The 55118-nt window shown below is 70.9% G+C and carries 54 protein-coding genes and 3 pseudogenes (2 of these 57 cut by a window edge); 27 read left to right on the top strand and 30 right to left on the bottom strand.

The window, feature by feature from the left end:
• From pstA to AC068B_RS18860, 9 genes are all read right to left on the bottom strand, one after another.
• Nucleotides 1-399: the start of a phosphate ABC transporter permease PstA gene (pstA, locus tag AC068B_RS18900; RefSeq protein ID WP_478672677.1), read on the bottom strand. The gene continues 675 nt to the left of window position 1, outside the view; 399 of the gene's 1074 nt are visible here — the first part of the coding sequence; its start codon is at nt 397-399; its stop codon lies beyond the left edge, outside the window.
• The gene (gene pstC / locus AC068B_RS18895; RefSeq protein ID WP_478672676.1) at nt 396-1418 is read right to left on the bottom strand and encodes a phosphate ABC transporter permease subunit PstC; all 1023 of its coding nucleotides are present in this window, start codon (nt 1416-1418) and stop codon (nt 396-398) included. The genes pstA and pstC overlap by 4 nt, the downstream gene beginning before the upstream one ends.
• Nucleotides 1419-1531: 113 nt before the next feature.
• The gene (gene pstS / locus AC068B_RS18890) at nt 1532-2656 is read right to left on the bottom strand and encodes a phosphate ABC transporter substrate-binding protein PstS (protein ID WP_356266859.1); all 1125 of its coding nucleotides are present in this window, start codon (nt 2654-2656) and stop codon (nt 1532-1534) included.
• 382 nt (nt 2657-3038) lie between these two features.
• Nucleotides 3039-3470 (bottom strand): NUDIX hydrolase, encoded by a 432-nt coding sequence (locus AC068B_RS18885; RefSeq protein ID WP_478672744.1) that lies wholly within the window; start codon nt 3468-3470, stop codon nt 3039-3041.
• Nucleotides 3471-3547: 77 nt separating this feature from the next.
• Entirely contained in the window at nt 3548-4693 is a 1146-nt protein-coding gene (locus tag AC068B_RS18880) for a CHAD domain-containing protein (protein WP_478672674.1), read from the bottom strand.
• Nucleotides 4674-7025 carry an RNA degradosome polyphosphate kinase gene (locus tag AC068B_RS18875; protein ID WP_468564176.1) on the bottom strand — a complete coding sequence of 784 codons (2352 nt, stop codon included), beginning with the start codon at nt 7023-7025 and terminating at the stop codon, nt 4674-4676. Before AC068B_RS18875 ends, AC068B_RS18880 begins: the two co-directional genes overlap by 20 nt.
• Nucleotides 7026-7185: 160 nt before the next feature.
• Nucleotides 7186-8145, bottom strand: a complete 960-nt coding sequence (locus AC068B_RS18870; protein WP_478672673.1) for an ABC transporter permease — start codon at nt 8143-8145, stop codon at nt 7186-7188.
• Nucleotides 8142-9041, bottom strand: coding sequence for an ABC transporter ATP-binding protein (locus AC068B_RS18865; protein WP_478672671.1), 900 nt, complete (start codon nt 9039-9041; stop codon nt 8142-8144). Before AC068B_RS18865 ends, AC068B_RS18870 begins: the two co-directional genes overlap by 4 nt.
• Nucleotides 9038-9454: a GntR family transcriptional regulator gene (locus tag AC068B_RS18860; protein WP_478672669.1), complete on the bottom strand. Its 417-nt coding sequence runs from the start codon at nt 9452-9454 to the stop codon at nt 9038-9040. Before AC068B_RS18860 ends, AC068B_RS18865 begins: the two co-directional genes overlap by 4 nt.
• A 199-nt stretch (nt 9455-9653) precedes the next feature.
• Here AC068B_RS18860 and AC068B_RS18855 point away from each other — a divergent pair, with 199 nt between their 5' ends.
• On the top strand, nt 9654-9995 hold the full coding sequence (locus AC068B_RS18855) for an LppU/SCO3897 family protein (RefSeq protein WP_356266847.1): 342 nt from the start codon (nt 9654-9656) through the stop codon (nt 9993-9995).
• Between the two features lie 120 nt (nt 9996-10115).
• Here the strand turns inward: AC068B_RS18855 and mshD are convergent, their stop codons facing one another.
• The gene (mshD, locus tag AC068B_RS18850) at nt 10116-11051 is read right to left on the bottom strand and encodes a mycothiol synthase (RefSeq protein WP_478672668.1); all 936 of its coding nucleotides are present in this window, start codon (nt 11049-11051) and stop codon (nt 10116-10118) included.
• A gap of 541 nt (nt 11052-11592) precedes the next feature.
• Here mshD and AC068B_RS18845 point away from each other — a divergent pair.
• Nucleotides 11593-13425 carry a bifunctional metallophosphatase/5'-nucleotidase gene (locus AC068B_RS18845; RefSeq protein ID WP_478672667.1) on the top strand — a complete coding sequence of 611 codons (1833 nt, stop codon included), beginning with the start codon at nt 11593-11595 and terminating at the stop codon, nt 13423-13425.
• 150 nt (nt 13426-13575) lie between these two features.
• Entirely contained in the window at nt 13576-14850 is a 1275-nt protein-coding gene (locus AC068B_RS18840) for an LmeA family phospholipid-binding protein (RefSeq protein WP_478672666.1), read from the top strand.
• A 33-nt stretch (nt 14851-14883) separates the two neighbouring features.
• On the opposite strand, the gene AC068B_RS18835 is transcribed toward AC068B_RS18840, so the two are convergent.
• From AC068B_RS18835 to AC068B_RS18810, 6 genes are all read right to left on the bottom strand, one after another.
• The gene (locus AC068B_RS18835) at nt 14884-16365 is read right to left on the bottom strand and encodes a sensor histidine kinase (RefSeq protein ID WP_478672664.1); all 1482 of its coding nucleotides are present in this window, start codon (nt 16363-16365) and stop codon (nt 14884-14886) included.
• The gene (locus AC068B_RS18830; protein ID WP_478672663.1) at nt 16362-17099 is read right to left on the bottom strand and encodes a response regulator transcription factor; all 738 of its coding nucleotides are present in this window, start codon (nt 17097-17099) and stop codon (nt 16362-16364) included. The genes AC068B_RS18835 and AC068B_RS18830 overlap by 4 nt, the downstream gene beginning before the upstream one ends.
• A gap of 44 nt (nt 17100-17143) precedes the next feature.
• Nucleotides 17144-17332 (bottom strand): hypothetical protein, encoded by a 189-nt coding sequence (locus AC068B_RS18825; RefSeq protein ID WP_478672662.1) that lies wholly within the window; start codon nt 17330-17332, stop codon nt 17144-17146.
• A gap of 36 nt (nt 17333-17368) precedes the next feature.
• Complete coding sequence (locus AC068B_RS18820) at nt 17369-18406, bottom strand: S1C family serine protease (protein WP_478672661.1); 1038 nt, start codon at nt 18404-18406, stop codon at nt 17369-17371.
• 136 nt (nt 18407-18542) lie between these two features.
• Nucleotides 18543-19565: a LacI family DNA-binding transcriptional regulator gene (locus AC068B_RS18815; protein ID WP_468564152.1), complete on the bottom strand. Its 1023-nt coding sequence runs from the start codon at nt 19563-19565 to the stop codon at nt 18543-18545.
• Between the two features lie 23 nt (nt 19566-19588).
• Complete coding sequence (locus AC068B_RS18810; RefSeq protein WP_478672660.1) at nt 19589-20377, bottom strand: response regulator transcription factor; 789 nt, start codon at nt 20375-20377, stop codon at nt 19589-19591.
• 211 nt (nt 20378-20588) lie between these two features.
• Between AC068B_RS18810 and AC068B_RS18805 the strand changes: the two genes are divergently transcribed.
• The 7 genes from AC068B_RS18805 (at nt 20589) to AC068B_RS18775 (ending at nt 25600) form a co-directional block, all read left to right on the top strand.
• Complete coding sequence (locus tag AC068B_RS18805) at nt 20589-21434, top strand: alpha/beta hydrolase (protein ID WP_478672659.1); 846 nt, start codon at nt 20589-20591, stop codon at nt 21432-21434.
• A gap of 16 nt (nt 21435-21450) precedes the next feature.
• Nucleotides 21451-21705, top strand: coding sequence for a MoaD/ThiS family protein (locus AC068B_RS18800; protein ID WP_478672658.1), 255 nt, complete (start codon nt 21451-21453; stop codon nt 21703-21705).
• A 5-nt stretch (nt 21706-21710) separates the two neighbouring features.
• Entirely contained in the window at nt 21711-23087 is a 1377-nt protein-coding gene (locus AC068B_RS18795) for a hypothetical protein (RefSeq protein WP_478672657.1), read from the top strand.
• Nucleotides 23088-23225: 138 nt separating this feature from the next.
• A complete protein-coding gene (locus AC068B_RS18790) occupies nt 23226-23978 on the top strand; it encodes an LmeA family phospholipid-binding protein (RefSeq protein WP_478672656.1) in 753 nt (250 codons plus the stop codon).
• A gap of 228 nt (nt 23979-24206) precedes the next feature.
• Nucleotides 24207-24287 (top strand): putative leader peptide, encoded by an 81-nt coding sequence (locus tag AC068B_RS18785; RefSeq protein ID WP_350893136.1) that lies wholly within the window; start codon nt 24207-24209, stop codon nt 24285-24287.
• Between the two features lie 145 nt (nt 24288-24432).
• Nucleotides 24433-25278 carry a sulfurtransferase gene (locus AC068B_RS18780; protein ID WP_478672655.1) on the top strand — a complete coding sequence of 282 codons (846 nt, stop codon included), beginning with the start codon at nt 24433-24435 and terminating at the stop codon, nt 25276-25278.
• A 34-nt stretch (nt 25279-25312) separates the two neighbouring features.
• Nucleotides 25313-25600 (top strand): DUF1416 domain-containing protein, encoded by a 288-nt coding sequence (locus AC068B_RS18775; protein ID WP_356266819.1) that lies wholly within the window; start codon nt 25313-25315, stop codon nt 25598-25600.
• A gap of 109 nt (nt 25601-25709) precedes the next feature.
• On the opposite strand, the gene AC068B_RS18770 is transcribed toward AC068B_RS18775, so the two are convergent.
• A complete protein-coding gene (locus tag AC068B_RS18770; RefSeq protein ID WP_356266817.1) occupies nt 25710-25967 on the bottom strand; it encodes a DUF3099 domain-containing protein in 258 nt (85 codons plus the stop codon).
• 297 nt (nt 25968-26264) lie between these two features.
• On the opposite strand from AC068B_RS18770, the gene AC068B_RS18765 reads away from it, so the two are divergent.
• The 3 genes from AC068B_RS18765 to ygfZ all read left to right on the top strand — a co-directional run bounded on the left by AC068B_RS18765 (nt 26265) and on the right by ygfZ (nt 28322).
• Nucleotides 26265-26837 carry a heme-binding beta-barrel domain-containing protein gene (locus tag AC068B_RS18765; RefSeq protein ID WP_468564140.1) on the top strand — a complete coding sequence of 191 codons (573 nt, stop codon included), beginning with the start codon at nt 26265-26267 and terminating at the stop codon, nt 26835-26837.
• A 16-nt stretch (nt 26838-26853) separates the two neighbouring features.
• A complete protein-coding gene (locus tag AC068B_RS18760; protein WP_478672654.1) occupies nt 26854-27282 on the top strand; it encodes a Fur family transcriptional regulator in 429 nt (142 codons plus the stop codon).
• 74 nt (nt 27283-27356) lie between these two features.
• The gene (gene ygfZ, locus AC068B_RS18755; protein ID WP_478672653.1) at nt 27357-28322 is read left to right on the top strand and encodes a CAF17-like 4Fe-4S cluster assembly/insertion protein YgfZ; all 966 of its coding nucleotides are present in this window, start codon (nt 27357-27359) and stop codon (nt 28320-28322) included.
• Between the two features lie 8 nt (nt 28323-28330).
• Here ygfZ and dtd read toward each other — a convergent pair whose 3' ends face one another.
• A complete protein-coding gene (gene dtd / locus AC068B_RS18750; protein WP_478672651.1) occupies nt 28331-28768 on the bottom strand; it encodes a D-aminoacyl-tRNA deacylase in 438 nt (145 codons plus the stop codon).
• 164 nt (nt 28769-28932) lie between these two features.
• On the opposite strand from dtd, the gene AC068B_RS18745 reads away from it, so the two are divergent.
• Nucleotides 28933-29541, top strand: a complete 609-nt coding sequence (locus tag AC068B_RS18745; RefSeq protein WP_478672742.1) for an RsiG family protein — start codon at nt 28933-28935, stop codon at nt 29539-29541.
• 230 nt (nt 29542-29771) lie between these two features.
• Here AC068B_RS18745 and AC068B_RS18740 read toward each other — a convergent pair whose 3' ends face one another.
• Nucleotides 29772-29957 (bottom strand): hypothetical protein, encoded by a 186-nt coding sequence (locus AC068B_RS18740; RefSeq protein ID WP_055567178.1) that lies wholly within the window; start codon nt 29955-29957, stop codon nt 29772-29774.
• Nucleotides 29958-30186: 229 nt separating this feature from the next.
• Between AC068B_RS18740 and AC068B_RS18735 the strand changes: the two genes are divergently transcribed.
• The gene (locus tag AC068B_RS18735) at nt 30187-31098 is read left to right on the top strand and encodes a winged helix-turn-helix domain-containing protein (protein ID WP_478672649.1); all 912 of its coding nucleotides are present in this window, start codon (nt 30187-30189) and stop codon (nt 31096-31098) included.
• Nucleotides 31099-31150: 52 nt separating this feature from the next.
• Here the strand turns inward: AC068B_RS18735 and AC068B_RS18730 are convergent, their stop codons facing one another.
• On the bottom strand, nt 31151-31339 hold the full coding sequence (locus tag AC068B_RS18730; RefSeq protein ID WP_055567180.1) for a hypothetical protein: 189 nt from the start codon (nt 31337-31339) through the stop codon (nt 31151-31153).
• A 125-nt stretch (nt 31340-31464) separates the two neighbouring features.
• Between AC068B_RS18730 and AC068B_RS18725 the strand changes: the two genes are divergently transcribed.
• The 3 genes from AC068B_RS18725 (at nt 31465) to AC068B_RS18715 (ending at nt 34400) form a co-directional block, all read left to right on the top strand.
• Complete coding sequence (locus AC068B_RS18725; RefSeq protein ID WP_478672741.1) at nt 31465-32376, top strand: winged helix-turn-helix domain-containing protein; 912 nt, start codon at nt 31465-31467, stop codon at nt 32374-32376.
• Nucleotides 32377-33144, top strand: a complete 768-nt coding sequence (locus tag AC068B_RS18720) for an HAD family hydrolase (protein ID WP_478672647.1) — start codon at nt 32377-32379, stop codon at nt 33142-33144.
• Between the two features lie 92 nt (nt 33145-33236).
• On the top strand, nt 33237-34400 hold the full coding sequence (locus AC068B_RS18715; RefSeq protein WP_478672646.1) for a phosphotransferase family protein: 1164 nt from the start codon (nt 33237-33239) through the stop codon (nt 34398-34400).
• Here AC068B_RS18715 and AC068B_RS18710 read toward each other — a convergent pair.
• Complete coding sequence (locus tag AC068B_RS18710; protein ID WP_478672645.1) at nt 34377-35063, bottom strand: TetR/AcrR family transcriptional regulator; 687 nt, start codon at nt 35061-35063, stop codon at nt 34377-34379. The two genes, AC068B_RS18715 and AC068B_RS18710, sit on opposite strands and share 24 nt — an antisense overlap.
• Before the next feature lie 66 nt (nt 35064-35129).
• Between AC068B_RS18710 and AC068B_RS18705 the strand changes: the two genes are divergently transcribed.
• On the top strand, nt 35130-37196 hold the full coding sequence (locus AC068B_RS18705) for a HelD family protein (protein WP_478672643.1): 2067 nt from the start codon (nt 35130-35132) through the stop codon (nt 37194-37196).
• Between the two features lie 3 nt (nt 37197-37199).
• Here AC068B_RS18705 and AC068B_RS18700 read toward each other — a convergent pair whose 3' ends face one another.
• Together AC068B_RS18700 and AC068B_RS18695 are read right to left on the bottom strand one after the other, a co-directional pair.
• Nucleotides 37200-38675, bottom strand: coding sequence for a peptidoglycan D,D-transpeptidase FtsI family protein (locus AC068B_RS18700; RefSeq protein ID WP_478672642.1), 1476 nt, complete (start codon nt 38673-38675; stop codon nt 37200-37202).
• 169 nt (nt 38676-38844) lie between these two features.
• Nucleotides 38845-39078 (bottom strand): annotated as a pseudogene (locus tag AC068B_RS18695) (imine reductase family protein); the annotation flags it as partial.
• Here AC068B_RS18695 and AC068B_RS18690 point away from each other — a divergent pair.
• Nucleotides 39078-39668: pseudogene (locus AC068B_RS18690) on the top strand (helix-turn-helix domain-containing protein); the annotation flags it as partial. The pseudogenes AC068B_RS18695 and AC068B_RS18690 sit on opposite strands and share 1 nt — an antisense overlap.
• Here the strand turns inward: AC068B_RS18690 and AC068B_RS18685 are convergent.
• The gene (locus AC068B_RS18685; protein ID WP_478672640.1) at nt 39602-40639 is read right to left on the bottom strand and encodes an extracellular catalytic domain type 2 short-chain-length polyhydroxyalkanoate depolymerase; all 1038 of its coding nucleotides are present in this window, start codon (nt 40637-40639) and stop codon (nt 39602-39604) included. The pseudogene AC068B_RS18690 and the gene AC068B_RS18685 overlap by 67 nt on opposite strands.
• A gap of 456 nt (nt 40640-41095) precedes the next feature.
• Between AC068B_RS18685 and AC068B_RS18680 the strand changes: the two genes are divergently transcribed.
• Nucleotides 41096-42409, top strand: a complete 1314-nt coding sequence (locus AC068B_RS18680) for an alkene reductase (protein ID WP_478672639.1) — start codon at nt 41096-41098, stop codon at nt 42407-42409.
• 132 nt (nt 42410-42541) lie between these two features.
• Here the strand turns inward: AC068B_RS18680 and AC068B_RS18675 are convergent, their stop codons facing one another.
• Complete coding sequence (locus AC068B_RS18675) at nt 42542-44941, bottom strand: ATP-binding cassette domain-containing protein (RefSeq protein ID WP_478672638.1); 2400 nt, start codon at nt 44939-44941, stop codon at nt 42542-42544.
• Nucleotides 44942-45221: 280 nt separating this feature from the next.
• Between AC068B_RS18675 and rox the strand changes: the two genes are divergently transcribed.
• On the top strand, nt 45222-46649 hold the full coding sequence (rox, locus tag AC068B_RS18670) for a rifampin monooxygenase (protein WP_478672636.1): 1428 nt from the start codon (nt 45222-45224) through the stop codon (nt 46647-46649).
• Nucleotides 46650-46680: 31 nt separating this feature from the next.
• Here rox and AC068B_RS18665 read toward each other — a convergent pair whose 3' ends face one another.
• Nucleotides 46681-47433 (bottom strand): VOC family protein, encoded by a 753-nt coding sequence (locus AC068B_RS18665; RefSeq protein ID WP_478672635.1) that lies wholly within the window; start codon nt 47431-47433, stop codon nt 46681-46683.
• A gap of 123 nt (nt 47434-47556) precedes the next feature.
• Here AC068B_RS18665 and AC068B_RS18660 point away from each other — a divergent pair, with 123 nt between their 5' ends.
• A complete protein-coding gene (locus tag AC068B_RS18660) occupies nt 47557-48432 on the top strand; it encodes a GNAT family N-acetyltransferase (protein ID WP_478672633.1) in 876 nt (291 codons plus the stop codon).
• Nucleotides 48433-48460: 28 nt separating this feature from the next.
• Here AC068B_RS18660 and AC068B_RS18655 read toward each other — a convergent pair.
• Nucleotides 48461-48589 (bottom strand): annotated as a pseudogene (locus AC068B_RS18655) (TetR/AcrR family transcriptional regulator); the annotation flags it as partial.
• A 215-nt stretch (nt 48590-48804) separates the two neighbouring features.
• On the opposite strand from AC068B_RS18655, the gene AC068B_RS18650 reads away from it, so the two are divergent.
• The 3 genes from AC068B_RS18650 to AC068B_RS18640 all read left to right on the top strand — a co-directional run bounded on the left by AC068B_RS18650 (nt 48805) and on the right by AC068B_RS18640 (nt 50361).
• Nucleotides 48805-49239 carry a helix-turn-helix domain-containing protein gene (locus AC068B_RS18650; RefSeq protein WP_478672632.1) on the top strand — a complete coding sequence of 145 codons (435 nt, stop codon included), beginning with the start codon at nt 48805-48807 and terminating at the stop codon, nt 49237-49239.
• An 88-nt stretch (nt 49240-49327) separates the two neighbouring features.
• On the top strand, nt 49328-49918 hold the full coding sequence (locus AC068B_RS18645; RefSeq protein ID WP_478672631.1) for a hypothetical protein: 591 nt from the start codon (nt 49328-49330) through the stop codon (nt 49916-49918).
• A 110-nt stretch (nt 49919-50028) separates the two neighbouring features.
• The gene (locus tag AC068B_RS18640) at nt 50029-50361 is read left to right on the top strand and encodes a DUF2516 family protein (RefSeq protein ID WP_208609543.1); all 333 of its coding nucleotides are present in this window, start codon (nt 50029-50031) and stop codon (nt 50359-50361) included.
• A 22-nt stretch (nt 50362-50383) separates the two neighbouring features.
• Here the strand turns inward: AC068B_RS18640 and AC068B_RS18635 are convergent, their stop codons facing one another.
• The 3 genes from AC068B_RS18635 to AC068B_RS18625 form a co-directional block, all read right to left on the bottom strand.
• Nucleotides 50384-51769 carry a PP2C family protein-serine/threonine phosphatase gene (locus AC068B_RS18635; RefSeq protein WP_478672629.1) on the bottom strand — a complete coding sequence of 462 codons (1386 nt, stop codon included), beginning with the start codon at nt 51767-51769 and terminating at the stop codon, nt 50384-50386.
• Between the two features lie 253 nt (nt 51770-52022).
• Nucleotides 52023-53105, bottom strand: coding sequence for a C40 family peptidase (locus AC068B_RS18630; RefSeq protein ID WP_478672628.1), 1083 nt, complete (start codon nt 53103-53105; stop codon nt 52023-52025).
• 273 nt (nt 53106-53378) lie between these two features.
• Complete coding sequence (locus tag AC068B_RS18625; protein WP_478672627.1) at nt 53379-54218, bottom strand: class I SAM-dependent methyltransferase; 840 nt, start codon at nt 54216-54218, stop codon at nt 53379-53381.
• A gap of 169 nt (nt 54219-54387) precedes the next feature.
• On the opposite strand from AC068B_RS18625, the gene mshA reads away from it, so the two are divergent.
• Nucleotides 54388-55118: the 5' portion of a D-inositol-3-phosphate glycosyltransferase gene (gene mshA, locus AC068B_RS18620; protein WP_478672740.1), read on the top strand. It continues 634 nt past the right edge of the window; only the first 731 of its 1365 coding nucleotides appear in the window; it begins with the start codon at nt 54388-54390; the stop codon falls past the right edge of the window.

Below are 55118 nucleotides of genomic sequence, written 5' to 3'. Positions count from 1 at the left end.
GCCGGTCTCCTCGTCGGAGAGCAGGCCCATCGAGTGGGTGAGGAAGTACCCGTCGAAGACCTTGCTGCCGCGCTGCACGGTCTCGTAGATCAGCGAGGCCAGCGGGACGACGGCGAGCAGGAACATGACCCACACCAGCGAGGTGGCGAGGCGGTCCCTGGCCTGCCGGGCGCCCTCGACGGTCACCGCGAGGGCGTACGACCCGACGAGGAAGAGGACGGCGGCGATCAGGCCCCACTGGATGCGGCTGTCCAGGCCCGCCCCGGCGCCGATGCCGACCGCGACGGCGGCCGATCCGGCGGCGACGGCAAGCGGCGACCAGCGCGGCAGGCTCGCGGCCTTCAGTGTCGAGGGACGCTTGACGAGGGGGTTGGGCGGGATGGGTGTCGTGGTGCTCATGCGTTGGCCCCCGAGTACTCCTTGCGGCGCGCGATGATCAGGCGGGCGGCGCCGTTGACCAGCAGCGTGATGATGAACAGGACCAGGCCGGAGGCGATGAGCGCGTCCTGGCCGTACTCCGTGGCCTCGTTGAACTTGCTGGCGATGTTCTGCGCGAACGTGCCGCCGCCGTAGTCGAGGACGGAGGCCTGGATCACGAAGGTCGGGGAGAGCACGGTGGCGACGGCGATCGTCTCGCCGAGCGCGCGGCCGAGGCCCAGCATCGAGGCGGAGATGATGCCGGAGCGGCCGAAGGGGAGCACCGACATGCGGATGACCTCCCAGCGCGTGGCGCCGAGGGCCAGCGCGGCCTCCTCGTGCATCTTCGGGACCTGGAGGAAGACCTCGCGGCTCACGTTCGTGATGATCGGCAGGATCATGATCGCGAGGAGGATGCCGACGGTCATCAGGGAGCGCGGAGCGCCGCCCTGGTACTCGAAGATGCCGGTCCAGCCGAAGTAGTCGTCGAGCCAGCTGTAGAGCCCGGTGAGGTTGGGCGCGACCACGAGGGCGCCCCACAGGCCGTACACGATCGAGGGCACGGCGGCCAGCAGGTCGATCACGTAGGCGATGGGGGAGGCCAGCTTGCGCGGCGCGTAGTGCGAGATGAAGAGCGCGATGCCGATGGCGACGGGGACCGCGATCGCGAGGGCGATGATCGAGCTCACCACGGTGCCGAAGACGAGGACGGCGATGCCGAAGTACGGCTTGCCGCCGGTGCTCGCACCGGCCGGGTCCCATTCGAAGGTGGTGAGGAAGTTGCCCGTGTTGTCGGCGAGGGCGAGGGTCGTGCGGTACGTCAGGAACGCGGCGATGGCCGCCATGATCAGGAGGAGCACGATCCCGGAGCCACGGGAGAGGCCGAGGAAGATCCGGTCGCCGGGGCGGGTGGCACCGCGGGCGGCTGCCTTGCTCACCGGGGCCGTCGGCTCGACGTCGTCGACGGGGGGAGGAGCGGTCGTATTGCTGGGTATGTCCATGGGGTTCTCCGGTCTGCGGAGGCGCCGTGCGGGTGACGCAGGCGCTCCGTGGCGGCGGTGCACCGGACGGTGCGGCCGGCCCGGTACTGCGGGGCCGGCCGCACTCGGTTCAGCTAGCTCAGGCTCGCGACGGTGGAGCGGACCTTGGTGATGATCTCGGCCGGGATCGGCGCGTAGTCGTTGTCCTTGAGGACGTTCTGGCCGTCCTCGCTGGCGATGTAGGTCAGGAAGGACTTGGTGGCGGCGAGCGAGTCGGCCTTGTTGCCCTTCTCGCAGACGACCTCGTACGTCACCAGGGTGATCGGGTAGGCGCCCTCGGCGGTCGGCTTGTAGTTCAGCTCCAGGGCGAGGTCCTTGCCCTTGCCGACGACCTTGGCCTCGGAGATGGCCTTGGAGGCGTTGTCGACGGTGGCCTTCACCGGCTCCTTGGCCTCGGTCTTCAGGTCGACGGTCTTGACGCCCTCACCGGCGTAGGAGAGCTCGAAGTACGAGATGGCGCCCGCGGTCTGCTTGACCTGGCTCGCGACACCGGAGGAACCGTTCGCGGACTGGCCGCCCTTGGGCTCCCACGACTTGCCCGGCTCGTAGGGCCAGGCCTTCGGGGCGGCGCCCTTCAGGTACTTGGTGAAGTTGTCCGTGGTGCCGGACTCGTCGGAGCGGTGGAACGCCTGGACCTTGGTGCTGGGGAGCTTGACGCCGGGGTTGAGCTTCTCGATCGCCTTGTCGTCCCAGGTCTTGATCTTGTCGTTGAAGATGTCGGCCAGGGTCGCGGCGTCCAGGGTCAGCTTGTCGACGCCGGGGACGTTGAAGCCGATGGCGATCGGGCCGCCCACCATGGGCAGGTCGATGGCCTGGCTGCTCTTGCAGACCTTCTTCGACTTCTCGATCTCCTCGGGCTTCAGCGCCGAGTCCGAACCGGCGAACGCGGTCTGGCCCTGGAGGAACGCGGTGATGCCGGCGCCCGAGCCCGTCGGGTTGTAGTTCAGCTGCACGTCCTTGCAGTTGGTCGTGTAGACCTTCCGCCAGGCGTCGATCGCGTTCTTCTGCGCGGACGAGCCGGAGGCCGCGAGCTGGCCCTTGGCGTCGTCGCACTTGATGTTGGCGTTGGCGTTGGTCTCCTTGCCGCCATCGCCCGAGCTCGTGTCGTCGGAGCCGCACGCCGTGAGGGCCAGGGCGCCGGAGACGGCGATGGCGCCGAGGGAGAGGGCGCGGAGCCGGTTCTTGCGCTGAAGCTTCACTTCGGGTCTTCCTTCCGGGAGCCGCCGACCCATGCTGGCGGCGTGCGATGTGGTGCGTGTAGAGGTCTTACGTCGTGTTGTAAGGCCGAAATTAGGCAGGGCAGGTGAAGCGGCCGATGGGCATGAGTGAACGGCGGGTGAACCTCGGCGGTCGGCCTGGTTAGGCGAATCACTACGAAAAGTAGCGCTTCTACTACATAGCGTCATGGATGCTGGTCGGACGGGTCCGGATACGATCAGCGCATGATCATTCCGTTCCTCGTCGGCGTCACCGTCTTGCTCGCCGTCGCCGTCCTGGCCGTCCGGGTGGGCCTGGAGTTCCGCGCGGAGTGCCGCGCGCGGAGGAACACGGCCGCCTAGGACGGCCGCCTTGGGGAGAGGGCTAGCGCCCGCCCCCGGAAGAGGCCAGCGCGGCCAGCAGGTCGGCGACGAGTCCGACGTCCCTGCGGTGCGTCAGGTGGCGGCGGGCCGCGTCGGGCGAGAGCCACCGCAGGTGCGAGACCTCGGAGTTGGGGGCGAAGGTGCCCGAGAGCGCCTCGGCGGCCCAGTAGCGGACCTCCTTGGGGCGGCCCTGGGCGTCCCTGTAGTGGGCGGTGGGGAGCTCGGCGCCGAGCTCGCACGTCATGCCGGTCTCTTCGAGCACTTCGCGCAGGGCCGCCTCCTCGAACGTCTCCCCGCGCTTGAGCTTGCCCTTCGGGTGGGACCAGTCCGCCCACTTGGGGCGGTGGACCAGGGCGAGCTCGACGCCGTGCGCGGACCCGGTCCCGTGGCCCGCGGCGGGCGCCGGACGCCACAGCACACAACCGGCCGCCAGGACCGTGCTCTCCCCGCCGGGCCCGTCAGCTCCCCCGTACGTCTCTTCTCCCCTGTACGTCTCTTCTTCCCGGTACCTCACCGTGTCCTCGCCTCCTCGCGCAGCCAGGCCCGCTGGAAGACGAACCTGGCCGCCTCGACCTCATGGCGCTGGTCGGCATGGAGCACCCCCAGCGCGTACGCCGTGGCCGGGGCGATCCGTGGGGTCCTGGCCGCCTGGGCCGCCGCGCCCGCCGCCGACGCCGCCTCGCGGTGCACGTTCAGGGCATGGCTCGCGTCCGCGATGCGCGGGTCCGGGCGGGCGTGGCCCAGGAGGACCTCCTGCGCGTACCTGTGCAGGCGCAGCAGCGAGCGGACCTGCAGCCAGGGGGCGTCCTGGGCGTCCGGGGCGGTGTCCGTGGGGGCCAGGCCGTGGGCGAGGGCACCGGCGTTGTACGGGTGGCCCGCCTGGCCGAGGGGAAGGGCGGCGACGGCTTCGTCGAGGTCGGCCCGCGCCTGCTCGGCCCGGTCCGCCAGATCCCTCTCCGCGTCCTTCTCCGCGCCCTTCAGGGGGACCTCGCTGGCCAGTACGGCCACGTTGTCCGCCACCGCGTGGAAGCGGGAGGAGCCGAAGGCCTGGAGGGCGGTGGAGTGCGCCCGGGTCCTGGCGAGCGTGAGCTGCCGCTCCAGGAGGGCGGCGGCCTTGGCCGCGCCGACGGCCAGCCCGCGCGGGGTGCTGCCCCCGTCGGCGGCGCCCTGCACCGCGGGCCGGGGCTGCGCCCACCCGTTCCGCTGGGCCGCGGAACGTCGGCCCGCGGCGGGTGCGGCCAGGGCCGTGGCGGCGTGCAGGGTCCCGGCCGGGCCGGTCGGCCCCGGTACCGGCGCGGGGCCCGACAGGCGGTGCAGGGCCTCCAGGAGGCGGTCCAGGCGGGTGGCGTACGCGTGCTCCTGGGCCAGCGTGCCGGAGAGCCAGGCCAGTTCGGGGCGGAGCGACGCCGCCCAGTCGGCGTCGAGGAGCGGGCGGAACGTGTGGAGGGTGCCGCCGATGCGGCGGGCCGCGCGGCGCAGGGAGAAGGACGCCTCCAGGGACTCCTCCGCGCCCTGCGCGTCCGTGCTGCACTCGCGGTGCAGCCGCAGCGAGCGGAGGAACTCCGTGGCCTGGTCCTGCAGATAGGCCGTGAGTGCCTCACCGGCGGTGCCCGTGACCGGGCCCGCACCCGTCATCTCATGGTGTTGCTGTGCCACGCCGGCGCCTCCGGGCGTCTATGAGCATCTCCTGCACGTTGCGCAGGGGCTGGCCTTCCGGGTCCACCGAGTGGCGGGTCCAGTTGCCGTCCGCGCCCAGGTGCCAGGAGGCGGTGGTGTCCGACATGCCGGTCTCCAGGAGCCGGCTGAGGGCCGCCCGGTGCGCCGGGTCCTGGACCCTGACCAGCGCCTCGATACGGCGGTCGAGGTTGCGGTGCATCATGTCGGCGCTGCCGATCCACACCTCGGGTTCGCCGCCGTTGCCGAAGGCGAAGACCCGGGAGTGTTCGAGGAAGCGGCCGAGGACGGAACGTACCCGGATGTTCTCCGAGAGCCCCGCCACTCCCGGGCGCACCGCACAGATGCCGCGCACCCACACGTCCACCTCGACGCCCGCCTGCGACGCGCGGTACAGCGCGTCGACGACCGCCTCGTCGACCATCGAGTTGACCTTGATGCGGACGTAGGCGGGGCGGCCCGCGCGGTGGTGCTGCATCTCCTTGTTGATGCGGGACACGAGGCCGTCGCGCAGGGACTTGGGGGCCACGAGGAGACGGCGGTAGGTCTCCCTGCGGGAGTAGCCGGAGAGCCGGTTGAAGAGGTCGGAGAGGTCCGCCCCGACCTCCTGGTTGGAGGTGAGCAGGCCCAGGTCCTCGTAGAGGCGGGCGGTCTTGGGGTGGTAGTTGCCGGTGCCCACGTGCGAGTAGCGGACGAGGGACTCGCCCTCCTGGCGCACGACGAGGGAGAGCTTGCAGTGCGTCTTCAGGCCGACCAGGCCGTAGACCACGTGGCAGCCGGACTCCTCCAGCTTCCTGGCCCACTTGATGTTGGCCTGCTCGTCGAAGCGGGCCTTGATCTCGACCAGGACGAGGACCTGCTTGCCGGACTCGGCCGCGTCGATCAACGCGTCGACTATGGGGGAGTCGCCCGATGTGCGGTACAGCGTCTGCTTGATGGCGAGCACGTCCGGGTCGGCGGCAGCCTGCTCCAGGAACGCCTGCACGGAGGTGGAGAACGAGTCGTACGGGTGGTGCAGGAGTACGTCGCGTTCGCGAAGGGCGGCGAAGATGTCGGGCGCGGACGCCGACTCGACCTCGGCGAGGTCGCGGTGGGTGCCCGCCACGAACTTCGGGTACTTCAGCTCGGGCCGGTCCAGCTTGGCGATGCTGAAGAGGCCGGTGAGGTCGAGCGGTCCCGGCAGCGGGTACACCTCGGACTCGCTGATCTTCAGCTCCCGCACCAGCAGGCTGAGGATGTTCGGGTCGATGGACTCCTCGACCTCCAGGCGCACGGGCGGCCCGAAGCGGCGCCGCATGAGCTCCTTCTCCAGGGCCTGCAGCAGGTTCTCGGCGTCGTCCTCCTCGACCTCCAGGTCCTCGTTCCTGGTGAGCCGGAACATGTGGTGCTCCTGGATCTCCATGCCCGGGAAGAGCTCCTGGAGATGCGCGGGCGCGGCGATGACGTCCTCGATGGGGACGTACCGCTGCGGGGAGGCCTCCAGGAAGCGGGAGAGCAGCGGAGGGACCTTCACCCGCGCGAAGTGCTGATGGCCGGAGACCGGGTTGCGCACGACCACGGCGAGGTTGAGCGAGAGCCCCGAGATGTACGGGAAGGGGTGCGCGGGATCGACGGCGAGCGGGGTCAGGACGGGGAAGATCTGCTGCCGGAAGAGCGTGAAGAGCCGGGACTGCTCCTTCTCGGTCAGCTCGTGCCAGCGCACCAGGTGGATGCCCTCGTCGGCGAGGCCGGGCGCGACGTCGTCCTGGTAGCAGGCGGCGTGCCGGGCCATGAGCTCGCGGGAGCGGTTCCAGATGAGCTCCAGGACCTCGCGGGGCTGCAGGCCGGAGGCCGAACGGGTGGCGACGCCGGTCGCGATGCGGCGCTTGAGACCGGCCACCCGGACCATGAAGAACTCGTCCAGGTTCGAGGCGAAGATCGCCAGGAAATTAGCCCGTTCGAGGAGGGGTGTGTGCGGGTCCTCGGCCAGCTCGAGAACCCGCTCGTTGAAGGCGAGCCAGCTGCGCTCCCGGTCCAGGAACCGCCCCTGCGGCAGCTCGGCGCCGTCGTGGCCGACCGCGGCGTCCTCGTCGTACGCGTCGAGATCCGCGTCGATGTCGGGGTCGAGGTCGGAGACGGTGGCGGCGATGGTGGCGGGCCGGTGCGCGGCGATGGAACCCACGGAAGGCTGGGCGTGCCGGACCTGTCCCTGCGTGTTCTGCTGGCTCATGGACCCATTCTTCCGCGCGGGCACGACTATGGGCGCGTCGGAGAGCGCGGGAGCTAGGCGGAGCTTCCCGTTCACCGGGGCGGGGTCGGGCTCGGCAGGCTGCATTGAGCGAGCGTCGCAAGGCTGTCTGAATCAGCGGTTACGGCGACATGACGTGCAGGAAATCGGCCGAAGGCCCCCGGGCGTCTACACGGCGGGGGCCTTCGGCCAGCATACGGTTCCGGCCGCGGTCGGCATACGGTTCCGGCCGCGGTGGGCGTGCGGTTCAGGCCGTGCGGCGGCGCAGCAGCCGGAAGGCGGCGTACACGGCGACGGCGGTGAGGGCCAGCACGATCCCGGTCTCGATCAACTGGACGTACCAGAAGTGGGATCGGGGGTGGTAGTCCGTGTACCAGGCGGTGATCTTGTTGTCGGCGGGGCAGGAGAAGCCGGTCAACGGCTCCGGGGCGCACTCCGCCTGGTCGAAGCGCTGTCCCGCGGCGTTGGTGACGCCCCGGCCCACGACGAAGGTGTCGTCGGGCATCAGGCCGACCCACCAGTCCCCTTGGGGGGAGGAGCCGGTGGCCGTGCGGGTCGGGAGGAGGTCCCAGCGCACGCTGCCCATGATCATCAGCACGGCCCCGGTGACCAGGCCCGAGACGGACAGGGCGAGCAGCGTGCGGCGCACCAGGAGGCCGACGACGGCCCCGACGGCCACCGCGAGCAGTGCGTACGCCACGAGGACGGGTCCGGTGGCCTCGTAGACGCCCCGGTCGAACCACAGCATGCCGCTGCGGCCGTCCAGCAGGCTGGCGGAGCCGAACCGGAAGAGGGCCATGAGGACGAGCGTCGCCGTGACCGCCAGTGCCGCGGCCGTCGTCAGCTTCGAGGCGAGCCAGCGAGCCGGGGAGACCGACTGGGTCCACGCCAACTGGTGCAGCCCGGTCTCCAGTTCGCGCCCGATGAGCGGGCCCGCGACGAAGGCGCCGATCAGCAGCGGCACGAGCAGCAGGCCCGTCGAGGCGTGATCCATGGACGTGTAGAGCAGGCTGTCGGCGCTGCTGAAGCCCATGAAGGTCTCGCAAGGGGGCTCGTGGCACTCCTTCGCCGGATAGGCCCAGGCGGCCCAGCGCAGGAAGCCGGTGATCGCGGCGCCCAGGACGAGCGCGGCGGCGGCGCCCCACAGTGTGGTGCGGTGCAGGCGGGCGAAGACCCAGCGGCCGCCGCTCAGGATCGGCGTGCTCACGCGGACACCCCCGTGTTCCGCGGGGTGGCGCCGGGGGAGAGCAGCACCGGTGCGTCCGGGGTGCGCAGATGGGCCAGCAACAGCTCCTCCAGGGAAGGCTCTTGGACGTCCCAGTCGTCGCCGACCGGGCCCTCGGGGCGGATCAGGGCCGTCAGGCCGCGGCCGGTGGCGCGGGATTCGACGACGGTGTGCGGGTGGAGGCGGTCCGCCGGGCCGCGCCCGGTGACCAGGCGGTGTGCGCCGATGAGGTCGTCGAGGCCGCCGCCGAGGCGCACCCGGCCCTCCGAGACGAGCAGCAAGTGGTCGCATGCGTCGGCGAGTTCGCTGACGATGTGCGACGACATGACGACGGTGGTCCCGTGCTCGGTGGCCTCCGCCATGAGCGTGCCCATGAGCTGGTGCCTGGCGAGCGGGTCGAGGTCGGCCATCGGCTCGTCGAGGAGCAGCAGCTCGGCGCGCTTGCCGAGGGCGAGCGCGAGTGCGACGCGGGTGCGCTGGCCGCCGGAGAGGGTCCGGACGCGGGCGTCGTGGTCGAGGCCGCCGACGCTCGCGACGCGCTCGGCGACGGCCGGGTTCCAGCGCCCCGGGTTGAGCTCGGCGCCGAGCCGCAGCGTCTCCGCGACGGTCAGCTGCGGATAGAGCGGCTTGCTCTGGGCGACGTACGCGACGCGCTCGCGGGCCTCGGCGGGCCGGGTGCCGAGCACGGTGAGCGTGCCCCCGGTGGGGCGGGCGAGGCCCGCCGCGAGGGTGAGCAGGGTCGACTTGCCCGCGCCGTTCGGGCCGACGACCGCGCAGACGCGGCCGGTGGGCAGGCGGAAGGCGCAGTCCCGCAGGGCGTATCGGCTCCGTCCGAAGCGTTTGGTCAGTGCGGTCGCCTCGATGGCGGTGTCGGTCATGCGGGGTCCCCCCTGGTTTCCAGCTCCTGGGTCTGCGAATCGCCGAACTGTTCTTCCAGTACGGCCGTGAACAGCGCCGCCACGTCGTCCCTGTCGAGCCCCGACTGCCGGGCCCGGGCGGCCCACTCGGCGAGTTCCCCCCGCAGCGGCGAGTCGGTGGCCGCGCTGCCGAGCGTCCGGCGGACGAACGTGCCGAGGCCGCGGCGGGCCTCGACCAGGCCCTCGCGCTCCAGCTCGCGGTAGGCCTTCAGCACGGTGTTCGGGTTGATGGCCGTGGCTTCGACGACCTCACGGGCCGTCGGCAGCTTGTCCCCGGGCTCCAGCAGGCCGAGGCGCAGCGCCTGGTGGGTCTGCTGGACGATCTGGAGGTACGTGGCGACGCCGCTGCGCCGGTCGATGCGGTACTCGACCACTGCCTTGCACCACCCTTTCACTAATTGAGTAGTGAAAGGGTGGTGCAAGAGCGGGCCTCCGGTCAAGTGGAAGTTTTGAGACGTCTTCTCGGAGGTTTCGAGGGAGGTGCTCCGGGGGTTTCGGGGAGGCCCCCGCGATCTTGTAGCGTCTGCCGCTCAGAGTTGACGTGAACACGCACGACAAAACGGGGGTTCCACCATGTCCCAGCAGCGCCTTTCGCCCCTCATGAAGGTGGCGGTCGTTGTCATCGCGGCGGTCATCGCGGGCGTCTGGATGTACACGAGCCGCGGCAACACCACCGGGCCCGACAGCGAGAGCGCGAAGGAGCCCGCGGTCGCGGAGGTCGGTGACTGCGTGCAGAACAAGGGTTCCGACGGCACTCCCGACATGGAGGTCATCGACTGCTCGGACCCGAAGGCGGAGTACGAGGTCGCGAGCAAGTTCGAGAACGAGTGCGAGCCGGGGCAGAGCCGGTACGAGCAGACCCGGCGGGGCCGGGTGCAGTTCTCGATGTGTCTGACGAAGGCCGGGGCGAAGTAGCCGGGAGGTCCGGCGGTCCGGCGGTACGAAGGGCGCGGCTCCCCTCTCTTGGGAGGGGGCCGCGCCCTTCGTGTGTGCTGTTCGTGTGTGCTAGGGGAGGGGGTGTGCTGGCGGGAGGGGTTAGGACTCCGTGCGGTACATCAGGTCCGTTTCGTGCGTGACGAAGCCGAGGCGCTCGTAGACGCTCACGGCCGCCTTGTTGTCCGCGTCCACGTACAGCATCGCGGTCGGCAGGCCCGCCTGCGCGAGGTGGCGCAGACCGGTCGTCGTCAGCGCCTTGCCGAGGCCGCCGCCCTGGGCTCCCGGCCGTACGCCCACCACGTACACCTCTCCGAGGCGCTCGTCGGCGTGCACCTTCGTCCAGTGGAAGCCGACCAGTTCGCCGTCGCTCTTGCGCTCGGCGAGGAAGAAGCCCGCCGGGTCGAACCACGGCTCCGCCTTGCGGTCGTCCAGGTCGCGCTGGGTGAGGGCGCCCTGCTCGGGGTGGTGGGCGAAGGCCTCCGCGTTCACCGCGAGCCAGGCCGCGTCGTCCTGTCCTGGGACGAAGGTACGTACGGTGACGCCCTCGGGGAGCGCCGGGTCCGGCAGGTCGAGGTCGGCCAACGGGCGGCGCATCTGACGCAGTTCGCGGAAGAGGGCGAGGCCGAGCACCTGGGCCAGGTGGCGGGCCGCGGAGTGGCCGCCGTGCGCCCACACGCGCAGTCGGCGGCCCGACTCCGCGAGCAGCGCGGTGCCGAGCGCCCTGCCGTGCCCGTGCCCGCGGCGCGAGGGGTGCACGACGAGCTCCGCTGCGGGGGCCTCGATGGGGTCGGTGTCCTCCAGCTGCGCGTACCCGACGAGCTGGTCGTCGACGGTGAGCAGCAGGTGCCGGACGCCGTCGCGGGCGCCGCCGCGCAGCTGCAGCCGGCCCTGCTCGGACACCGCCTGCTGACCGTCCGTACGGGCAGCCTCGGCGAGCAGCGCGAGGACGGCGTCGGCCTGCGCGGAGGTGAGTTCGGCGAGGGTGTCGATCTTTCGGAGGGGGGTGGGGGTGTCGGCGGGGCGGTCGTCAGTCATGTCCCCGAGCGTATTCTGGCGGGGGCGCCTTTGGGGGGTGGGGGCGTTGCGGTGCTCGCCTTGTCCTCAGGCGCCGGGCGGGCTCCCCTCTCTGGCTGGTGTGGTTCTTCGGCTCCCCGCCGGGGGGTGGGTTATCGCGCTCCGCGCTCGTCCTCAAGCGCCGGACGGGCTGAAGACGCGTCCCCGCGCCTCGTCCTCAAGCGCCGGACGGGCTGAAGATGTGTCCCCGCGCCTCGTGCTCAGGTGCCGGACGGGCTGAAGATGTGTCCCCGCGCCTCGTGCTCAGGTGCCGGACGGGCTGAAGATGTGTCCCCGCGCCTCGTGCTCAGGTGCCGGACGGGCTGAAGATGCGTCCCCGCGCCTCGTCCTCAGGTGCCGCACGGGCTGAAATGCGTCCCCCCCCACTTCGCCCCTCCGTCTCTCACCCCTCCGTCTCTCAAGGGCAACCAGGCTGTAACCAGCAACCCTCTGTTCCGCTACGCGCGTTGACTCTAGGCTGCCGACGGTCCCAGTCTTCTCACACCGAATCCCGGGGGAACGCGTGTCCGCCATACCTAAGCATCGACGGCCCAGGCGTCGGGCCACTCGTGTTCTTGCCGTGGCGGCGGGGCTCGCCACCGTGGGGGCGTTGGTCGCCTCGTTGCCTGCCAGTGCGGGGCAGGACGGGTCGGGTGGGGGCAAGGGAGGGCAGAAGCGCACCGTTGATGTGCAGTTGCTGTCCTTCAACGACTTCCACGGGAATCTGCAGCCGCCCGCCGGGTCGTCGGGGCAGGTGACGGAGAAGCAGGCCGACGGGAGCGAGAAGAAGATCGACGCCGGTGGCGCCGAGTATCTTGCGACCTCGCTGCGCGCCGCCCGTAAGGGGAATCCGTACAGCGTCACCGCCGCCGCGGGTGACCTGATCGGGGCCAGCCCGTTGCTCTCCGGGCTCTTTCACGACGAGCCCACCGTCGAGGCGATGAACAAGCTCGACCTGGACGTCACCAGCGTCGGCAACCACGAGTTCGACGAGGGGGCCAAGGAACTGGCCCGCATGCAGAACGGTGGCTGTCACCCCAAGGACGGGTGCTTCGAGAAGGACAGCCACGGCAAGGGGAAGAAGTTCAAGGGGGCCGATTATCCCTATCTCGCCGCCAACGTCACCGACGAGAAGACCGGCAAGCCCATCCTCAAGCCCTACTGGGTGTGGAAGCACAAGGGCGTCAAGGTCGGCTTCATCGGCGTGACGCTGGAGGGCACCCCGGACATCGTCTCCGCCGACGGAGTCAAGGGGCTGAAGTTCCACGACGAGATCGAGACCGTCAACAAGTACGCGAAGATCCTCGACAAGCAGGGCGTGAAGTCCATCGTCACCCTCATCCACGAGGGCGGCGTGCCGAAGAGCCAGACGTACAACTACGACTGCGACTCGCCCGGCGCGGGCGACGGGATCTCGGGGCCGATCACCACCATCGCCAAGGGCATCACGCCCAAGGTCGACGCCCTCGTCACCGGGCACACCCACAACGCGTACGTCTGCACGATCCCCGACCCCGCGGGCAAGCCGCGCATGGTGACCTCCGCCTCCTCCTTCGGGAAGCTCTACACCGACACCACGCTCACGTACGACCGCAAGACCAAGGACATCGTGCGGACGAGCGTGAAGTCGGCCAACCACGTCGTCAGCCGTGAGCAGGCCAAGGCCGCCGACATGACCTCGCTGATCTCGCGCTGGGACAAGCTGGCCGCGCCCGTCGCCAACAAGGCCGTCGGCCACATCTCGGCGGACATCCCGGGCCGAGGCGCCGGTGTCCCCGAGTCCCCGCTCGGCGACCTCATCGCGGACGCGCAGCTCGCGCACGCCAAGTCCCTCGACCCGGAAGCCGACCTGGCACTGATGAACCCGGGCGGCATCCGCTCCGACATCGTCTTCAAGGCGAGCGGCAGCGAGGGTGACGGCGTCGTCACCTACGGCGAGGCGTTCACCGTGCAGCCGTTCAGCAACACCGTCAATCTGGTCGACCTGACCGGCGCGCAGCTCGTGACCGGGCTGAAGCAGCAGGTCAGCGGGTCCAATGAGGCCTCGCCGAAGGTTCTGCAGGTCTCGGACGGGCTGACGTACACGCTGGACATGACCAAGACCGGCGCGGACCGTGTCGTCGCCGACTCGATCAAGCTGAACGGCAAGGCGATCGACCCCGCGGCCACCTACCGCGTCGCGATGAACTCCTTCCTCGCGGGCGGTGGCGACGGCTTCGCCGAGCTCGGCAAGGGGACGAAGCCGCTGGTCGGCAGCGACGACCTGAAGGCGTTCAGCGACTACCTGACCGCCAACTCCTCGGCGGACAAGCCGATCGCGCCGCCGAAGGCCGACCGGATCACCATCGTGAAGTAGCGAGAAGTGAAGTAGGTCGTGACACAGGTTGCCTTGCGGTGGCCTGCGCGTGGCGTGTGATGAAAACAGCGCGTTAAAGAAGCGGCCGAAACCGGGTGTTACCGGGTGTAAGGCTTGGGGTGGGGTGTGAACGTATGGTGAGATCCTCTGATGCGTTCCCCCCACCGCATAGCCACGCGTCCTTCGGACGCTGCCCCGCTCGACGACCACGACGATCAGCAGAACGACACCGCTCAGCTGCCGGTCTCCTCGTACAGCAATCCGTACGACGAGCTCGCCGCGCTCGCGCCGAACCCGCTGGAGGAGTTCCTCCACGAGGACAAGGGCGAGGGTGAGGCGGTCGAGGCGGAGAAGCCCTGGGCGCCGCCGAACCATCGGCGCGGCAGCCGCCGCCGGAACCGCTTCGCGGGTCTGCCGCTCGCCGCGAAGGCCCTGGTGGCCGTCCTGGTCGCCACCGCGTTCCTCGCGCTCGGCGACCGCTGGGCACTGCTCTACGCCGAGCACGAGGCCGCGGAGAAGCTCAAGGACCAGATGAACCTGAGCGCGGCGCCCGAGGTCGACATCGAAGGGTTCCCCTTCCTCACCCAGGTCTTCGACAAGCGCGTCGACAAGGTGAAGGTCACGGTCCCCGATGTCGCGGCCGACCGGATCTCGCTCGCCAAGGTCTCCGCGACCGCCACGAACGTCACGATCGACGGCGACGGGCCCACCTCGATCAAGGGCGCCAGCATCGGCGAGATGAACGGCGAGGTGCTGCTCTCCTTCGAGGACCTCAACCGTGAACTGGGCGCCTCCCAGGTCACGTTCACCGGCCACGGCCACGACCAGGTCCTCGCGCGCGGCACGCTGCCCGTCGCGGGACACGACCTGAAGGTCCGCGCCGACGCCCGCATCGAGCGCAACGGCGACCGCGGCATCTCCACCGACATCGGCGGCATGAGCCTGCAACTCGGCGACCTGGCGACGTACCGTCCGGGTACGCGCGAGAAGGAGGGCCTGCACCTGTCGCAGAAGTCCGCCGACCGCGTCGCCGACGAGACCTCGAAGGCGAAGGCGCTGCTGTCCGTCCCGGCGATCGTCGAGCGGCTCGGCGTCCCGCGGAACGTGGTCAGCGAGGCCCTGAAGAGCGACGCCAAGCTCAACGAGCTCACCGGCTCGCCGCGCTTCGTGAACGACGTCATGGGCCTGAACCTCATCGACGTCGCGATGGGCCACCCCGAGCTCCTCAAGAAGCTCGGCCTCGACCCCGCCCTCCTGAACGGCCTCTCCCAGCTCACCCGCCCCGTCCTCGCCGACCGCCTCACCCTCGCCTTCCAGCTGCCGAAGCTGCCGGGCGCCGGGACGATGGCGCTGCAGGACGTGACGGTGGAGAAGGAGGGCATCCGGGTGCGGATCGCCGGCTCCGGGATCGGGATCGGACGCTAGGGCCCTCCGGCGGATCTCCGCGGAAGAAGGGCTCTAGAGCGACGCCTCTGCCGTCGTCGGCCACGGGGAGTCCGGCGGCGGCGTGGCCGCCCCCGGCAGCCGCATCGTTGCCACCGTCCCGCCGCCCTCAGCCGCCTCCAGCGTCACCTCGCCGCCCGCCTGGCGCACCGTCCGGGCCACGATCGACAGGCCCAGGCCCGAGCCGGGCAGGGCGCGGGCGGACGGGGAGCGCCAGAAGCGGTTGAAGACGTGGGGGAGTTCGTCGGCGGGGATGCCGGGGCCGTGGTCGCGGACCGTGAGGCGGCCGCGGTCGAGTGTGACCTCCACCGTGCCGCGCGGCGGGCTGAACTTCACCGCGTTGTCCAGGATGTTGACGATGGCACGCTCCAGGGAGGGCGGCTCCGCGCGCACGTACCAGGGAGCGAGTTCCGCGGTGATCGTCAGCTCGGGGCCGCGCAGCCTCGCCCGGTCGATGGCGGCCCTCGTGAGGTCGTGCAGGGCGACCACCTGGATCTTGCCGCCGCCGTCCCCGGCCCCGGGACCGGCGGCGGTGTCGGGGCGGGAGAGCTCCTGAAGGTCGCCGATGAGCACGGCCAGTTCGGTCATCTGGGCGGTGACCGAGGCGAGGAGTGCCTTGCGGTCGTCGGGCGGGATGGCCCGGCCCGTCTCCTCGCTGCGGGCGAGCAGCTCGATGTTCGTGCGCAGGGAGGTGAGCGGGGTACGCAGCTCGTGGCCCGCGTCGGCGATCAGCTGCTGCTGGAGATCGCGGGACGAGGCCAGCGAGGCGGTCATGGAGTTGAAGGACTCCGAGAGGCGGGCGATCTCGTCGTCGCCCTCGACGGGGATGCGCAGGTTCAGGTCCTCGGTGCGGGCGACGTGCTCGACGGCGTCGGTGAGCCGATCCACGGGCTTCAGTCCGGTCCGGGCCACCCAGAGTCCCGCGGCCCCCGCGCCGAGCACGCCGATTCCGGCGACGACGACGAGGATCAGGGCGAGGTTGTCGAGCGTGTCGTCCATCTCGCTGAGCGGGCGGGCCACGGAGACGGCGAGCGAGAGCTGGGGGTACTCCTCCAGCGGGTAGGTGTAGACCCGGTACCGCTCGCCGTTGGACGCGGTGGCGTTGTGATACGTCTCCGTCTTCTGGCGCTCGGCTACGGCGATGTCCGCGGCGTCGACGTCGACGGTCTGACGGCCGAGGACGGCGCAGTTCGTGCCGTTCTTGGCCACGACCTGGATGGTCTGCTTGAACAGGTCGGGATTGTCGCGCCCGGGGACCTCGCGCAGGCACCGCGCCTGGCCGCCCACCGCGTCGATGTCGATCCGCTGGATCACGTCATCGGCCTTCGGCCGATTGCTGCTCAGTGCGTCGTCCAGCGAGTCGAGCAGCGCATTGCGCACCACGAACCAGCAGGTCACCGCGGCCGCCGCGACGGCGAGCGCCACCGCAGTGGCCACCAGCAGCGCGAGCCGTGACCGCAGCGGCAGTCCGTGGAAGCGCCGCAGCACCCTGTTCACTCGCCGCCCCGCAGCACGTACCCCACGCCCCGCACCGTGTGCACGAGGCGCGGCTCGCCGCCCGCCTCCGTCTTGCGGCGCAGGTACATGACGTACACGTCGAGGGAATTGGACGTCGGCTCGAAGTCGAAGCCCCAGACCGCCTTGAGGATCTGCTCGCGGGTCAGGACCTGGCGCGGGTGCGCGAGGAACATCTCCAGGAGGGTGAACTCCGTGCGGGTCAGCTCCACGGTCCGCGGGCCCCGCGTGACCTCGCGCGTCGCCAGGTCCATCCGCAGGTCGGCGAAGGCGAGGGTGTCGCCCTCCTCGGCCTGCCCGGCGCCCGGGGCGTACGAACTGCGGCGCAGCAGCGCCCGGATGCGGGCGAACAGCTCGTCCAGCTCGAAGGGCTTGACCAGGTAGTCGTCGGCGCCCGCGTCGAGTCCCGTGACGCGGTCGCCGACGGTGTCGCGCGCGGTCAGCATCAGGATCGGGGTGGTCGATCCCGTGGCGCGGAGCCTGCGCGCGGCGGTGAGGCCGTCCATGCGGGGCATCTGGATGTCCAGGACGACCAGATCGGGGCGGTAGGCCGCGGCCTTCTCCAGCGCGTCCGCGCCGTCGACGGCGACCTCCGTGCCGTACCCCTCGAAGGCGAGGCTGCGCTGCAGCGCCTCCCGCACGGCGGGTTCGTCGTCCACGATCAGGATGCGCAGCTGCTCGCGGTCACCGGTGCGGTCGCCTTCGGCGGGGCTCATGGGCTTCGGACTTCCTCTGGTCAGGGGGCGGAACGGGGCCGGTATCAGCCTCGCACGCGGGGGCGGTCGGTGCGGTCCTGCCGACCGGCGTGCACGTCCCGTGCCACGGCGAGGGGGAGGCCGACCCCGGCCGGATCGGTGGCGGGGCGGCCCCAGCCGACGGTGACGGCGAGGGCGTGCCGGGCGCGGTTGACGGTGACGGAGGTGGCGGAGGTGAGGGTGCTGCCGGACATGGCGGCCTCCTGGAGGTCGTACTGCCGTACTTGGGGTCAGGTCTTCGAGCCCGAGCGGAGCTTGCCGAGGTCGTCCTTGACCGTGTCGACCGGGATGGCGAAGCCGAGGCCGATGCTGCCGGAGGCGCTCTGGCCGGTGCCCTGGCCGGACGAACTGGGCGAGTACATCGCCGAGTTGATGCCGATGATGTTGCCGTTCATGTCGATCAGGGCGCCGCCGGAGTTGCCGGGGTTGAGCGAGGCGTCGGTCTGCAGCGCCTTGTACGTGGTCTTCGACGAGCCGGTGTCGCCGTTGAACTGCTGCCCGCCGAACTCGAACGGCCAGCCGCCCTCGGGGTTCTGCTGCTGCTGCTCGTCGCCCGTGGCGACGGTGACGTCGCGTTCGAGCGCGGAGACGATGCCGCTGGTGACGGTGCCGGTCAGGCCCTCGGGGGAGCCGATGGCGACGACCTCGTCGCCGACCTTGACGTTGCCGGAGTTGCCGAAGGTGGCGGGCTTGAGTCCGGAGGCGTCCTTCAGCTGGATGAGCGCGAGGTCCTTCTTGCTGTCGGTGCCGACGACCTCGGCGTCGTACGTCTTGCCGTCGTTCGTCCGCACCTTGATCGAGGTGGCCCCGGCGATGACGTGGTTGTTGGTGACGATCTCGCCGTTGCTCCTGGTGATGACGCCGGAGCCGGTCGACTTGCCCTCGCCGGTGGTGGCGCTGATCTCGACGATGCTGGGGCTGACCGCCTCGGCGACTCCGGCGACGGTGCCCTTCTTACTCGTCGGCACGACGTCGGTGCTGGTGGCGGAGGAGCCGCCGTCCTTGCCGGTCAGCGTCTGCACGGCGTACGCGGTGCCGCCGCCGACCGCTGCCGCCGCGATGGCGACGGCGGCGAGCAGGGCCACGGGGCCCTTGGCGCGGCGGCGCCGCGGCGTGGGTGCCTGAGGTGCCTGAGGCGCTCCCGGTGCGTGAGCGGGCGGGGGCGGAAACGCACCGTGCGCGTAGGCGCCCTGCGTACCGCCGTGGTGCACAGGCGCTGACGACTGCTGCTGGGGGTACTCGCCGCTGTGGCGGAAGGTCTCGGTCATGACTATGAGGCTGTCGGGCGTACATGAGAGCTGCCTTAGTACGTCCTGAGAAGCCCGGCAGAAGTGCGTATGCCCGATATAAAGGCCTCGGGCGGCCAGGGGCAGGTGTGACGCGCAGCCGCTGCTGTGACAGGTGTTACGCGCAGCCGCAGGACTGGCGGACCACCAGCCGGGACGGGAACAGCTTCAGCCGCTCCCGGCGCGACCCGGCGACCCGCAGCCCGTCGTCCAGGACCAGATCCACCGCAGCCCGCGCCATCGCGGGCCGGTCGGAGGCCACCGTCGTCAGCGGCGGGTCCGTGAGGCCCGCCTCCTTGACGTCGTCGAAGCCCGCCACGGCGAGCTCCCCCGGCACGTCGATGCGCAGCTCGCGCGCCGCCCGCAGGATGCCGATCGCCTGGTCGTCCGTGGAGCAGAAGATCGCGGTGGGCCGGTCGGGGCGGGCGAGGAGTTCGAGGCCCACCTGATAGGCGTCGTAACGGTTGTACGGGGCTTCGAAGAGCCGCCCCTCCACCGAGTGCCCGGCCTCCCGCATCGCGCGCCGCCAGCCCTCGACGTGGTCGGAGACGGGGTCGCCGACGGTCGGGGTGTCTGCCGTGCCGCCGACACAGGCGACGTACTCGTGGCCGTGCTCCAGGAGGTGCCGGGTGGCGAGCTGGGCGCCGCCGACGTCGTCCGTGACGACCGCGACGTCGTCGATGGCCTCGGGCCGCTCGTGGAGCAGCACCACGCGGGCGTCCCACGCGTCGATCTCGGCGGCGGCCTGGTCCGTCAGACCGTGGCTGACGAGGATGAGGCCGGAGACCCGCATGCCGAGGAAGGCGCGGAGGTAGTGCGTCTCGCGCTCCTCCACGTAGTCGGAGTTCCCGACGAGGACCATCTTTCCGCGCTCGGACGCCGCTTGTTCCACGGCGTGCGTCATCTCCGCGAAGAACGGCTGGCGCGCGTCCGGCACGATCATGCCTATGAGGTCCGTGCGCCGCGAGGCCATGGCCTGGGCAACACGGTCGGGCCGGTAGCCCAGCTCTTTGATCGCGGCGAGTACCCGCTCGCGCGTGGCCGGGGCGACCGGCCTGGGTCCGTTGTTGATGACGTAACTGACGACCGCGGTCGAAGTACCCGCAAGTCTTGCCACGTCATCCCGAGTCACCTTGGCCACGCGCGGAGTCTACGCGGATGGAACTACCGCTGGGCAGGGCGTACGGCGGCTTCCTTCGGAGCGGGCACCGGCCCCCTGTCGTTCTCCTGGGCCCGCGGGGCGGCGGCCTTCGCCTTCTCGCCGTCGGCGGCGCGCTCCACCTTCTCCGGTGTGACGAACCGATAGCCGACATTGCGGACGGTGCCGATCAGCGACTCGTGCTCGACGCCGAGCTTCGCCCGCAGCCGCCGCACGTGTACGTCGACCGTGCGCGTGCCGCCGAAGTAGTCGTAGCCCCACACCTCCTGGAGCAGCTGGGCGCGGGTGAAGACCCGCCCCGGGTGCTGCGCCAGATACTTGATCAGCTCGAACTCCTTGAAGGTCAGGTCGAGGACCCGCCCCTTCAGCTTCGCGCTGTACGTCGCCTCGTCCACGGAGAGATCGCCGTTGCGGATCTCCATGGGGGAGTCGTCGCAGGTGATCTGCTGGCGGCCCATCGCGAGCCGCAGCCGCGCCTCGACCTCGGCGGGGCCCGCCGTGTCGAGGAGCACGTCGTCGATGCCCCAGTCCGCGGTGACGGCCGCGAGGCCGCCCTCCGTCACGACGAGGACCAGCGGACAGCCGGGGCCCGTGGAGCGGAGCAGCTGGCAGAGGCTGCGGACCTGGGGGAGGTCGCGGCGCCCGTCGATGAGGATGACGTCGGCACCGGGGGTGTCGACGAGAGCGGGCCCCTCCGCCGGGGCGACGCGCACGTTGTGAAGGAGCAGGCCGAGAGCGGGGAGCACCTCCGTCGACGGCTGGAGGGCATTGGTCAGGAGCAGCAGAGAACTCACCGCCGACCACCTGCCCGGGTCGTCTGACTGTCGTGCACGTTTCGCTCGCCCATAACGTCTGGTTCCTCCTCGGTCCCTGCGAGGACGTTTACGGCACTGCTTCGTACTGCGCTGCTGTGTTCTCCGAAGGGCCCGCGCCCGGGGCCCCGGAAAGCACGAAAGGACCCGGGGGCTGCGCTGCCCGGATCCTCTGCCCAGCAGAATAGCCCACATGAACTCCGGTCCGGCAGGTCAATCGGCGCGATCTTCTGTGCCTCCGCTCACTCGCGGTCGGCGCGGCGTTCAGCAGAGCGCCACGCTGCGTACACGCGACGGAGTGGCCATCGAGGCCGCCTACGACCCAGGGCCCGACCCCGCGGGAGAGCTCGCGATCGTCGTCGCGCACGGCTTTTCGGGTGACTTGTCCCGGCCGCACGTGCGCCGGATCGCGGGTGTCTTCGCCCAGCGTGCGGCCGTGATCACGTTCTCCTTCCGGGGGCACGGCGGCTCCGGCGGGCACTCCACGGTCGGCGACCGCGAGGTGCTCGACCTGGTGGCGGCGGTGGAGTGGGCGCGGTCCCTCGGGCACACGCGCGTGGTGACCGTCGGTTTCTCGATGGGCGGCTCGGTCGTCCTCCGTCACGCCGCGTTGCACAGGGGGCGCACGGAAGCGCGAACCGACGCGGTGGCCGCGGTGAGTGCCCCCGCGCGGTGGTTCTACCGGGGGACGGCGCCGATGCGGCGGCTGCACTGGGTGGTCACACGGCCCGCGGGGCGCGCGGTCGGCCGCTTCGGACTGCGGACGCGAATCCACCCGCACGAGTGGGACCCCGTCCCCCTTTCGCCCGTCGAGTCCGTCCCCCTCATCGCTCCGACGCCGCTGCTCATCGTCCACGGCGACCGCGACCCGTACTTTCCGCTCGACCATCCGCGGATGCTCGCCGCGGCGGCCGACGGCGGGGCGGAGCTGTGGCTGGAAGAAGGCATGGGACACGCGGAGCACGCGGCGACGGACGGGCTCGTCGGGCGGATCGCCTCGTGGGCCACGGCATCATGGACGTCGGCAACCGCCGACTGAAGGGAAGGGGAGTCGCATGGTGAACGGCACCATTCGTTACTGGGCCGCTGCCAAGGCGGCCGCGGGCGTCGCCGAGGAGCCGTACGACGCGGTGACGCTCGCCGACGCGCTGGAGGCCGCCCGCGAGCGGCATCCCGGTGAACTCGTCCGGGTCCTGCAGCGCTGCTCCTTCCTGGTCGACGGAGCCCCCGTCGGGACCCGCAGGCATGAGACCGTACGGCTGGCCGAGGGCGGCACGGTCGAGGTGCTCCCGCCGTTCGCAGGAGGATGAGCGCCATGTCCAATCAGCCCTATGAGGGGTACGAGGGGTACGACGGGTACGAGCCGTATCCGCAGCAGCACCCCGGACAGCAGCAGCCGTATCCGGACCAGCAGCCACAGCAGCCACAGCAGCCGCCGCAGTCTCAGCAGCAGCAGCCGTACCCGGATCAGCAGGCGTACCAGGGCCAGCAGGCCTACCCCGCGCAGCAGCAGCCGTATCCGGACCAGCAGCAGTACTACGCGCAGCAGCAGCAACAGCAACAGCAGCAGTACAGCCAGGATCAGTACGGCCAGGACCAGTACAGCCAGGGCCAGGACCAGTACGGCCAGCCGTACGCCCAGCCCGCCCAGCCCCAGCAGTACTACGCCGCCCCCCAGCAGCAGTACGGCCAGGAGCAGCACACCCAGCAGTGGGCGGGGCAGACCTGGGAGACGCAGGCGGGGCAGCCCGCCGCCGCGGTGGACGTGACGGCGACGGCGTACCTGCCGCCGCAGGGTGCCGCCCCCGCCCCCGTGCCGGAGGCAGCCATGTCGGAAGCAGCCATGCCGGAGGAGCCCGAGGCGGCCGCGGCGCCCGGGTCCGCCGCCGGGGACTCGTCCTCGTACGGTCCCGCCACCACCACGGGCAACCCCCGCGTCACCGACGCCCAGCGGGCCAGGGCCGAGGGGCGCTCGCCGATCATCGAGCCGGGGATGCAGCCCGCCGCGCTGACCGCCGTGCTCGGGCTGCTGCTCGCCGCGGGCGCCGCCGTCGGGCAGTACGCACTGCTCGTGCCGCTCGTGCTCCTTCAGGCCGTGACCGCCGCCGGATGGTTCCGGCTCAACGGCATGTGGCCCGCGCGGCAGGGCATCGCGCTCGCCTTCCTCGGCGGTGTCGCCGCGGACGTGGCGCTGCTGGCCGTCGGCAAGGAGAACGCACCGGCCGCCATCCTCGGCACTCTCGGCGTGTGGGTGCTGCTCGTCCTCGTGCTGCAGCTGCGCAGCCGTGCCGGTGCCGACGAGCGGATGTACGGGCTGATGGCCACCGTCGCCTCGGCCGCGCTCGCGATCGTCGCGGCCGGGCACCTCGCGGCCGCGTCCGACGCCGTGACGGTGGGCGGCATCGCCGTCGCCGGCGCGATCCTCGCCCGTGCGCTCCCGCTGCCCACCCCCGCCTCCGTGGTCGTCGCGCTGCTCGCGGCCGCCGGTGCCGGGATCGCGGTCGGCGGGACGACGGACTACGGCAGCGAGGGGGCGCTGCTCGGCCTCGGCGCCGGGGTCTGCGCGCTGATCGGGCACCGCGTCGCCAGCTACGACTACCCGTCGCGCTTCGTGCACATGACGGCGGGCGTCGCGCTGCCCCTGGCGGCCGCCGCCCCGGCCGTCTACGTGCTCGGCCGTGCCATCGGCTGACCGCCAAGGCCGACGGCCGACGGCTGATCGTCACAGCTGATCGACAGGTCCCCCGCCAGGCTCTCCGGCCGGGGACCTGTCCTTTAGGCTCGCGGCAACGACAGTTGACTCGGGGGACCAGGTGGGGGAACACCGGACATGAGCAAGCGCGCCATACGCATACTTCTGATCGTCGTCGTGATCCTCGGGGGTCTCTTCGTCGCGGCGGACCGGCTCGCCGTGAACTTCGCCGAGGGCGAGGCGGCGGACAAGATGCGGACCAGCGAAGGGCTGAGCGAGACGCCCGACGTCTCCATCAAGGGCTTCCCCTTCCTCACCCAGGTCATGGGCGGTGAGCTCGACGACGTGGAGGTCGGCATCAAGAACTACGACGCCAAATCCGGGTCCGACTCCATCCGCATCGCCGACCTCACCGCCCACATGAAGGGCGTCGAGTTCTCCGGCGACTACAGCTCGGCGACCGCCGCGACGGCCACGGGCACCGCCCACGTCACGTACGACGAGCTCCTGAAGGCCAGCAGGTCCGAGCCCGTCGAGCTGCCGCTCGGCGCGACCGGCAAGGTCATCGGCCTCTCCGACGGCGGCAACGGCAAGATCAAGGTCGCGGTCGAGGTCAGCAAGGGCGGCGTGAAGCTCCCGAAGCCCGTCTACGTGCTCAGCACGGTCCGCGTCGAGGGCGACAACATCAAGGTCCACGCCGACCAGATCCCGAAGAGCATCGACGTCCTCGGCGTCTCCATCCCGCTCCCCGAGGGCACGGCCCGCAACGTCACCGACTTCGACCAGAAGATCGACGACCTCCCGGCCGGCATCAAGCTGGAGAAGGTCGAGGCGGCACCGGACGGCGTCGACATGTCGGTGACCGGCTCCGACGTGCGCCTGGCGGGCTGAGACCCGCCTTCCTCCGCCTTTCTCAGGCTTTTCTCAGGCTCCTTCCGGCGATCCGTCCGCAGTGCGAGACGGAGGCGTCCGGCGGGCGGATGTGACCGGGGCGACACCCTGCCCGCGGGGCCGTCGCGGCGGCCGCGGGCTTCAACGATTCCCACATCGTGGACGATCGTGTCTCAGCATGCGGAGCGCCGGTGACACGGCCACCTCTCCGTCCCTACGATCGGACGCATGCACCGACAGGCGGACCTCACGAAGCGGCGGGCAGTGGACCTGTGCCGCGTCGCCGCCATGCTCTGTCGCACCTTCTAGCGGGACGCCCCATCCCCGCATTCCCCCGGCCTGTTGACGCCATCCGTCAGGGCCTCCCCCGTGCGTACGTACGCCGTGCCTCCCCGCACCGCCCGTGCCGCGCACGCCCCTTTGCACCGCCGTAACTGCCCCGGAGGAGAGAAGCATGAGCCGCAGCGACGTCCTGGTAGACGCCGACTGGGTCGAGGCCCACATCGAGGACCCGAAGGTCGCCATCGTCGAGGTCGACGAGGACACCTCCGCGTACGACAAGAACCACATCAAGAACGCGATCCGCATCGACTGGACCGACGACCTCCAGGACCCGGTCCGCCGCGACTTCGTGGACCAGGAGGGCTTCGAGAAGCTCCTCTCGGCCAAGGGCATCGCGAACGACACCACCGTCGTCCTCTACGGCGGCAACAACAACTGGTTCGCGTCGTACGCCTTCTGGTACTTCAAGCTCTACGGCCACCAGGACGTGAAGCTCCTCGACGGCGGCCGCAAGAAGTGGGAGCTCGACTCCCGCGACCTGGTCGACGGCGACGTGGTCCCGAACCGCCCCGCCACCGACTACAGGGCCAAGCCCCAGGACACCTCGATCCGTGCCTTCCGCGACGACGTCGTGGCGGCCATCGGCGCGCAGAACCTGGTCGACGTGCGCTCGCCCGACGAGTTCAGCGGCAAGCTGCTCGCCCCGGCCCACCTCCCGCAGGAGCAGTCGCAGCGTCCGGGCCACGTCCCGTCCGCCCGCAACATCCCGTGGTCGAAGAACGCCAACGACGACGGCACCTTCAAGTCGGACGACGAGCTCAAGGCCCTCTACGAGGACGAGCAGGTCGACCTGGCCAAGGACACCATCGCCTACTGCCGCATCGGTGAGCGTTCGGCCCTGACCTGGTTCGTCCTGCACGAGCTGCTCGGCCAGACCAACGTCAAGAACTACGACGGCTCGTGGACCGAGTACGGCTCCCTCGTCGGCGTGCCGATCGAGCTCGGCGCCAACAAGTAAGTCATCCGACCTTCCTTCCCCCTCAGGAGTACACATGTGTGGAGCAAAGGCCGGCGGCCCCGACGCTTCGACGATCAAGCCCGGTGAGACGACGATCCAGGGCCAGGTGACCCGCGACGGCGAGCCCGTCACCGGTTACGTGCGCCTGCTCGACTCGACCGGCGAGTTCACCGCCGAGGTCCCGACCTCGGCCACCGGACAGTTCCGCTTCTACGCGGCCGAGGGCACGTGGACCCTCCGGGCGCTGATCCCCGGCGGCACCGCCGACCGCACGGTCGTCGCGCAGACGGGTGGCCTCGCGGAGGTCGCGATCGCGGTCTGATCACTCACCGCACCGAGAACGGCTGAAGGGCCGCACCCCAGGGGGTTGGACGCCACTGGATCGGGGTGCGGCCCTTCGGCTACCGCTCGACCGGTCACAGCCCGTGCCGCTACCGCTTGTGCCTGCCGTCGAGCTCGTCCCACCACTCGTCGGACTTCTCGTCCCCGCTGGGGTCGTCCCACCAGCGGTCGTCGGGGCCGCGCCGGTTCGCCGCCATGGCCGCCAGCGGCGGGATCACCATCGCCACGACGCACATCCCGACGGCGACGGGGATCGACCAGAGCCGCACGACGCCCCAGGCCAGGACGAAGAGACCGATGCAGGTCCCCATCATGGCGAAGTACACATGGCGCCTTCGCGCGTACATACATCCAGCGTACGTCCCGAGGGCCCTCACAGAGAGGGACGGGCGCCGCCCGACTACAGTGGGACCGGCTCTGAATACCTGCCCCAACCGCTCACCGAGGAGCACCCCGTGCTTGAGGCCTTCTTCTCCGCCCTGCTGGTTCTTGTCTGCGTCGGCGTTCTCGCCTTCGCCGGGCTCACCGTGAAGAAGCTGTACCAGGGCCAGCGCTGACCGCCCACCCGTCGCCCGACCACCACCCCTCATGGTGCGCTGCGCGCGCTGCACTCACCCCACCTCCACAGATCGCCTGAGCTTCCCATGATCGAGATTCCGTCCGACCTGAACCCCGACCTCCTCCCCCTCGCCTGGCTCCTCGGCAACTGGGCGGGCGCGGGCGTCACCGACTTCCCCGGCGCCGAGAAGGCGAATTTCGGCCAGGAGGTCACCTTCACCCATGACGGGCGGGACTTCATCGAGTACCGCTCGTACACCTGGGTGCTCGACGCCGAGGGCAACAAGGTGAAGCCCCTGGAGTCCGAGTCGGGCTTCTGGCGTATCGACAAAAACCGCAAGGTCGAGGTCGTCATGGTCAGGGACGACGGCGTCGTCGAGGTCTGGTACGGCGAGCTGGCGGACAAGAAGCCGCAGATCGAGCTGGCCACCGACGCCGTCGCGCGCACCGCGGCCTCCGGCCCCTACTCCGGTGGCAAGCGCCTCTACGGCTATGTGAAGGGCGACCTGATGTGGGTCGGCGAGAAGCAGACCCCCGAGGTCCCGCTGCGCCCCTACATGTCGGCCCAGCTGAAGAAGGTCGTCACCCCGGAAGAGGTCGCCGACATGGCCCGCAACCTCGGCGATCTGCCCGACGACGGCATCGCTTTCTTCAAGTAGAACTAGACTTCAGGGTGTGGCGAGCACCGACTCCGACTGGAAGAGCGACCTGCGTCAGCGCGGTTACCGGCTGACGCCGCAGCGACAGCTTGTCCTCGAAGCCGTCGACACCCTGGAACACGCGACCCCCGACGACATCCTCTGCGAAGTGCGCAAGACGGCGTCGGGGATCAACATCTCCACGGTCTACCGCACCCTGGAGCTCCTGGAGGAGCTGGGCCTGGTCAGCCATGCCCACCTCGGGCACGGCGCGCCGACGTACCACCTGGCGGACCGGCACCACCACATCCACCTGGTCTGCCGGGACTGCACGGACGTCATCGAGGCCGACACCGGGATCGCGACGGAGTTCACCGACAAGCTGCGCGAGACCTTCGGCTTCGACACCGATCTGAAGCACTTCGCGATCTTCGGTCAGTGCGGGAAGTGCCGGAAGGCGGAGTGAAGAGCCGGGACGCGGAGTGAAGTGCGGGGACGCGGAATAAGCGCGCCCGCGGGCTCGTCGTAGTCTTTGTGAACATGAAGAGCCCCCTGTTGTCCCTGCCCGGCGCCGTCCCCGCCGAGGGCGTGGACGAAGGCGTCGCCGCCCACTACGGCGAACTGTTCCGAGAGCAGCGCGCCCTCGCCGACGGCACCGGTTTCGTCGACCTCTCCCACCGCGGCGTGCTCGCCGTCACCGGTGCCGACCGGCTGAGCTGGCTGCATCTGCTGGTCACCCAGCACGTCAGCGAACTTCCGGCGGGCCGGGCCACTGAAGCGCTGATCCTCTCCGCCAACGGCCACATCGAGCACCACCTCTCCCTCGTCGACGACGGCGAGACCACCTGGGCGCACGTCGAGCCAGGCACGCAGGACGCGCTCATCGCGTACCTGGAGAGCATGAAGTTCTTCTACCGCGTCGAGGTCGCCGACCGTACGGCGGACACCGCCGTGGTCCACCTGCCCGCCGGTTCGATCGCCCCGGTCCCCGATGGCGTCGCCGTACGCGAGACCGCGCACGGACGCGACCTGTTCCTGCCCCGCGCGGACCTGGAGACGTACGCAGAGGGGAACGGCCCCGCGGCCGGTCTCCTCGCCTACGAGGCGCTGCGGGTCGAGACCCACCGGCCGCGCCTCGGCTTCGAGACCGACCACCGCACCATCCCGCACGAGCTGGGCTGGATCGGCTCGGCGGTGCACCTGCAGAAGGGCTGCTACCGCGGCCAGGAGACGGTCGCCCGCGTCCAGAACCTGGGGAAGCCGCCGCGCCGCCTGGTCTTCCTGCACCTGGACGGCAGCGAGGTGCACCTGCCCGCGGCCGGGACACCGCTGCACCTGGCGAGCGAGGGCGTCGAGGGGCGGAAGCTGGGGTTCATCACCACGGCCGTCCGCCACCACGAGCTCGGGCCGATCGCGCTGGCCCTGGTCAAGCGCAATGTGCCGCTGGACGCGGAGCTGATCGCGGGAGACACGGCCGCGGCCCAGGAAGTCGTCGTCGAGCCCTGACCCGTCCGTCACATCTCCAGCAGCACCGTGAACGGGCCGTCGTTCGTCAGGCCCACCCGCATCTGCGCCCCGAAGCGTCCCGTCGCCACCGTCGCCCCCAGGGCGCGCAGTTGCGACACCACCTCGTCGACCAGGGGCTCGGCCACATCACCGGGGGCCGCCGCGTTCCACGTGGGGCGGCGGCCCTTGCGGGCGTCTCCGTAGAGCGTGAACTGGCTGATGACCAGCAGCGGCGCGTCGATGTCGCTGCACGACTTCTCGTCGGCCAGCATGCGCACCGACCACAGCTTGCGGGCCAGCTGGGCGGCCTTCTCCTTGGTGTCGTCGTGTGTGACGCCCACCAGGACGCACAGTCCCTCGCCGCTGATCTCGCCCACCGTCTCGGGGCCGTCCTCGCCCGTCACGACGACGCTCGCTCCGTCGACCCTCTGCACCACTGCTCGCATACGTTCATCATGCCGTGCCGCAGGAGGCGCAGGGGACGGGTCCTAGATCCCCCCATCCGGGGCCGATTCCGGGCACTCGGCCCCATAGCGGCCACTCGGGGTGGCACCATGCATACACGCGGTGTACCGCGTCGGCCGGTCGAGGGGACGGGTAGAGCCAGATGGTGAGCACTTCAAGTACCGGGCAGTCACCGGGCCGCGTCTCGCTGATGCGCACGCAGGCCGCACGGCCGCCCGCCCAGCGCACCGGCGGCCGCCTGCTGCCCGACGGGCCCGAGCACGACCTGACCGCGCTGCGCCTGCCGGAGCTCCGCGAGCTGCGCAGGGGGGCACAGCAGGACGAGGCCGACCTCAGCTATGTGCGGCGGCTGCTGCAGGGCCGCATCGACATCCTGCGGGCCGAGACCGCGCGCCGCAGGGCACCCGACCGGCCGGAGCCCGAGCCGGCGGCGACGGTCGTGGACCGGCTCTCGGAGATCCTCAGGGACGCCCCGGCCCGCCACCGCTCCTCGGCCCGGCACGTCACGCTCGGCACCCCGCTCGGCGAGGAGTCCAGGCTCCTGGCCACGGAGATGCTCGCCGAGGTCGAGCTCTCCGACCTGGCGGCGCGCACGGACGACGAACTGGACACGGCCATGGGCCGCCTCGTCCGGTACGAACAGCAGGTCTCGCGGCGCAGGCAGGTGCTGCAGCGCACGGCGGACGACTGCTCGGCGGAGATCGCCCGGCGGTACCGGGTGGGCGAGGCGCAGGTCGACGACCTGTTGCTGTGAGCCCCGCGGGTCAGCGCGCGCGGGTGGTGACGGAGGAGGAGCGGAAGGGCGTCGCCGTGCTGGCCGACGCCCTGTTCCGCACGTCCGGGCGGCCATGGTGCCCGGACATGTTCTGAGCCCCGGCCCGTCCGTAGCGATGGACCGGGGCTCAGCCCCCCTTACGGCTGACCGGACCCCCGGCTCCCCTCCGGATGGGAGCCCGGTCAGCCGAACCTGGTGGGCCGGGCGGTTCAGCCCGACTGGGCGAGGAGCAGGACGAGGAGTCCGGCTCCGACGCCGCTGAGCTTGACGTTCTTGGCCTTGATTCCGACGGTCAGCAGGACGAAGGCGACGATGCCCAGCGGTCCGTACTTCCATTGGACGAGTTGCTCGAATCCAATGGCGAGGGCGGCGACGACGATGGCGATGAGCGGCATGACGTTCCCTCCTTCGGGATCGGGGCGGCGGACCCCGTTCCATCGATAGCCAACTGGCCTTCGCTCCGCGGTGCTTGTGGGCGGCTGCCGACGGCTGGTGGCCAACCCCGGGAGGGTCGGACCATATCGCCGAAGTTGGCTACCAACTTCAACTGACTTATCTCCGCTAGGAGTCGACTCATAACCACCTTTCCTGCAACTCCCCTAAGATGGCGCGAAGTTGTACTGTTTGGTTGTGAGCACCGAACACGCCGCCGTCAATGGGCGCAAGCGAGCGCAGCGGAGCCACCGAGAGGTTGCCGACGTGCTGCGCGACCGGATCAGGACCGGGTCGCTGCGGCCCGGTCAGCGCATGCCCACACAGGCCGAGCTGGCCGACGAGTTCGGTGTGGAGCGTGGAGCGGTGCGTGAGGCGCTGCGCATCCTGCACCGTGAGCATCTCCTGTCCAATGTCTCCAAGGGCAGTCCCGCCACGGTCGCGGACGCCGCGGAGCGTGCTTCCGCCGGTCCCGGCGAGGTGCGTCCGCAGCCCACGATGGTCGGCCTGGCTCCGCGCATCGCAGCCGCGTTCGATGCGCCACACGTGGAGATAGACGCCCTCTGCCTCACGTCCATCTCCCTCACCATGGCCATCGGCGAACCGCTGCGGCAGATCCACGCCGGACGGCGGAAACCGGCCAAGGTCGACGTCCGGGTGCTGCTGCCGAGCCGGGACATCGACCTGGCGTTCCCGGCACCGGTCGACGGAGGGGACCACCAGGGCGACCGGGTGCACCGGCGCTGGCTGGACCAGCGCAACGCACAGGGGCAGGTGCTGCGCCACAACCTGCTCGCGCTGCGGTCCTCGCACGGGATCGACGTATCGGTGCAGTTCCGGGCGCTGCCGTTCACACCGCCCGTGAAGCTGTACCTGATCAACGGCGCGGAGGCGCTCTTCGCCTACTACACGCTCACCAAGCGGGACGAGGAGATCGGCCAGGAGTCCCTGGAGATGTACGACGCGCAGGGCACGCAGTCGATGCTCTTTCCGTTCAAGGAGGGGGACGGGCTGCGGGACACGACGTTCGTGGAACAGTCCCATCTGTGGTTCAACGCTCTCTGGAACACGATCAGTCAGGACCTGGAGCTGGCGGCGGGCTGAGCACCCCGGGAGTTCCCCGCAGGGGTGGCGGCCGACCGCCTGCTCCGCCGGATCAGCCGGCCGGACCCGTCACCATCAGGGCGAGGACGACGGCTCCGATGGAACTGCACGTGGGATTCTTCGCCTTGACGCCCACGGTCAGCAGAAGGAGGCCGACGATGCCCATCGGGCCGTACTTCCACTGCACGAGCTGTTCCAGGGCGACAGCGACCACGGCTGCGAGGAGGGCTATGGCGGGCATGGTGGTTCCTCCTTCTGCCATCTTGAGCCAGTTGGCAACCAACTCTGTTGAGGTTGTCCCCACTTGGTGAGAGTCCATAAACAACTTGGCCGCAACTCCCCAGAGATGGCGGTCAGTTGTATCGTCTGGTCGTGACCCAGGAGAACGTGGCAGTGAACGGCAGCAGCAGAAGAAGACTCAGTCCCCAGGACATCGCCGACACCCTCCGCGAACGCATCCGCGCGGGCGAACTCAGGCCGGGAGAACGCCTGCCGACCCAGGCGGAGCTGGCCGAGGAGTTCGGCGTCGAACGCGGCGCCGTGCGCCAGGCCATGAAGAAGCTCCAGGCCGAGGGCCTGCTGTCCAACGTGAGCAAGGGGAGTCCGCCCCGGGTGGCGGAGTCGACCGCGCTCCCCGCGGGCAAGGACCCCCAGCCGTCCATGGTCGCGCTGGGCCCGCGCCTCGCGGCGGCCTTCGCGGAGCCGCATGTGCGCATCGACGTGGTCTCGTACACCGCGGAGACCCTGATGATGGCGCTCGGCGAGTCGGTCCGCCTCATCCACGAGGGCAGCCTCCGCCCCGAGTCGATCAAGGCGCGGATCCTGCTGCCGAGCAGCGACATCGAGCTGGCCTTCCCCGTGCCGGTGGAGGGCGGCGAGGGCGGCAGGGAGCGGCTCCACCAGCGCTGGCACGCGCAGCGCAACGCGCAGGGCCAGGTGCTGCGGCACAACCTGCGCGCGCTGCGGGCCTCCCACGGAATCGACGTGGAGGTCACGTTCCGCGCGCTGCCGTTCACCACGCCGGTGAAGCTGTATCTGCTGAACGGGCGGGAGGCGTTGCTGGCGTACTACACGCTGGCGCCCATGTCGGTGGAGCTGGAAGTGCCCGACGGGGCGACCGAGACGATGGACATCTGGGACGCGGGGGGCATCAAGGCTCCCGTCTTCTCCTTCGAGAAGACCGGCGACACCTCTCGCGACACCGTATTCGTCGACGAGTCGCAGAACTGGTTCGACGCCCTCTGGGAAACCATCACCACTGACCTGACACTCTCTTAAATGACATCAGATTCGACGCGATCCGAAGCGACGCAGCCCGAACCGGCCGCAGATGAGGCCGAGTTGCTGCGGAAGGTGGTCACGCCCGTCCACTTCGTCCTCTTTGACTTCGACGGGCCCATCTGCCGCCTCTTCGCCGGGCGCCCCGCGGCCGCGGTGGCGCGGGACCTGGTCCAGTGGCTGAAGGAGCGCGGGCTGCGCGGGCTGCTCACCGCCGAGGAGAAGAAGCAGCCCGACCCCTACGTCGTGCTGCGCGCCGTCGACCGCCGCCACCCCCGCAGCGACCTGGTCGTCGAGCTGGAGCAGTGGCTCACCCGGCAGGAGCTTGCGGCCGTGGCGACGGCCATGCCGACCGCGTACGTCGACCCGCTGATCCGCACCTGGACGGCGCTCGGCGTCCGGCTCGCGGTGACGACCAACAACGCGCCGTGCGCGGTGGTCAGCTACCTGGAGAAGCGCGGCACCCTGGACTGCTTCGCCCCCCACATATACGGCCGCACCCAGGACCTCAGCAGACTCAAGCCCGATCCGTACTGCGTCGAGCGGGCGCTGCACGCCATGGGGGCGGAGCGGGGAGCCACCCTGATGATCGGTGACACGCCGTCCGACTGCGTGGCGGCGCAGCGGGCGGGCGTGCACTTCCTCGGCTACGCGCGTAACGAGAACAAGGCGAAGCTGCTGCGGGAGGCGGGCGCGGAACACCTGGTCGACTCTCTCGAACAACTCTCCAGGGTTGTATACGCCATTGGGCGCACCAAGGCGCCCTAAAGGAGCAGGCGAGAGCAATCCAGCGCCACGCCGATGTCCACTATGTGGCATGCGGCAGGAACGGTTCCGTGCAGCGGATACCCTCTGCGCTCATGTCGCCACCTCCGCCTCGCACCCCCCACGAGGCGCCGAAGACCGGGCGTCGCGAGGCGTGGATCCGACACCTCGCAGATCTGCACCGGGACCGCCCGGACCGCCAGGTCGTGACCGGTCACCACAACATCAACTACGTCGTGCCGCTCGGCTGGTCCCTCGCCCTGCTGCTGCGCACGATGCCCTTCAGGGCCCGGGTCAAGTGCCGGATGCCGCGCGCCGCGGTGGAGGTGGTGCCCCGCATCTGGCCGAGCGAGCCCGAACTGCTCGCGGTGGTCAGCAGGCACCTGAAGGAAGTGCCCCGCTGCTTCCGGGACTTCGGCGACTGGTCGCTGCACTCCTACCGGGCCGGTCGTGCGCTCTCCGAGGTGCAGCCCGAAGGGCCCGTCGGGGAGGCGATGCTGCGCTCCTTCGCCGAGTTCTTCGCGCGGGCCGCGGCCGTGCCCGAGGAGGACCTGCCGCCCAGACCCGCCGACTGGCCGGAGTCCGGGCAGAGCGAGGAGTTCCTCCGGTGGCTCGTCGACTTCACCGAGAAGCGGGTGCACGAGCCCAACCGGGAGCGGTTCGACGCGCTCTTCTCGGCGGTCGGGGTGCGCCGCGACGCCATGGCCGCCTTCCGCGACGACCCCGAACGCCCACGGCTGACGCCGAGGCCCTTCTGCCTGCTGCACACCGACGTCCACCGCGCGAACGTCGTCGTCGACCGCAGGCAACTGGCGGTCATCGACTGGGAGTTGGCCATGTTCGGCGACCCCCTGCACGACCTCGCCATCCACGTGGTCCGCATGGACTACGAGAAGGACGAGCAGACCCGCGTCAAGGAGCTGTGGGCCGACGGCATGGAGCAGGCGGGCCACGCCGCCATGACGGAGGGCATGGCAACGGACCTGCCCGTCTACCTGGACTTCGAGTACGCCCAGTCCGTCTTCCCCGACATCATGCGGGCCGCCCTCGACCTGGCCGCCCTCCCGGCCGAGCCGGGCCCCGCCGACTTCGCGGCCGCGGCGGCGCGGGTCTGCCGTGCGGTACGGCGGGCGGCGGAGCCGCTGAAGCTGGATTCGGTGCCGGATGAGGGGGTCGCCGAGAGCGCTCTTAGGGAGTGGTGCGCGGGCCCGTTCGGGCGGGATCTCGGCGCCGGATCAGGCGTAGCGGGCCAGGCCTGAACGCAGTTGGGCGTAGGCGCCGTTGACGGCTGTGACCGCGTCCCGGTGGACCTCGTCCACCGGCTCGCCCGCCGAGACGCGGCGCCAGGTCTCCTCCGCGAGGATGCGGTGGACGGCCACGATCTGGGCCGCGGCCAGGCGGGCCTCCAGGGGGTTGCCGCCGTGGGCGGTCAGCAGGGCGGTGGCCAGGGCCTGTTCGGAGCGGTCCTGGTAGCCGTAGAGGCGGGCCACCAGGGACGGGGTGCCGTAGAGGAGGCGGTGGAAGGCCAGGACGCCTTCGGCGTCGTTGAGGCCCGTGACCGGGTCGTGGCGCTCCAGGCCGTCCAGGAAGTGGTGGTGGAGGGCGTCGAGTGCGGTGTGCCCGGCGGGGCGGGCGGCCACCGTGCGGGCCGCTTCGTCCTCGTGGTCGGCGAAGCGGTGGAGGACCAGGTCCTCTTTGGACGCGAAGTAGCGGAACAGGGTCGGCTTGGAGATCTCGGCCGCCGCCGCCACCTCCGCCACGGACACCTTCTCGAAGCCCTTCTCCAGGAACAGGGCGATCGCCGTCTCCGAGATCGCCTCGTATCTGCGCTGCTTCTTGCGGGCGCGCAGCCCCGTCGGGCTCCCGGTGGCGCTCGCGGCCGGGGCGCCTTCGTCTGCGGTGGTCTCGTCGGCAGGGCTCATGAGGGGAGTGTAGCGGGGCTTTGGAACTCGGTTACAAATTTAACTCGGTTACATTATTCTGGAGCCATGACGACGACACCCGACGCCCTCGCCCAGGAACGCAGCTACCACGACGCCTGCCGCGCCGCCCTGGCCCGCATGGTCGAAGGCGCCGAGGAGCGGGTGGTCGGCGGGGCCGACGTGTCCGCGTCCGGTGCCGACGCCGAGGTGCTCGGGTACCAGTTCCGGAGCCATGCCAAAGCCATGCGCGAGCTGCCGGAGGCGCCGCTGTTCTTCGGGCGGCTGGACTTCGCCCAAGGGGAGGGATTCCTTGCCGGGGGTGGTGCCGGTGATCACCGGGGGCAGCGGTACTACGTCGGGCGGCTGCGCATCAGCGAGCATCCCTCCGCTCCGCCCCTCGTCGTCGACTGGCGCGCCCCCGTCTCCCGCGCCTTCTACCAGGCCGGTGCCCGGGACCCGCAGGGCGTCGCCGTCCGGCGGCGGTTCGGCTGGTCGCCCGGCAGCAAGGGGGAGTCGAGCGACCTCACCGGGATGGAGGACGAGTCCCTGGGCGAAGGTGCGGAGGGTGGGGAGGGGCAGCAGGCTCAGGAGAGCCGCATTCTCGCCGGGGAGATCGAGCGGCCCCGCGTCGGCCCCATGCGCGACATCGCCGCCACCATCCAGCCCGAGCAGGACGACCTGGTCCGCGGCGAACTCGCCGCCTCCGTCTGCGTGCAGGGCGCCCCCGGCACCGGCAAGACCGCCGTGGGCCTGCACCGCGCCGCCTATCTCCTCTACACGCACCCGCAGCGCGTCCAGCGCTCGGGGCTGCTCATCCTCGGGCCCAACCGGACCTTCCTGCGGTACATCGCCGAGGTGCTGCCCTCGCTCGGGGAGACCGGAGTGCGGCAGTCCACCGTGCAGGACGAGATCGGGCGGCACCCCGTGCGCGCCCACGACGACGAGGCGGCCGCCGTCGTCAAGCACGACGCCCGGATGGCCGAGGTGCTGCGACGGGCGCTGTACGTGCGCGTCGCACCGCCCGCGGAGCCGGTCGCGGTGGCCGACGGGTCGTACCGGTGGCGGGTCCCGCTCGGTGAGCTCGAACGGATCGTCGAGGACGTGCGGCGCGAGGAGCCGCCGTACGCCGTCGGGCGCGAGCGGGTGCGCAGCCGGGTCGTACGGGCCATCCAGGAGCAGGCCGAGCGCCGGGCGGGGCCGCAGAACAACACGTGGGTGCAGAAGATCGGACGGGCCAGGTCCGTCAGCGCCTTCGTCGACGCGGCCTGGCCCCGGGTGCGCGCGGACGAGGTGCTCGCGGGGGTGCTGGGGGACGCGGAAGCGCTCGCCGAGGCGGCCGCGGGGATCCTCGGGGATGCGGAGCAGCGGGCGATCCTGTGGGCCAGGCCTCCGCGCTCGTACAAGTCCGCGAAGTGGAGCGCCGCCGACCTCGTTCTGATGGATGAGATCGAGGGGCTCCTTGAGCGGCCCGCCGGGTACGGGCACATCGTCGTCGACGAGGCGCAGGACCTCTCACCCATGGAGTGCCGCGTCATCGCGCGGCGCTCGGACTTCGGTTCGCTGACGGTGCTGGGCGATCTCGCGCAGGCCACCACGCCCTGGGCCGCGCGCAGTTGGGCGGAGGTGCTCGGTCACCTGGGCAAGCCGGACGCCACGGTGACGCCGCTGACCACCGGCTTCCGGGTGCCGCGTGCCGTCGTCGGGCTCGCCAACGAGCTGCTGGGGCGGCTCGACGTGGACGTACCGCCCGCCCGTTCGATGCGCGGGGACGGGGAGTTGCGGGTGCGGGAGGTGGCGGACGTGGCGGCTGGTGTGGTGGGGGCGGTGCGGGACGCGCTCGGGCAGGAGGGGTCCATCGGGGTCATCGCCGCCGACCACGACGTCGAGCGGCTGCGCACGGCGTTGGACGCCGCGGGCATCCCGAGCGCGGGGCCCGACGAGCTGGGCGCGCGCGTGACCGTGTGCCCGGCATCCCTCGCCAAGGGTCTGGAGTACGACCACGTCGTCGCCGCCGAACCGGCGGCCGTGGCGGAGGCCGAGGCGCGCGGGCTGCACCGGCTGTACGTGGTGCTGACCCGCGCGGTGTCCCGTCTCGACGTACTGCACAGCAGGCCGCTGCCGTGGCAGGCGTAGGCCTCAGCGCTCCAGGACCGCCTCCATGACCGCCTTCGCGATCGGCGCGCCCAGCTTGCCGCCCGCGATCTCCGAGCGCGGGATGTTCATGTTGGACGGGTCGACGAACACGGCGACGGCGACGGGGGACTCGCCCTTGCTGTTCTTGGCGTACGAGACGAACCACGCGAACGGCCGCTCGTCGTTGACGTCCGCGCCGTGCTGGGCCGTGCCCGTCTTGCCGCCCACCGTGACGCCGTCGATCTTCGCCTTGTTCGCCGTGCCGTTCTCGACGGTGTTCTCCATCATTTCCTGGACGGTCTTCGCGGTCTTCTCGGAGACGGCCTGGTTCAGCTCGTGCGGCTCGCCCTTCTCGATCGCCGAGAGGTCGGGGCCGCGCAACTCCTCGACCAGGTAAGGCTTCATGACCTTGCCGTCGTTGGCGAGCCCCGCCGTGACCATCGCCATCTGCAGCGGGGTGCTGGTCAGGCTGCCCTGGCCCATGCCGGTCAGCGCGGTCTGCGGCTTGTCGAGCTTCTCCGGATAGCTGCTGGCGACGGCACGCACGGGAATGAACTGCTCTTCGTTGAAACCGAACTTCTCCGCCGTCTCACGCATCTTGTCCTTGCCGACCTTGAGCGCGATGTCGAGGAAGACGTTGTTGCAGGACCACTGCATGCCGGTCTTCATCGACACCTTGTCGCAGTTGGCGTCGGGCACGTCGTTGCCGATGCGGGTGGAGCTGAGGGGGAGTTTGTACGGGGTCTCCGCGCCCGTCGGCTTGTCGATGTCCGTCACGACACCGTGCTCCAGGGCGGCGGCAGCGGTGAGGATCTTGAAGGTGGAGCCCGGCGGGTAGATCTCGCGCAGCGCGCGGTTGCTCAGCGGCTTGTCCTTGCGGTCGCCGAGCTCCTTGAACTTCTTGCCCTCGGCGATCGAGATGCCCGCGAAGACCGAGGGGTCGTACGAGGGCGTGCTTGCCATGGCGAGCACCTTGCCGGTGCGGGGGTCGAGGGCGACCACCGCACCCTTGGCGTTCAGGTCCACCAGGCCCTGGTAGGCGGCCTTCTGCGCTTTGGGGTCGATGGTCGTGACGACGTCGCCGCCCTGCTGCTTCTCGCCGGTCAGCATGTCGAGGGTGCGCTTGATGAAGAGCCGGTCGTCGTTGCCGCTGAGGATGCCGTTGTGGACGCCCTCCAGGAAGGTGGCGCCCTGGGCCTGCGAGAAGTAGCCCGTCACCGGCGCGTACATCGGGCCTTCCTTGAAGACCCGCTTGTACTTGAAGTCGGACCCGGGGGTCTCCTTCGAGCCGGTGATGGACTTGCCGCCGACGATGATGTCGCCGCGGGGGTGGGAGAACGCCTCGATCTGCACGCGGCGGTTGTTCTTGTGGTTCGCCAGCTCGTCGTTCTCCGCGAACTGCACCCATGTCGCCCGCAGGAGCAGGGCGAGAGTGAGGATCCCGCAGAAGACGGCTATGTGCCGCAGCGGACGGTTCATGGGTGGCTCCCCCCGGTGCCGAAGAATCGTTCCCGCCCATCCTTGCCGCTGAGGCCGCGGCGCGGGGGGAAATGGGGGGACTGATCGGGGGGGGGGGAGGGGGGAGGGGGGACTAGCGGTGGGTTGCCGGGGCAGCGGTGGGTTGCCGGGTTAGCGGTGGGTTGCCGGGTCAGCGGTGGGCGGATGGGGTTTCGCTCTTGAGGACCTCGATCACGCTCGCGTAGCTGTCGCCGCCGTGGCCCGCCGCGGCCGCCCGCTCCATCGTCGACTTCAGGAGCTCGGGCAGGGTGTTGTCGATGCCGCGTGCCTCTGCCGCGTGGATCAGGTGGTCGATCGCGGCGATCTGTACGTCGACGGTGGCGTCGTCGCCCGGATAGCGCGCGGCGTCCACCTGCGGCGCGTAGCGCCGGACTCACCGCGGGCCTCGACCTCTGTCTGCACCTGGTCCGCCGCGACCTCGGCGCGCACGTCGCCAACCAGCTGGCACGCCGCATGGTCGTGCCCGCCCACCGCCCCGGCGGGCAGGCCCAGTTCATCGACCTCTCCGTGCCCGAGACGGACGACGCGGGCCTCGGCCCCGTACTGGAGTGGGCCCGCGCGCACCTCGACCGGCCGCTGACCGTCGACGACCTGGCGCGCCGGGCGGCGATGAGCCCGCGCACCTTCTACCGGCGCCTCCACGAGGCCACCGGCACGACTCCGCTGCGGTGGCTGCTCAACCAGCGGATCGCGCGGGCCCAGAGCCTGCTGGAGACGACGGACCTGCCGGTCGAGCGGGTGGGCGAGCTGAGCGGCCTCGGCACGGCCAACAACCTCCGGCACCACTTCCTCAAGCAGGTCGGGGTGTCACCCGGCGACTACCGGCGCTCCTTCTTCGCCCGCCCGGCCGCCCGATCACCTGTCCGGCCGCCTGATCACCTGACTGATCACCCGCCCAGCTGCTTGACCATGCTCATGATTGCGGTGATCTGCTTGCCGCTCTTGTCGGCGTAGTGGGTGTCGCCGCCGTACCCCCACCAGTTCCAGCAGCCGCGCGGGTTGTCGAGGGCGGTGGTGGCCTGCGGGTACAGGACGATCATGCGGTTCGTGTCGGCGTACTCGTTCAAGTAGGCCTGGGACATGAACGTGTCGCCGATCTGGCCGTACGTCTGCTGGCAGCCGTGCAGCGCCACCATCAGCCGACAGGTTCCGCCCGTGCAGGCCTTCGGGACGTACGCGAAGCCGTCCTTGCCCATGCTGACGGCGGCCGCGTTGCCGCCGGGGACGTGGCGGTTCTGGTCGAAGCGGACGAGGGTGCCGTCCAGCGGGGCGGTGGTGGCGGGGTGCACGGGCGCGCCGAAGAGGTGCGTGAGCATGTCCCGTTCGGGGTCGGTGCCGCAGGTGTTGACGTAGGGCGAGGCGGTGGTCGCGCAGGGCACCTTGCCGAGCGGGGAGACCCAGGCGTGGCCCGCGGCGGATGACGTGTCGTAGGAGACGTTCGCGCCGAAGTCCCGGTGGTAGGCGGCCAGGTCGTCGTTGACCGCGCGGTCTACGGTCCGGTCGTTCCCGCCGTGGTACAGCCAGACCGGGTCGCCGGACAGGTTCGCCACGGGGTCGACGCGGCCTGCCGCCGCACGCTCTCTGGTCAGCTGCTCCAGCTGCGCGGGGGTCTTGCGCGGCATGTACGTGTCCATGCAGGCGTAGAGCGCGGTGTTGACGCTGCCCTGCGCACAGTCATACGCCCCCGCGCTGAAGATGCCCGCGCCCTTGAAGACGGCGGAGTGGGCCACGTGCAGCTGGTCGGCGAGATACCCGCCGGACGAGACGCCGGAGACGTACGTCGACTCGATGTCGTACGGGCGCAGTTCGCCAGGGGTGGGCGCGGGGACGGCCGCGGCGGCGCCGGTCGTGCCGGTCGTGCCGCCGAGGGCGAGGGTGAGGCTGACGGTGGCGGCCAGGGCGAGGGGGGTCTTTCCGCGGGCCATGCGTACCTCCGGGGTCCGGGCGGTGTGGGGGCCGTCATTCTGGGCGGCGCCCGGAGGGGGCGACGAGGTGGGCGGGGGCCACAGTCGGCGGGGGCGGGGTGTGGCTCCGAGCCATCGGGCTCGTCGGAGCGGCGGTCGACGGGGGGCGGGTTGTGGGGCTTGTGTCATCGGGCTAGCCGGAGCGGCGGTCGACGAAGGTCGGTTTGTGGGGCTTGTGCCATCGGGCTGACCGGAGCGGCGGGCGGCGGGGGCGTGGTGTGGGGCCCGAGCCATCGGGCTGATCGGGCCTCCCCGCGACGGGAGCGTCAGCGGACCGTCAGCGGCCCCGAAGCGGTCCGGAGCAGAGTCGTCCTCGTCACCAGGCAACGAGCCGACCGGCCCGGACACGCCGACCGACCCAGCCGCACCACAACCCACCGTGCTGCACCGCACGGCACCGACCAGGGGGAGCCCACCATGACGACCGCCACCGCCACCGCCACGACCGCCGCCACAACCACCGCCGCGACCGCGACGGACACCGCCGTCACGACTGCCGCGCCTGCCACGACCGTCACGGGCGTCACGACCTCGATGGACGCCAGCGCCGCGACCGCCCCCACCGCCCCCACCGCCGTGGCGGCCGGGACCGCGACGGACGCCACCCCCACCGCATCCCTCTCCCTCTCCCCCTCCCCCCTCCTCACCCCCACCCACCTAGGCACCCTTCCCCTCCCCAACCGCCTCGTCATGGCACCCATGACCCGCAACCGTGCCTCCGCCGACGGTGTCCCGGAGCCGGTCATGGCCACCTACTACGCCCAGCGCGCCACCGCGGGCCTGATCATCGCCGAGGCGTCCACGCCCAACGCGGTCGGGCAGACGTACGCCAACATCACCGCGATCCACAATGACGCGCACGTCGCGGGCTGGCGGCGGGTGACCGGCGCCGTGCGCGACGCGGGCGGGCGGATGTTCCTGCAGATCCAGCACGGCGGCCGCGTCGGGCACCCGGACAACAGCGGGCTCACACCGGTCGCGCCCTCCCCGGTCCCGCTCCCGGACACCATCCACACCCCGACCGGCCACCAACCGGCCGTCACCCCCAGAGAGATGACGCCCGACGAGATCCACGGCACCGTCGCCGACTTCGCGGCCGCCGCCCGCCGCGCCGTCGACGCGGGCTTCGCCGGGGTCGAGGTCCACGCGGCGAACGGCTACCTCCTCCAGCAGTTCCTCGCGCAGAACACCAACCACCGCACCGACGCCTACGGCGGCCCGGTCGCCCACCGCATCCGCTTCGTCGTCGAGGTCGTCCGTGCCGTCGCCGACGAGATCGGCGCCGAGCGCGTCGGCGTGCGCATCGCGCCCGGCATCACCGTCAACGGCATCGAGGAGGGCGACACCGAGGACATCTATCCCCAGCTCGTCGACGCGCTCAAGGGCATCGGTGACCTCGCCTACCTCCACGTCGTCTTCGCCGACCCCGACAGCGACCTCTTCCGGCAGCTCCGCGCGAGCTGGCCCGGCACGCTCATCGCCAACCCGGTCCTCGGCTGGGGCGGCCCGCTGCCCGCCGACGGCGGCCGGGGCGCGGGCGAGCGGCTGCTTGCCGCGGGGGCGGACCTCGTCTCGCTGGGCCGCGCGTTCCTCGCCAACCCCGACCTGGTCGAGCGGATGCGCCTCGGCGCGCCCCTCAACCCCCCGCGGGACAAAGGCCTGATGTACGAGGGCGGGGCGGCCGGATACACCGACTACCCGACCCTCAGCGGCGCCCGAGCAACTCGGTGATCCGGGTCGGCCCGTCGGCACCGTGGCCCTCGCCGATGACACGGAGACGACGAAGCCCCGGACAGCGCGACGCGGCAGCTGTCCGGGGCCGAGGGGTCCCAGCGGGCGGAGGCGGAGGTGGAGGGGGAGCGGTCAGGCGCCCACGTACTCCGCAAGATGCTCACCCGTAAGCGTCGAGCGCGCCGCGACCAGCTCCGCGGGCGTGCCCTCGAAGACGATCTTGCCGCCGTCGTGGCCCGCCCCGGGGCCGAGGTCGATGATCCAGTCGGCGTGCGCCATCACCGACTGGTGGTGCTCGATGACGATGACCGACTTGCCCGCGTCGACGAGCCGGTCGAGGAGGCCGAGGAGCTGCTCGACGTCGGCGAGGTGGAGGCCGGTGGTCGGCTCGTCGAGGACGTAGACACCGCCCTTGTCGGCCATGTGCGTGGCCAGCTTGAGCCGCTGCCGCTCGCCTCCGGAGAGGGTGGTGAGCGGCTGGCCGAGGCTGAGGTAGCCGAGGCCGACGTCGGCCAGGCGGCGCAGGATGCGGTGGGCCGCGGGCGTCTGGGCCTCGCCGCCGCCGAAGAACTCCTCGGCCTCGTCCACGGACATCGCGAGGACCTCGCTGATGTCGCGGCCGCCGAGGTGGTACTCCAGGACCGACGCCTGGAACCGCCTGCCCTCGCAGTCCTCGCACGGTGTGGCGACGCTCGCCATCATGCCCAGGTCGGTGTAGATGACCCCGGCGCCGTTGCAGGCCGGGCAGGCGCCCTCGGAGTTGGCGCTGAACAGCGCGGGCTTCACGCCGTTGGCCTTGGCGAAGGCCTTGCGGATCGGGTCGAGCAGGCCGGTGTACGTCGCGGGGTTGCTCCGCCGCGAGCCGCGGATCGGGGTCTGGTCGACCGCCACCACGCCCGCGTCGGCGGGCATCGACTTGTGCACGAGCGAGCTCTTGCCGGACCCGGCGACCCCGGTGACGACGGTGAGCACCCCGAGCGGGATGTCGACGTCGACCCCGCGCAGGTTGTGCGCGCTCGCGCCGCGGATCTCCAGCGCGCCGGTGGGCTTGCGCACGGTCTCCTTGAGCGCGGCCCGGTCGTCGAAGTGGCGGCCGGTCACGGTGCCGGAGGCCCGCAGCCCCTCCACGGTGCCCTCGAAGCAGACGGTGCCGCCCGCCGTCCCGGCGCCGGGGCCGAGGTCGACGACGTGGTCGCCGATCACGATGGTCTCCGGCTTGTGCTCCACGACGAGCACGGTGTTGCCCTTGTCCCGCAGGCGCAGCAGCAGGTCGTTCATCCGCCGGATGTCGTGCGGGTGCAGACCGATGGTGGGCTCGTCGAAGACGTACGTGACGTCGGTGAGCGAGGAGCCGAGGTGGCGGATCATCTTGACGCGCTGCGCCTCGCCGCCCGACAGGGTGGCCGCGGGCCGGTCGAGCGCGAGATAGCCGAGGCCGATCTCCACGAACGAGTCGAGGGTCTGCTGCAACGCGGTGAGCAGCGGCGCCACCGTCTCGTACGCACCGCTCGCAGCGCCCGGCGACGACGGGAGCAGGCCGCGGGTCCACTCGGCCAGGTCCCTGATCTCCATCGCGCAGACGTCGGCGATGCTCTTCCGCTTGATCTTCGATGAGCGGGCCCCCTCGCTGAGCCGGGTGCCGTCGCACTCGGGACAGGTGGTGAAGGTGACCGCACGCTCCACGAAGGCCCGGATGTGCGGCTGCATCGACTCCTTGTCCTTGGCCAGGAACGACTTCTGGATCTTGGGGATCAGCCCTTCGTAGGTGAGGTTCACGCCGTTGACCTTCACCTTGACCGCGTCCCCGTAGAGGAAGTCCCGCAGCTCCTTCTTCGAGTACTCACGGATCGGCTTGTCCGGGTCGACGAAGCCGGACTGGGCGTACACCTGCACGGTCCACTGGCTGTCCGACTTCCAGCCGGGGATGGTGAACGCGCCCTCGGAGAGCGACTTGGAGTCGTCGTACAGCTGCGTGAGGTCGATGTCGGAGACGCTGCCCCGGCCCTCGCAGTGCGTGCACATGCCGCCCGTGCGCTGGTACGTCGCCTTCTGTGCCTCGGTCTTGTTGCCGCGCTCCACGGTGATCGCGCCGCTCGCCCGGACCGACGCGGTGTTGAACGAGTACGCGCTCGGCGGGCCGATGTGCGGCTTGCCGAGGCGGCTGAAGAGGATGCGCAGCATCGCGTTGGCGTCGGTGGCGGTGCCGACCGTGGAGCGCGGGTCGCCGCCCATCCGCTGCTGGCCGACGGTGATCGCGGTGGTGAGGCCGTCGAGCACGTCGACCTCGGGGCGCGCCTGGTTCGGCATGAAGCCCTGAACGAAGGCGCTGTACGTCTCGTTGATGAGCCGCTGGGACTCCGCGGCGATCGTGTCGAACACCAGCGAGCTCTTGCCCGAGCCCGAAACGCCGGTGAACACCGTCAGACGGCGCTTCGGGATCTCGATGCTGACGTCCTTGAGGTTGTTCTCGCGGGCGCCGTGCACGCGGATCAGGTCGTGGCTGTCGGCGGCGTGCGTCCTGGGCTTGCTCATCGTTGTCTCCGCGGGGCAGCGAGTCCCGTACGTGGTGTCGTACGGGAGGGAGTTGGCGTGAAAGCAGTGCTCTTGGTCACGCTAGCCGGGGGGTCTGACAACCGCGTCCCGACGCAGGCCCGAGAGGAAACACAAAAGGCAAGGAGGGAAACTCGCTCCTTGCCACTCTCAACTTATAGCGCACAGGGGGCCTTGCGGCAAGGCCCCGGTCACCCCGCACAATCTCCCCTCCGAGCTCGTCGAACAGGGGATTTTCATGGCTGACGCAGTGGCTGGCGCAGTGGCTGACGTAATCATCGCCGGTGGCGGACCGACCGGCCTGATGATGGCCGCCGAACTGAGGCTCCAGGGCGTGGACGTCCTCATCCTGGAGAAGGAGACGGAGCCGACCAAGCAGTCTCGTGCGCAGGGCCTGCACGTGCGCAGCATCGAGGTGATGGACCAGCGCGGTCTGCTGGAGCGCTTCCAGGCGGAGGGCAAGGAGATCAGGGCGGGCGGCTTCTTCGCGGGCCTGGCCAAGGCGTGGCCGGAGCGGATGGACACCGCGCATTCGTACGTGCTCGCCATTCCGCAGCAGGTCACCGAGCGCCTGCTGGCCGAGCACGCCGCCGAACTCGGCGTCGAGGTCCGGCGCGGCTGCGAAGTGGTCGGTCTCGATCAGGACGACGACGGGGTCACGGTCGAACTGGCCGACGGCACGCGGCTGCGCTCGCGCTACCTCGTCGGCTGCGACGGCGGCCGCAGCGCGGTGCGCAAGCTGCTCGGCGTCGGCTTCCCTGGGGAGCCCAGCAGGGTGGAGACGCTGCTGGGCGAGATGGAGATGACGGTCTCTCCGGAGGAGCTCGCTGAGGTGGTCGCCGAGGTCCGCAAGACGCAGCTGCGGTTCGGCGCGATGCCGCTCGGCGACGGGGTGTTCCGCGTCATCGTGCCCGCGGACGGCGTCGCGGAGGACCGGGCGGCCCCGCCGGTCCTCGCGGACTTCCAGCGGCAGCTGCGGGCGTTCGCGGGCACCGACTTCGGCGTGCACTCGCCGCGCTGGCTGTCCCGTTTCGGCGACGCCACCCGGCTAGCCGAGCGCTACCGGGTCGGCCGGGTGCTGCTGGCCGGGGACGCGGCGCACATCCACCCGCCGACCGGCGGGCAGGGGCTCAACCTCGGGCTCCAGGACGCGTTCAACCTCGGCTGGAAGCTGGCCGCCGCGGTGCACGGGTGGGCGCCGGACGGCCTCCTCGACAGCTACCAGGCGGAGCGGCACCCCGTGGCCGCCGAGGTGCTGGACAACACCCGCGCGCAGATGCAGCTGATGTCCGTGGAGCCGGGGGCCCAGGCGGTGCGCCGGCTGATGTCGGAACTGATCGACTTCGACGAGGTGAACCGGCACCTGATCGAGAAGATCACCGGGATCGGGGTCCGCTACGACTTCGGCGAGGGCCACGAGCTGCTCGGCCGCCGGATGCGGGACGTGGAGCTGAAGCGGGGCCGCCTCTTCGGGCTGACGCACGGCGGCCGCGGGCTGCTGCTCGACCGGACCGGCCGACTCTCGGTCGCGGGCTGGGAGGACCGGGTCGACCACGTCGTCGACGCCAGCGAGGAGCTGGACGTGCCCGCGGTGCTGCTGCGGCCGGACGGGCACGTCGCGTGGGTCGGCGACGATCAGCAGGAGCTGCTCGGGCAGCTGCCCACGTGGTTCGGCAAGGCCGCCGACTGACGCGTCGGTGGGGTGTACGGGCTCCGTGTCGTCAGGGTGCGGGACGCGCCGCGAGGACGCAGAACTCGTGGTCCTCCGGGTCGGTCAGGCACTTCCACGGGACGTCGCCCTGGCCGAGGTCGAGGTCGGCGGCGCCGAGGACACGCAGCCGGGCGACCTCCGCCTCCGTATCGTCACCGGGGTACGGCAGGAGGTCGATGTGGACGCGGTCCGGCACGGTCTTCCCGCCGGGCACGCGGAGGAACTCGATGTACGGGCCGACGCCCTCGGCGGACCGCAGCACCGCCTGGTCGTCGGTCACCTCGTGCACGGTCCAGTCCGTCGCCCCGCCCCAGAACCGCGCCATGGCCCGCGGGTCCTGGCAGTCGACCACGATGGCGGCGACCGGCCCGGTGTCCCGGTAGATCTCCCGGGGCTCCAGCACGCAGAACTCGTTGCCTTCCGGGTCGGCGAGGACCACCCACGGGACGTCGCCCTGGCCCACGTCGACGGGCGTCGCGCCGAGCTCCTTCAGGCGGGCGACCAACTCAGCCTGATGGGCGAGGGAGGTGGTGGCGAGGTCGAGGTGCACCCGGTTCTTCGTCTCGGTCTTCCCTTCCGGGACGATGACCACGTCGACGCAGATGGCGGACGCGTCCGGCCAGACGAAGTCGCCGCCGGGCTCGACGTTGGTCACGCCGGGCGCCTCACTGGAGACACCCCAGCCGAGCGCCGCCGCCCAGAAATCGCCGACGGCCTCGTTGTCGAGGGCCTTCATGTTCACGTTCACCGGTCGCAGAGCCATGCTGGCGACGATATGCACGCCACCACCAAAGATCCATAGATCCATGGCTCCGGAGAGCAACTCGCTCCGGCCCACCGGATATTCGGATGCGGGCGGTCGGCGTGGTGGTGTGTGATCGGACCCATGACGATCACGTTGGCCACACCAGGGATCGACGGGCTGGACGAGGCTGTGGGCGTGCTGCGGGAGTGGCAGTACGAGGGGGCGCCGATGCAGCTGCACCCGGGGGACCTGGGCTGGTTCTGGCGAGGGGGCGCGGAGACGACCGCGGCGGCGGTCAGGACGTGGAGCAGGGACGGACGGATCCTCGCCGTCGGGCTGCTGGACGGCCCCGACCTGCTGCGGCTGACGGTCGCGCCGGACGCCCGGCGGGACGATGAGCTCGCGCGGCAACTGGTCGCCGACGTGACCGTGCCGGAGCGCGGCGTGCTGCCCGAGGGGCAGGCGAGCATCGAGGCGCCCATGGACGCGCTGGTCCACGACCTGCTGGGGGAGGACGGCTGGCCCACCGACGACCCGTGGACGCCGCTGCGCCGCGACCTCACCGCCCCGGTGGAGGATTCGGGTCTGCGGATCGAGACGGTGGGCCCGGAGCAGGCAGAGGTGTTCGCGGCCGTGCTCCGGGCGTCCTTCGACGGGGCGAAGTTCACGGCCGAGCACTGGCAGAGGCTGGCGAAGGGATCGCCGTACGCCGACGCCCGGTCTCTGGTCGCGTACGACGAGCAGGACAGCGCGGTGGCGGCGGTGACCGTGTGGGCGGCCGGTCCGGGCAGGCCCGGGGTGCTCGAGCCGATGGGCGTGCACCGGGACCACCGCCGTCGCGGCCACGGCGAGCGGATCACCCTCGCCGCTGCGGCCGCGCTCCGGGAGCTGGGCTCGTCGAGCGCACTCGTCGTCACCCCGAGCACCAACCAGGCCGCCGTCGCCACGTACGAGTCGGCCGGTTTCGAGCGGCGCCCGGAGGTGCGGGACCGCTGCCGGGGTCCTGCCGGTTCTTGAACCGAGATCCCTTGAGCGCTGAGCGCTGTCACGCCGAGGGCCGGGCGAGCTTGGCGCCCACGGCATCGAGGACCCAGTCCAGGCCGGTCGCGAAGGACACCTCGGCGTCCACGTCCGTGCCGTCGTGCACGGCCCTGGCCAGCGCCGGGAAACAGCCTCAAGCCTGCCCTCGTCGGCCAGCGCGACAGCCGCGGCGACGCCAGCAGGTGGGCGGAGATCACGACGACCGGCCTGGAACGCCTCGTGAGCCAGGACCCCTCCCAGGCCCTCGCCCTCTTCGATGAGGTCCAGCCGCCCTCGGATGAAGTGGCGTAGCGCACTTTTGCAAGCGACTGCTTGCAATAGTTAGCAAGGGTGCTGCACCATCGAGGCATGGCATCACTCCACGTCGGCAACCTCGGTGAGTACCTGCGCGAACAGCGGCGCAGTGCGCAGCTTTCGCTGCGTCAGCTCGCCGATGCCGCCGGGGTGTCCAATCCGTATCTGAGCCAGATCGAGCGCGGCCTGCGCAAGCCGAGCGCCGAGGTCCTGCAGCAGGTCGCCAAGGCCCTGCGGATCTCCGCCGAGACGCTGTACGTGCGGGCCGGGATCCTCGACGAGAAGGAGCGGGACGAGCTGGAGACGCGCGCCGTCATCCTCGCCGACCCCTCCATCAACGAGCGCCAGAAGCAGGTGCTGTTGCAGATCTACGAGTCGTTCCGCAAGGAGAACGGCTTCGAGACGTCGTCGTACGAGGACCTCGCAGAGCACGCGGAGCACGCCGACGAGGCTGACGGTCCTGATGTCGACCCGAAGCAATCAACGTAATCACCGTAATCAGTGCAATTGCTGTCATCACCCTCAAGCAAGCCGAACGCGCTGAACAAGCCGACGCGAATCCGGGAGGACCCTCGTCATGGCCATCACCGATGACCTGCGCAAGACCCTGAGCAACCCCACCCCCGCGTACTTCGTCGCCGGGTCCGCGGACCTCGCCTTCCAGCAGGCGAAGAAGGTTCCTGGCCTCGTCGAGCAGCTGATCGCCGAGGCGCCGTCCCGCATCGACGCGGTGCGCAACACCGACCCGAAGGTCGTGCAGGACAAGGCAAGTGCCCGCGCCAAGGTGGCGCAGGAGACCATCCAGGCCAAGGTCACCGAGGTGTTCGGCTCGCTCGACACCGACCTGAAGAAGCTCGGCGAGAGCGCCCAGGACCTCGCGCTGCGCGGTGTCGGCGTGGCCGCCGAGTTCGCGGTCAAGGCGCGCGAGAAGTACGACGAGGTCGCCGAGCACGGTGAGCAGGCCGTGAAGTCGTGGCGCGGCGAGGCCGCCGAGGAGATCCTCGACCTGGCCGAGTCCGTCGAGCCCGACGAGGAGCCCGCGCAGCCCGAGGCGGCGCAGACCGCCGCGCCCAAGAGCGTGGCCGCAGCCCCGGCGAAGAAGCCTGCCGCCAAGAAGGCTCCGGCCAAGAAGACGACCGCGAAGAAGACCACGCCGCCCGCCAAGTAGGGCGCGATGTGCGGGGGCGGGCACTCACGGAGTGTCCGCCCCGTTGACCGGGTAGCGGGTACCGTGGCCGCGTAATTGATGAGCCGAGACTGGTGGTGGACGTTGTGCTGATGCAAGGGTTCGCGAACTTCATGTGGCTGCTGTCGCTGGCCCTGATCGTCTTCAGCGGATTCGCGCTCATCGACGCCGCCGTCCGGCGTGAGGACGCCTATCGCGCGGCGGACAAGAAGACCAAGCCGTTCTGGCTGATCATCCTCGGCATCGCCTTCGTGGTGAACCTGCTCTTCCCGATCCTGTCGTTCCTGCCGATCATCGGCCTCGTCGCCACCATCGTGTACATGGTCGACGTGCGCCCCGCGATCCGGCAGATCACGGGCGGCGGCGGCCGCCGCGGCGGCTCCAGCAGCGACGGTCCGTACGGGCCGTACAACGGCGGCCGGTAGCCCCGTCTCCCGTAGCCCCGACTCAGTGTGACCCGGGCGTCCGGTCCAGGAGCAGTACCGCCACGTCGTCCGTCAGATCCCCGCCGTTGAGGTCGCGCACCTCGTTCATCGCCGCCTCCAGCAGCTCGTCCCCCTGCAGTCCCGCGGCGATCTGGCGGCGGACCATGTCCACCATGCCCTCCTGGCCCAGGCGCTGAGTGCCCTGGCCGATGCGGCCCTCGATCAGGCCGTCCGTGTAGAGCATCAGGCTCCACTTGCCGCCCAGCTCCACCTGGCGGCGCGGCCAGCGGGCGCGCGGCAGGAGACCCAGCGCGGGGCCGCCGTCCTCGTACGGGAGCAGCTCGGCTAGCCGTCCCTCGCGCGCGATCAGCGGCGACGGGTGCCCGGCGAGACAGAGACCGGCCCTGCGGCCGTCCGGGGCGATGTCGACCGTGCAGAGCGTCGCGAAGATCTCGTCGTCCGCGCGCTCGTGCTCCAGGACCTTCTGCAACGTGGAGAGCAGCTCGTCGCCGCACAGGCCCGCGAAGGTCAGCGCGCGCCAGGCGATGCGTAGCTCCACGCCGAGTGCCGCCTCGTCGGGGCCGTGGCCGCAGACGTCGCCGATCATGACGTGTACGGAGCCGTCGGGCGTGCGCACGGTGTCGTAGAAGTCGCCGCCGAGCAGCGCGCGGGAGCGGCCGGGCCGGTAGCGGGCGGCGAACCGCAGCGGTGAGCCTTCGAGGAGCGGTGTCGGCAGCAGGCCGCGCTCCAGGCGGGCGTTCTCCTGGGCGCGCAGGCGCGACTCGGTCAGCTGGCGCTGGGCGGCGTCGGCGCGCTTGCGCTCGACCGCGTACCGGATGGCGCGGCTCAGCAGCCGGGCGTCCAGCTCGTCCCGGAAGAGGTAGTCCTGGGCGCCGACGCGCACGGCCTCGGCGCCCTGCTCGGAGTCGTCGTTCGCGGTGAGGGCGAGGACGGCGTGCCGGGGCGCGAGGCGCAGCACGTGCTTGAGGGCGACCAGCTCGTCCTCGTCGCCCTCGGCGGTGCCGGGGGCGGGCAGGGCGAGGTCGAGCAGGATGCAGTGCACGTCGTCCGTGAGCAGCCGCTCGGCCTCGGTGAGGTTGCGGGCGGTGCGGATGCGGATGGGCTTGCCCGCGGAGTCCAGGAGCTCGGGAACGCTGAGCGACCCTGCCGGGTCGTCCTCGATCACCAGCAGGCTGAGGCCGGAGCCGTTGCTGCTGCTGATGCTGTTGTTGTAGTCGGTGCCGCTGGTGGTGCTGTTGTTGTAGCCGGTGGCGCTGGTGGTGCTGTTGTAGCCGGTGGTGCTGCTGCCTTCGTGGGCGGGCGCCGTCGTGTCGTGCGGGGGCGCCGCATGAGCCTGACCGCCTTCCGCGGCCGGGATCGCTCTCTGCCGCGGTATGGGTACGGGCATCGCTTGGTTCCTTCCCTCCCCCCGAGGGCATGGTGCCGCGCAGGTCGACGCGGCACCGACGGGGACCATAGCGGTAGCCGCGCCTCCATTGGAATGGCGCGCGGCAAACGGCCACCGTCATATGCCGCATCCAGGAACGCAATTGGGCACGGCAGGGTCCCGCAGGGGATGACGAACATCACGCCGCGAGGGTTGAGCGGGGCGCCGCGGCGTGCGCTGGGTCACATGGTCGACCCGTTCGCCGGGAGGGTGGTTACTTGTCGGGGCGTACGACGCCGAGTATCTGCATCGAACCCGCGCCCGTGATCGTCACGTCCCGGCCGGGACGCGGTGCGTGCACGATCGCGCCGTCGCCCAGGTACATCCCGACGTGGCTCGCGTCCGAGTGGTAGATGATCAGGTCGCCGGGGCGCATGTTCTTCACGTCGACGCGCGGCAGCTGCTTCCACTGCTCCTGCGACGTCCGCGGAATGCCCCGCCCCGCGGAGGCCCAGGCCTTGGAGGTGAGCCCCGAGCAGTCGTACGAACCCGGGCCCTCGGCGCCCCACACGTACGGCTTGCCGATCTGGGCGGTGGCGAACTCGATGGCCTTCTTGCCCCGGGCCGACGCCTTGCCGTCGATGTCCTTCAGGACGCCCGAACTCACCCACGCCGACTGCTTCTTGAGGGCGGCCGCCTCCTCCAGCTTGCGCAGCCGCTCCTGCTCCTTCTTCTCCAGCGTCGACTCGATCTTCTCGGCGGCCGCGATCTTCTTCTTGATCTTCTTCTTCGCGGCGGCCTTGGACTTGCGGTTGGCTTCCAGCTTCGTCCAGCGTGCTGTGGCGTCCTCGGCATAGATCCGCAGGTCGTCCTGGGTTCTCTCCAGCTCGGTCAGCATGCCCTTGGTGGCCTTCTCGCCCTGCCGCATGCGCCGTGCGCCGTCCAGGAACTGGCCCGGGTCGTCGCTGAGCATCAGCTGGGCCTCGGACGGCATGCCACCGCCCCGGTACTGCGCGCGGGCCGCGGCGCCCGCGCGGGCCTTCAGCTTCTTGAGCTTCGCCTGGCCCTTGGCGATGTCCCTGGCCAGCTGCACGATCTGCTTGGACTGCTTGTCGGCCTTCTCCTCGGCCGCGTTGTACGCATCCGTGGCCACGCCCGCGTCGTGGTAGAGATCGTCGATCTCCTTGCGGACCTGCTCCAGGGACTTGTCCGTGCGGGGCGTCGGATCGGCGGGCGGCTGCGCCGGATTCGCGGGGGCACTCGCCGGTCTCGCAAAGGCCGTCCCCGGTGCGGCCAGCACCGTCGCCGCGCAGATCAGCGCCACGGCCGTCGCCGTCGAGTATCGCTTGCCAGTCACGCTCCGCCACCCCCAAAAGCTGATTTACCGTCAGTAACTTCCGGTCGTCATCGGGATCGTGCCACGTCAGCGCTCGATAGGACAGAGCCCGACATCAACTCCGGCCCACCAGCTCAGATCTCCCACCCGCCCCATGTGACGTACGGCACGCGGAGTTCGTTCCCTTCGGCCACGGACACCCGACCATCTCCGGGTGACGTCCGGGTGACCCCGAAGTGGCCTAGGGGTTCACCCCGACCGGGGGGTCACCAGCTGGGGGTCACCGACCGGGGGTCACCCCGACCGAGGCGCCAACGCCTCCCAGCGCACCGTCACTTCGCCCTGCCGCCACCGTGACACCCCGTCAAGGACCGGCCAGTCGGCGGTCAGATCCCGCACCGTCCTGATCCACCGCTGGCGCGCCCCGTACGAGGCGTAGGGCGCCGCGGCCGCCCAGGCCCGGTCGAAGTCGCGCAGGAACGCGTGTACGGGCTCGCCCGGCACGTTCCGGTGGATCAGCGCCTTCGGGAGCCGCTCGGCGAGGTCGGAGGGCTGGTCCAGGGAGCCGAGCCGCGTCGCGAAGGTCACCGTGCGCGGCCCCTCGGGCCCGAGCGCGACCCACACGTGCCGCCGCCCGATCTCGTCGCAGGTGCCCTCGACGAGCAGCCCGCCGGGGGAGAGGCGGGCGCGGAGCCGCTCCCAGACGGCGGCGACCTGCTCCTCGTCGTACTGCCGCAGGACGTTCGCGGCACGGATCAGGACCGGCCTCGTGCCGGGTGTCCCCGCGCCGGGCGACCCCGTGCCCGACCACCCCGCCAGCGGGACCTCGAAGCCGCCGTGCCGGAAGGAGAGCCCCTCGCGCTCGTAGGGGGCGGCGGCCGCGACGCGCGCCGGATCGATCTCGATGCCGACGACACGCGCGCGTGGGGCGACGGTACGCAGCCTGAGGAGCAGCTCGACGGCGGTCCAGGGGGAGGCGCCGTATCCGAGGTCGACGGCGACGGGGTCCGCGGAACGGCGCAGCGCGGCGCCGTGGACGGCCGCGATCCAGCGGTCCATGCGGCGCAGCCGGTTCGGGTTCGTGGTCCCGCGCGTCACCGTTCCCACGGGGCGGGAAGAGGTGCGTGGGGCCATAGGGGAAGGGTATGCGGGGATGGCAGTTGAGGGACGCAACGTAATGCTTTGGTAAAAACGGACAGGTTGGAAATGGAGCAGCGGGCTCCGGTGTTCTCCCTCTGGAGGAACGTACGGCCTCCTCCGAGCCATGCCCGTACCCATGCACGTACGCAAGGAGGACCGTCAGGTGAGCCAGTACGTGTCCAGGCTCGGGCGTCGCTCCCCGGCGGCACCCCCAAGGCTCCGCATGCCCGGCATTCCCGGCTCGCAGCGGCGTCCGCGCCGCGTGGCGATGCTGAGCGTGCACACCTCGCCGCTGCACCAGCCCGGCACGGGCGACGCGGGCGGCATGAACGTCTACATCGTCGAGCTCGCCAAGCGCCTCGCCGCGATCAACATCGAGGTGGAGATCTTCACGCGCGCCACCACCGGCGGGCTCCCGCCCACCGTGGAGCTGGCGCCCGGCATCCTCGTGCGCCACGTGGACGCGGGTCCCTACGAAGGACTCGCCAAGGAAGAGCTCCCGGCCCAGCTCTGCGCCTTCACCCACGGCGTGATGCAGGCCTGGGCGGGCCACCGGCCCGGCTACTACGACCTGGTCCACTCCCACTACTGGCTCTCCGGCCACGTCGGCTGGCTCGCGGCCGAACGCTGGGGCGTGCCGCTCGTCCACGCCATGCACACCATGGCGAAGGTCAAGAACGCGTCGCTCGCCACCGGCGACACCCCCGAGCCCGCCGCCCGCGTCATCGGCGAGACCCAGATCGTCCGGGCCGCCGACCGCCTCATCGCCAACACCTCCGAAGAGGCCGACGAGCTCGTACGCCACTACGAGGCCGAACCCGGCAAGGTCGCCGTCGTCCACCCCGGCGTGAACCTCGAACGGTTCCGCCCCGCCGACGGGCGCGCCGCCGCCCG

Source organism: Streptomyces sp. NPDC042371, from assembly GCF_056437465.1.
Note: the sequence above shows the minus strand (reverse complement) of the source record. Positions and strands in the feature narration are given on the sequence as shown.

Coding starts and splice junctions, on each gene's coding strand:
- pstC (WP_478672676.1), bottom strand. CDS start 1,418: ATGGACATACCCAGCAATACGACCGCTCCTCCCCCCGTCGACGACGTC.
- AC068B_RS18875 (WP_468564176.1), bottom strand. CDS start 7,025: ATGCAGCCTGCCGAGCCCGACCCCGCCCCGGTGAACGGGAAGCTCCGC.
- AC068B_RS18865 (WP_478672671.1), bottom strand. CDS start 9,041: ATGACCGACACCGCCATCGAGGCGACCGCACTGACCAAACGCTTCGGA.
- AC068B_RS18855 (WP_356266847.1), top strand. CDS start 9,654: ATGTCCCAGCAGCGCCTTTCGCCCCTCATGAAGGTGGCGGTCGTTGTC.
- mshD (WP_478672668.1), bottom strand. CDS start 11,051: ATGACTGACGACCGCCCCGCCGACACCCCCACCCCCCTCCGAAAGATC.
- AC068B_RS18840 (WP_478672666.1), top strand. CDS start 13,576: ATGCGTTCCCCCCACCGCATAGCCACGCGTCCTTCGGACGCTGCCCCG.
- AC068B_RS18830 (WP_478672663.1), bottom strand. CDS start 17,099: ATGAGCCCCGCCGAAGGCGACCGCACCGGTGACCGCGAGCAGCTGCGC.
- AC068B_RS18825 (WP_478672662.1), bottom strand. CDS start 17,332: ATGTCCGGCAGCACCCTCACCTCCGCCACCTCCGTCACCGTCAACCGC.
- AC068B_RS18820 (WP_478672661.1), bottom strand. CDS start 18,406: ATGACCGAGACCTTCCGCCACAGCGGCGAGTACCCCCAGCAGCAGTCG.
- AC068B_RS18805 (WP_478672659.1), top strand. CDS start 20,589: ATGAACTCCGGTCCGGCAGGTCAATCGGCGCGATCTTCTGTGCCTCCG.
- AC068B_RS18800 (WP_478672658.1), top strand. CDS start 21,451: ATGGTGAACGGCACCATTCGTTACTGGGCCGCTGCCAAGGCGGCCGCG.
- AC068B_RS18795 (WP_478672657.1), top strand. CDS start 21,711: ATGTCCAATCAGCCCTATGAGGGGTACGAGGGGTACGACGGGTACGAG.
- AC068B_RS18790 (WP_478672656.1), top strand. CDS start 23,226: ATGAGCAAGCGCGCCATACGCATACTTCTGATCGTCGTCGTGATCCTC.
- AC068B_RS18785 (WP_350893136.1), top strand. CDS start 24,207: ATGCACCGACAGGCGGACCTCACGAAGCGGCGGGCAGTGGACCTGTGC.
- AC068B_RS18780 (WP_478672655.1), top strand. CDS start 24,433: ATGAGCCGCAGCGACGTCCTGGTAGACGCCGACTGGGTCGAGGCCCAC.
- AC068B_RS18775 (WP_356266819.1), top strand. CDS start 25,313: ATGTGTGGAGCAAAGGCCGGCGGCCCCGACGCTTCGACGATCAAGCCC.
- AC068B_RS18770 (WP_356266817.1), bottom strand. CDS start 25,967: ATGTACGCGCGAAGGCGCCATGTGTACTTCGCCATGATGGGGACCTGC.
- AC068B_RS18765 (WP_468564140.1), top strand. CDS start 26,265: ATGATCGAGATTCCGTCCGACCTGAACCCCGACCTCCTCCCCCTCGCC.
- ygfZ (WP_478672653.1), top strand. CDS start 27,357: ATGAAGAGCCCCCTGTTGTCCCTGCCCGGCGCCGTCCCCGCCGAGGGC.
- dtd (WP_478672651.1), bottom strand. CDS start 28,768: ATGCGAGCAGTGGTGCAGAGGGTCGACGGAGCGAGCGTCGTCGTGACG.
- AC068B_RS18740 (WP_055567178.1), bottom strand. CDS start 29,957: ATGCCGCTCATCGCCATCGTCGTCGCCGCCCTCGCCATTGGATTCGAG.
- AC068B_RS18730 (WP_055567180.1), bottom strand. CDS start 31,339: ATGCCCGCCATAGCCCTCCTCGCAGCCGTGGTCGCTGTCGCCCTGGAA.
- AC068B_RS18720 (WP_478672647.1), top strand. CDS start 32,377: ATGACATCAGATTCGACGCGATCCGAAGCGACGCAGCCCGAACCGGCC.
- AC068B_RS18715 (WP_478672646.1), top strand. CDS start 33,237: ATGTCGCCACCTCCGCCTCGCACCCCCCACGAGGCGCCGAAGACCGGG.
- AC068B_RS18710 (WP_478672645.1), bottom strand. CDS start 35,063: ATGAGCCCTGCCGACGAGACCACCGCAGACGAAGGCGCCCCGGCCGCG.
- AC068B_RS18705 (WP_478672643.1), top strand. CDS start 35,130: ATGACGACGACACCCGACGCCCTCGCCCAGGAACGCAGCTACCACGAC.
- AC068B_RS18700 (WP_478672642.1), bottom strand. CDS start 38,675: ATGAACCGTCCGCTGCGGCACATAGCCGTCTTCTGCGGGATCCTCACT.
- AC068B_RS18685 (WP_478672640.1), bottom strand. CDS start 40,639: ATGGCCCGCGGAAAGACCCCCCTCGCCCTGGCCGCCACCGTCAGCCTC.
- AC068B_RS18680 (WP_478672639.1), top strand. CDS start 41,096: ATGACGACCGCCACCGCCACCGCCACGACCGCCGCCACAACCACCGCC.
- AC068B_RS18675 (WP_478672638.1), bottom strand. CDS start 44,941: ATGAGCAAGCCCAGGACGCACGCCGCCGACAGCCACGACCTGATCCGC.
- AC068B_RS18665 (WP_478672635.1), bottom strand. CDS start 47,433: ATGGCTCTGCGACCGGTGAACGTGAACATGAAGGCCCTCGACAACGAG.
- AC068B_RS18660 (WP_478672633.1), top strand. CDS start 47,557: ATGACGATCACGTTGGCCACACCAGGGATCGACGGGCTGGACGAGGCT.
- AC068B_RS18650 (WP_478672632.1), top strand. CDS start 48,805: ATGGCATCACTCCACGTCGGCAACCTCGGTGAGTACCTGCGCGAACAG.
- AC068B_RS18645 (WP_478672631.1), top strand. CDS start 49,328: ATGGCCATCACCGATGACCTGCGCAAGACCCTGAGCAACCCCACCCCC.
- AC068B_RS18640 (WP_208609543.1), top strand. CDS start 50,029: ATGCAAGGGTTCGCGAACTTCATGTGGCTGCTGTCGCTGGCCCTGATC.
- AC068B_RS18635 (WP_478672629.1), bottom strand. CDS start 51,769: ATGCCCGTACCCATACCGCGGCAGAGAGCGATCCCGGCCGCGGAAGGC.
- AC068B_RS18625 (WP_478672627.1), bottom strand. CDS start 54,218: ATGGCCCCACGCACCTCTTCCCGCCCCGTGGGAACGGTGACGCGCGGG.